Annotated in this window: 45 protein-coding genes and 1 riboswitch (2 of these 46 cut by a window edge); of the genes, 25 read left to right on the top strand and 20 right to left on the bottom strand. The window is 39.6% G+C overall.

The features are described from left to right. Positions 1–498, bottom strand: partial view of an anthranilate synthase component I family protein gene (locus IQ31_RS04625; protein ID WP_145327201.1) — the start only. It extends 906 nt beyond the left edge of the window; the window shows 498 of its 1,404 coding nt (coding positions 1–498); the start codon lies at positions 496–498; its stop codon lies beyond the left edge, outside the window. Between the two features lie 258 nt (positions 499–756). Beyond that, entirely contained in the window at positions 757–1,434 is a 678-nt protein-coding gene (trmD, locus tag IQ31_RS04620; protein ID WP_088160046.1) for a tRNA (guanosine(37)-N1)-methyltransferase TrmD, read from the bottom strand. Between the two features lie 84 nt (positions 1,435–1,518). On the opposite strand from trmD, the gene IQ31_RS04615 reads away from it, so the two are divergent. Continuing rightward, the gene (locus IQ31_RS04615) at positions 1,519–3,150 is read left to right on the top strand and encodes an ABC-F family ATP-binding cassette domain-containing protein (RefSeq protein WP_075994613.1); all 1,632 of its coding nucleotides are present in this window, start codon (positions 1,519–1,521) and stop codon (positions 3,148–3,150) included. A 123-nt stretch (positions 3,151–3,273) separates the two neighbouring features. On the opposite strand, the gene gndA is transcribed toward IQ31_RS04615, so the two are convergent. Further along, positions 3,274–4,689: an NADP-dependent phosphogluconate dehydrogenase gene (gene gndA, locus IQ31_RS04610; RefSeq protein WP_145327199.1), complete on the bottom strand. Its 1,416-nt coding sequence runs from the start codon at positions 4,687–4,689 to the stop codon at positions 3,274–3,276. 180 nt (positions 4,690–4,869) lie between these two features. Between gndA and IQ31_RS04605 the strand changes: the two genes are divergently transcribed. The 9 genes from IQ31_RS04605 (at position 4,870) to IQ31_RS04565 (ending at position 15,993) form a co-directional block, all read left to right on the top strand. Next, positions 4,870–6,381: a gluconokinase gene (locus IQ31_RS04605; protein WP_145327197.1), complete on the top strand. Its 1,512-nt coding sequence runs from the start codon at positions 4,870–4,872 to the stop codon at positions 6,379–6,381. Positions 6,382–6,397: 16 nt separating this feature from the next. Beyond that, the gene (locus IQ31_RS04600) at positions 6,398–7,720 is read left to right on the top strand and encodes a gluconate:H+ symporter (protein WP_145327195.1); all 1,323 of its coding nucleotides are present in this window, start codon (positions 6,398–6,400) and stop codon (positions 7,718–7,720) included. A 180-nt stretch (positions 7,721–7,900) separates the two neighbouring features. Then, positions 7,901–9,385 carry a TPM domain-containing protein gene (locus IQ31_RS27595; protein WP_208734109.1) on the top strand — a complete coding sequence of 495 codons (1,485 nt, stop codon included), beginning with the start codon at positions 7,901–7,903 and terminating at the stop codon, positions 9,383–9,385. A 163-nt stretch (positions 9,386–9,548) separates the two neighbouring features. Beyond that, complete coding sequence (locus IQ31_RS04590; protein ID WP_075990835.1) at positions 9,549–10,151, top strand: CDP-alcohol phosphatidyltransferase family protein; 603 nt, start codon at positions 9,549–9,551, stop codon at positions 10,149–10,151. Further along, positions 10,144–10,974: a phosphatidate cytidylyltransferase gene (locus IQ31_RS04585; RefSeq protein WP_088160052.1), complete on the top strand. Its 831-nt coding sequence runs from the start codon at positions 10,144–10,146 to the stop codon at positions 10,972–10,974. Before IQ31_RS04590 ends, IQ31_RS04585 begins: the two co-directional genes overlap by 8 nt. Before the next feature lie 50 nt (positions 10,975–11,024). Further along, positions 11,025–12,053 carry a patatin-like phospholipase family protein gene (locus tag IQ31_RS04580; RefSeq protein ID WP_145327193.1) on the top strand — a complete coding sequence of 343 codons (1,029 nt, stop codon included), beginning with the start codon at positions 11,025–11,027 and terminating at the stop codon, positions 12,051–12,053. After that, entirely contained in the window at positions 12,050–12,805 is a 756-nt protein-coding gene (locus tag IQ31_RS04575) for an SDR family NAD(P)-dependent oxidoreductase (protein WP_145327191.1), read from the top strand. The genes IQ31_RS04580 and IQ31_RS04575 overlap by 4 nt, the downstream gene beginning before the upstream one ends. Next, entirely contained in the window at positions 12,787–14,223 is a 1,437-nt protein-coding gene (locus IQ31_RS04570) for a phosphatase PAP2 family protein (RefSeq protein WP_145327189.1), read from the top strand. Before IQ31_RS04575 ends, IQ31_RS04570 begins: the two co-directional genes overlap by 19 nt. Before the next feature lie 63 nt (positions 14,224–14,286). Beyond that, complete coding sequence (locus IQ31_RS04565; RefSeq protein ID WP_145327188.1) at positions 14,287–15,993, top strand: bifunctional alpha/beta hydrolase/class I SAM-dependent methyltransferase; 1,707 nt, start codon at positions 14,287–14,289, stop codon at positions 15,991–15,993. A gap of 548 nt (positions 15,994–16,541) precedes the next feature. Here IQ31_RS04565 and IQ31_RS04560 read toward each other — a convergent pair. The 7 genes from IQ31_RS04560 to IQ31_RS04530 form a co-directional block, all read right to left on the bottom strand. Then, a complete protein-coding gene (locus IQ31_RS04560; RefSeq protein ID WP_244294326.1) occupies positions 16,542–17,498 on the bottom strand; it encodes a Fic family protein in 957 nt (318 codons plus the stop codon). Between the two features lie 155 nt (positions 17,499–17,653). Then, the gene (locus tag IQ31_RS04555; protein ID WP_145327186.1) at positions 17,654–22,498 is read right to left on the bottom strand and encodes a DNA repair ATPase; all 4,845 of its coding nucleotides are present in this window, start codon (positions 22,496–22,498) and stop codon (positions 17,654–17,656) included. Positions 22,499–22,594: 96 nt separating this feature from the next. Then, positions 22,595–24,712 (bottom strand): flotillin family protein, encoded by a 2,118-nt coding sequence (locus tag IQ31_RS04550; protein ID WP_145327185.1) that lies wholly within the window; start codon positions 24,710–24,712, stop codon positions 22,595–22,597. A 115-nt stretch (positions 24,713–24,827) separates the two neighbouring features. Beyond that, a complete protein-coding gene (locus IQ31_RS04545; protein ID WP_145327184.1) occupies positions 24,828–25,550 on the bottom strand; it encodes an OB-fold-containig protein in 723 nt (240 codons plus the stop codon). An 11-nt stretch (positions 25,551–25,561) separates the two neighbouring features. Beyond that, positions 25,562–25,756, bottom strand: a complete 195-nt coding sequence (locus tag IQ31_RS04540) for a DUF4177 domain-containing protein (RefSeq protein ID WP_145327183.1) — start codon at positions 25,754–25,756, stop codon at positions 25,562–25,564. Further along, positions 25,743–26,450, bottom strand: coding sequence for a PspA/IM30 family protein (locus IQ31_RS04535; RefSeq protein WP_145327182.1), 708 nt, complete (start codon positions 26,448–26,450; stop codon positions 25,743–25,745). Before IQ31_RS04535 ends, IQ31_RS04540 begins: the two co-directional genes overlap by 14 nt. A gap of 4 nt (positions 26,451–26,454) precedes the next feature. After that, positions 26,455–26,844, bottom strand: a complete 390-nt coding sequence (locus tag IQ31_RS04530) for a YbjN domain-containing protein (protein WP_088163431.1) — start codon at positions 26,842–26,844, stop codon at positions 26,455–26,457. Positions 26,845–26,935: 91 nt separating this feature from the next. On the opposite strand from IQ31_RS04530, the gene IQ31_RS04525 reads away from it, so the two are divergent. Beyond that, a complete protein-coding gene (locus IQ31_RS04525; RefSeq protein WP_088160064.1) occupies positions 26,936–27,595 on the top strand; it encodes a helix-turn-helix domain-containing protein in 660 nt (219 codons plus the stop codon). A gap of 657 nt (positions 27,596–28,252) precedes the next feature. Then, the gene (locus tag IQ31_RS04520; RefSeq protein WP_145327181.1) at positions 28,253–28,660 is read left to right on the top strand and encodes a hypothetical protein; all 408 of its coding nucleotides are present in this window, start codon (positions 28,253–28,255) and stop codon (positions 28,658–28,660) included. Positions 28,661–28,713: 53 nt separating this feature from the next. Here the strand turns inward: IQ31_RS04520 and IQ31_RS04515 are convergent, their stop codons facing one another. After that, positions 28,714–29,109, bottom strand: coding sequence for a single-stranded DNA-binding protein (locus IQ31_RS04515; RefSeq protein ID WP_075990849.1), 396 nt, complete (start codon positions 29,107–29,109; stop codon positions 28,714–28,716). Positions 29,110–29,283: 174 nt separating this feature from the next. On the opposite strand from IQ31_RS04515, the gene IQ31_RS04510 reads away from it, so the two are divergent. Further along, a complete protein-coding gene (locus tag IQ31_RS04510; RefSeq protein WP_145327180.1) occupies positions 29,284–29,649 on the top strand; it encodes a hypothetical protein in 366 nt (121 codons plus the stop codon). Positions 29,650–29,680: 31 nt separating this feature from the next. Here IQ31_RS04510 and IQ31_RS04505 read toward each other — a convergent pair whose 3' ends face one another. After that, positions 29,681–30,271: a helix-turn-helix domain-containing protein gene (locus tag IQ31_RS04505; RefSeq protein WP_088160067.1), complete on the bottom strand. Its 591-nt coding sequence runs from the start codon at positions 30,269–30,271 to the stop codon at positions 29,681–29,683. A gap of 422 nt (positions 30,272–30,693) precedes the next feature. On the opposite strand from IQ31_RS04505, the gene IQ31_RS04500 reads away from it, so the two are divergent. Then, positions 30,694–31,224 carry a hypothetical protein gene (locus IQ31_RS04500; RefSeq protein WP_145327179.1) on the top strand — a complete coding sequence of 177 codons (531 nt, stop codon included), beginning with the start codon at positions 30,694–30,696 and terminating at the stop codon, positions 31,222–31,224. A gap of 100 nt (positions 31,225–31,324) precedes the next feature. Here the strand turns inward: IQ31_RS04500 and metE are convergent, their stop codons facing one another. The 3 genes from metE to IQ31_RS04485 form a co-directional block, all read right to left on the bottom strand. Next, positions 31,325–33,637, bottom strand: coding sequence for a 5-methyltetrahydropteroyltriglutamate--homocysteine S-methyltransferase (gene metE / locus IQ31_RS04495; protein WP_120333103.1), 2,313 nt, complete (start codon positions 33,635–33,637; stop codon positions 31,325–31,327). A 78-nt stretch (positions 33,638–33,715) separates the two neighbouring features. Beyond that, positions 33,716–33,819, bottom strand: a riboswitch (SAM riboswitch). A 186-nt stretch (positions 33,820–34,005) separates the two neighbouring features. Continuing rightward, positions 34,006–34,695, bottom strand: a complete 690-nt coding sequence (locus IQ31_RS04490) for a response regulator transcription factor (RefSeq protein ID WP_172840643.1) — start codon at positions 34,693–34,695, stop codon at positions 34,006–34,008. 102 nt (positions 34,696–34,797) lie between these two features. Further along, positions 34,798–36,630, bottom strand: coding sequence for a sensor histidine kinase (locus IQ31_RS04485; protein WP_075990853.1), 1,833 nt, complete (start codon positions 36,628–36,630; stop codon positions 34,798–34,800). Between the two features lie 379 nt (positions 36,631–37,009). Between IQ31_RS04485 and IQ31_RS04480 the strand changes: the two genes are divergently transcribed. Further along, positions 37,010–37,339 carry a hypothetical protein gene (locus IQ31_RS04480; protein WP_145327178.1) on the top strand — a complete coding sequence of 110 codons (330 nt, stop codon included), beginning with the start codon at positions 37,010–37,012 and terminating at the stop codon, positions 37,337–37,339. A 47-nt stretch (positions 37,340–37,386) separates the two neighbouring features. On the opposite strand, the gene pyk is transcribed toward IQ31_RS04480, so the two are convergent. Both pyk and IQ31_RS04470 read right to left on the bottom strand, forming a co-directional pair. Beyond that, positions 37,387–38,814, bottom strand: coding sequence for a pyruvate kinase (gene pyk / locus IQ31_RS04475; protein WP_075990855.1), 1,428 nt, complete (start codon positions 38,812–38,814; stop codon positions 37,387–37,389). 134 nt (positions 38,815–38,948) lie between these two features. Then, complete coding sequence (locus tag IQ31_RS04470; protein ID WP_232475665.1) at positions 38,949–39,443, bottom strand: IPExxxVDY family protein; 495 nt, start codon at positions 39,441–39,443, stop codon at positions 38,949–38,951. Positions 39,444–39,730: 287 nt separating this feature from the next. Here IQ31_RS04470 and IQ31_RS04465 point away from each other — a divergent pair, with 287 nt between their 5' ends. The 8 genes from IQ31_RS04465 (at position 39,731) to IQ31_RS04430 (ending at position 48,441) form a co-directional block, all read left to right on the top strand. Further along, entirely contained in the window at positions 39,731–39,967 is a 237-nt protein-coding gene (locus tag IQ31_RS04465; RefSeq protein WP_028070665.1) for an acyl carrier protein, read from the top strand. Positions 39,968–39,994: 27 nt separating this feature from the next. Beyond that, on the top strand, positions 39,995–41,248 hold the full coding sequence (fabF, locus tag IQ31_RS04460) for a beta-ketoacyl-ACP synthase II (RefSeq protein WP_046674847.1): 1,254 nt from the start codon (positions 39,995–39,997) through the stop codon (positions 41,246–41,248). An 84-nt stretch (positions 41,249–41,332) separates the two neighbouring features. Then, on the top strand, positions 41,333–42,073 hold the full coding sequence (gene rnc, locus IQ31_RS04455; protein ID WP_088160073.1) for a ribonuclease III: 741 nt from the start codon (positions 41,333–41,335) through the stop codon (positions 42,071–42,073). A gap of 24 nt (positions 42,074–42,097) precedes the next feature. Further along, a complete protein-coding gene (gene hisS, locus IQ31_RS04450; protein WP_075990858.1) occupies positions 42,098–43,480 on the top strand; it encodes a histidine--tRNA ligase in 1,383 nt (460 codons plus the stop codon). A 243-nt stretch (positions 43,481–43,723) separates the two neighbouring features. Beyond that, positions 43,724–44,719 (top strand): pyruvate dehydrogenase (acetyl-transferring) E1 component subunit alpha, encoded by a 996-nt coding sequence (gene pdhA, locus IQ31_RS04445; RefSeq protein WP_046674850.1) that lies wholly within the window; start codon positions 43,724–43,726, stop codon positions 44,717–44,719. A gap of 29 nt (positions 44,720–44,748) precedes the next feature. After that, the gene (locus tag IQ31_RS04440; RefSeq protein ID WP_145327177.1) at positions 44,749–46,380 is read left to right on the top strand and encodes a pyruvate dehydrogenase complex dihydrolipoamide acetyltransferase; all 1,632 of its coding nucleotides are present in this window, start codon (positions 44,749–44,751) and stop codon (positions 46,378–46,380) included. A 382-nt stretch (positions 46,381–46,762) separates the two neighbouring features. Continuing rightward, a complete protein-coding gene (locus tag IQ31_RS04435; RefSeq protein ID WP_145327176.1) occupies positions 46,763–47,953 on the top strand; it encodes a serine hydrolase domain-containing protein in 1,191 nt (396 codons plus the stop codon). A 128-nt stretch (positions 47,954–48,081) separates the two neighbouring features. Then, complete coding sequence (locus IQ31_RS04430; RefSeq protein ID WP_145327175.1) at positions 48,082–48,441, top strand: CoA-binding protein; 360 nt, start codon at positions 48,082–48,084, stop codon at positions 48,439–48,441. Here the strand turns inward: IQ31_RS04430 and IQ31_RS04425 are convergent. The 3 genes from IQ31_RS04425 to IQ31_RS04415 all read right to left on the bottom strand — a co-directional run bounded on the left by IQ31_RS04425 (position 48,438) and on the right by IQ31_RS04415 (position 54,522). Next, positions 48,438–49,688, bottom strand: coding sequence for an ROK family transcriptional regulator (locus IQ31_RS04425; RefSeq protein ID WP_145327174.1), 1,251 nt, complete (start codon positions 49,686–49,688; stop codon positions 48,438–48,440). The two genes, IQ31_RS04430 and IQ31_RS04425, sit on opposite strands and share 4 nt — an antisense overlap. A gap of 151 nt (positions 49,689–49,839) precedes the next feature. Beyond that, the gene (locus IQ31_RS04420) at positions 49,840–53,241 is read right to left on the bottom strand and encodes a DUF1080 domain-containing protein (RefSeq protein WP_145327173.1); all 3,402 of its coding nucleotides are present in this window, start codon (positions 53,239–53,241) and stop codon (positions 49,840–49,842) included. A 12-nt stretch (positions 53,242–53,253) separates the two neighbouring features. Then, positions 53,254–54,522, bottom strand: coding sequence for a Gfo/Idh/MocA family oxidoreductase (locus IQ31_RS04415; protein WP_088160080.1), 1,269 nt, complete (start codon positions 54,520–54,522; stop codon positions 53,254–53,256). 384 nt (positions 54,523–54,906) lie between these two features. Between IQ31_RS04415 and IQ31_RS04410 the strand changes: the two genes are divergently transcribed. After that, entirely contained in the window at positions 54,907–57,048 is a 2,142-nt protein-coding gene (locus IQ31_RS04410) for a glycosyl hydrolase family 95 catalytic domain-containing protein (protein WP_145327172.1), read from the top strand. 165 nt (positions 57,049–57,213) lie between these two features. Further along, positions 57,214–57,671 carry the 5' end (the start) of a glycoside hydrolase family 88 protein gene (locus IQ31_RS04405; RefSeq protein ID WP_145327171.1) on the top strand. 790 nt of this gene lie beyond the right edge of the window, so only the first 458 of its 1,248 coding nucleotides appear in the window; it begins with the start codon at positions 57,214–57,216; its stop codon lies beyond the right edge, outside the window.

Below are 57,671 nucleotides of genomic sequence, written 5' to 3'. Positions count from 1 at the left end.
CAGCAGATGTTCAAAAATATAGAGTTGATTACGGAAGTGGTCGATGGCAATGACATATTTGTAAACATGATATTGCATAAACGGTATTTTCCGTGCCGGATCTACCGTTGTTGTTAGTTTGATGTCCTCAAAGTGTTCAATACAATCGAAGGTGAAGTAACCAAATAGGCCATTGGAGATCAAGTTAAGTTCAGCAATTGTATGATCTTCGAAGGAATTCCTAAAATCGGAAACTTCTTGACGTAATTCGATTTCGTGCACATTTTTTACGATACGTTCTTTACCCGGATAAGTGAGCGTCAGCTCTTTCTCATCGAGCTGGATTCCGGCAATTGGTTGACAACAGATGTAACTGATGTTGTTGTCGCGACTATGGTAGTCGGAGCTTTCCAGTAACAATGAGTTTGGAAAGATATCTCTTAGGCGAAGATAGATGCTCACTGGTGTAGTTGTATCCGCGAGCAACTTTCTGGTTTGTGTTTTGAATGTATACTTCATTTTTTGTGTCTTATCTTCTTGTTGTAAACTATGCATAAAAAAACCCCGATACTGGTCAGCATCGGGGTTGGAATTTCCATAAATGGTTTTGGTTGATTATGAAATATTATGACAATACCAATTAGTTCCCGATGCTTATTGCTTCAGGCCACCACCAATTTGTATTTGTATATCTTCGTGTCATTATTACACAAATTTATAAAAAAAAATAAATAAGCAAACTTTTTGTGACAAAAAAACAAAAATTCCCCTTATTTCTTAATCATTTAATAAATCAGGACGTCTTTCTTGCGTTCTTTTTAACTGTTGTTCATCTTTCCATGCAGCGATTTTTGCCTCATGACCACTAAGGAGAATATCAGGTACTTTGTGGCCTTTCCAGTCTGCAGGGCGTGTATAGATAGGCGCATCTAGTAATCCATCCTGAAAAGAATCTGAAAGCGCGGATGTCTCATCCGACAAAACTCCGGGAATCAGACGGATAACAGCATCTGTAACAATCGCCGCTGGAAGCTCACCTCCGGACAGTACATAATCACCGACTGAGATCTCTTTTGTTACATAAATATCACGGATACGTTGATCTATTCCCTTGTAATGCCCACAGAGAATCATCATATTTCCCTTTGTAGATAATCCATTCGCAATATCCTGATTGAATGTTTCACCGTCGGGAGTCATGTAAATGATCTCATCGTATTCCCGTTCAGCTTGCAATTGCTCTATACACTTGGCAAAGGGTTCTATTTGAAGGACCATGCCCGATCCGCCCCCGTACGGATAATCATCGACACTTTTGTGTTTATTTGTTGAATAGTCTCTTAAATTGTGGACATATATTTCAGCCAAGCCTTTGTTCTTTGCTCGTTGCAAAATAGAGTGTGCAAATGGACTTTCCAAGAGGTCAGGTAAGACCGTAATAATATCAAAACGCATGGGGCAAAGATACACAAAAATGCACCATTGTCTATTTATAAGATTGATTCGCTTATCTTTGTGCCAAAATTAAGTGTATATACAGTGATTGACGTAAATAATATTTCTGTTTCCTTTGGGGGAACAACTCTTTTTTCAGATGTATCTTTCTCCATCAATGAGAATGATAAAATCGCATTGATGGGTAAAAATGGTGCCGGTAAATCCACCTTACTGAAAATTATCGCTGGAGTGGGTAAACCTACTACAGGTAATGTTGCTGGTCCGAAAGATGCCATTATAGCCTATTTACCGCAACATTTGTTAACAGAGGATAACGTGACTGTTTTTGAAGAAACATCAAAGGCTTTCGAAGAAGTCTATGGTATGCGTGATGAGTTGGAAAACCTGAATGAGCAATTAAATATCCGTACAGACTATGAGTCTGACGATTATATGCAATTGATCGAACGTGTATCCGAATTAAGTGAAAAGTTCTATTCGATTGAGGAAGTTAACTATGATGCAGAAGTTGAAAAGGTCCTGAAGGGGCTCGGTTTTGAGCGTTCGGATTTTACAAGACAGACTTCTGAGTTTTCCGGTGGTTGGCGAATGCGTATCGAATTAGCTAAAATATTATTGAAAAAGCCCGATTTGATTTTATTGGATGAGCCAACCAACCACATGGATATCGAGAGTATCCAATGGCTGGAAGATTTCTTGGTCAATTCGGCTAAAGCAGTTATCGTTATTTCGCACGACAGGGCATTTGTCGACAATATCACCAATCGGACCATCGAGGTGACGATGGGAAGGATTTATGATTATCGTGCCAAGTATAGTCATTACTTGGAATTACGTCAGGAGCGTCGCCAGCATCAGCTAAAAGCGTATGAAGAGCAGCAACGCTTTATTGCGGACAATCAGGAGTTTATCGATCGTTTCAGAGGTACCTATTCTAAAACATTGCAGGTGCAATCACGGGTCAAGATGTTGGAGAAATTGGAAATCATTGAAATCGACGAGGTAGATACTTCCGCACTGCGTCTTAAATTCCCACCATCCCCGCGCTCGGGTCAATATCCTGTTATCGTTGAGGATCTAACCAAGGTTTATGATGAACACGTCGTATTTCAAAAAGCAAATATGGTCATCGAACGTGGTGAAAAGGTCGCTTTTGTCGGGAAGAACGGTGAGGGTAAATCGACCATGATCAAAGCAATTATGGGGGAAATCGATTTCGAAGGTACGCTGAAAGTAGGGCACAATGCAAAAATTGGGTACTTTGCACAAAATCAGGCCGCATTGCTTGATGGAGAGATGACCGTTTTTGATACCATTGATCAAATCGCTGTAGGTGAAGTGCGTGTTAAAATGAAAGATCTTTTAGGAGCCTTTATGTTTAGTGGTGATGATACAACTAAAAAGGTGAAAGTGCTGTCCGGAGGAGAAAGAACACGTCTGGCGATGATAAAATTGTTGTTGGAACCGGTAAATGTATTGATTCTCGATGAGCCGACAAACCATTTGGATATGAAAACAAAGGACATTATCAAAGATGCTTTGAAAGATTTCGATGGTACGCTGATCCTTGTTTCACACGACCGTGACTTTTTGGATGGTTTGGCAGAGAAAGTCTTTGAATTCGGAAATAAACGCGTACGGGAGCATTTTGAAGATATTAAAGGTTTCTTGGAATACAAGAAGATGAGTAGCTTGAAGGATATTGAACGTTAGCATCTAAATAAACGTAGTATAAAACCCAATAGGGGATTCAGTTATTAAAAGCGGCTTTTTTATATAAAAGCCGCTTTTTTGCGTTTTAAATTAAGATTAATCGAATCTTCAAGCTTTTTTTTCTTAATCCCAAAGCGTGTGAAAGATACCTTCCCGATCAATACGTTCATAGGTATGTGCACCAAAATAGTCTCGTTGTGCTTGTATAATATTTGTAGGTAATTTTTCCGATCGATAGGCATCAAAATAAGAGAGTGCGTTTACGTATCCGGATACGGGTATCCCGTTTGCGATAGCATCTTTCAATACCTCGCGAAGGCTGGCCTGCGTGCTCAGCAACTTTTGTGCCATGGTGTTATCGAGTAGGATATTACGCACGTCAGGATTAGCCGCATAGGCTTTTCTAAAATCCTCGAGCAAAGCCGCGCGAATAATGCAGCCGCCTCGCCAGACTTTGGTTACCACCTGTAAATCTAACTCATAGCTATAGCTTTCGGATGCAACAGTAAGCTGTGCCAAACCTTGCGCATAGGTCGTGATGATCACAAAGTACAATGCATTTTTTAAGCGAGAAATGAGTGTTGCTGCGGGGAGATCAACCGCTTGTCCATCCCATTGAAGTAATTTTGCCGCCTCCAAACGTTCAGGTTTGTATTTGGACATATCGCGCATATTGACCGCTGCATCAATCACCGGAACTGGCACCTGTAGATCCATCGCATTTTGCGAAGTCCATTTACCTGTTCCTTTTGATCTTGCCCAATCTGAAATCAGGTCCACCAAATACTGGTCACCTTCTTTTTTCTTTAGAATCTGAGCGGTAATCTCAAGCAAGAACGAGTTTAGTTCGCCCTTGTTCCATTCTTCGAAGGTCTGCTGTATGGTTTGGGTGTCAAAACCATATAATCTTTTCATCAGGTCATAGGTCTCTGCAATTAACTGCATGATACCATATTCGATGCCGTTATGCACCATCTTTACATAATTTCCGGCCGACCCGTTGCCTAAAAATTCTACACAGGGCTCGCCGATTACCTTGGCCGAAACTGCCTCAAATATTGGCCTTAGTCTTTCGTATGCCTTTCTGTCGCCACCGGGCATCAAGCTTGGCCCGCGACGAGCGCCACTTTCTCCTCCCGATATGCCCATTCCGAAGAAATGTATACCCATAACGGAAAGCTCATTAAACCTTCTGTCTGTATCCGCGAAGTACGTGTTTCCGCCGTCGATGATGATATCTCCTTTATTCAAAAGCGGAACAAGACTGGCAATTGCCATATCAACCGGCTTTCCGGCCGGCACCAATAGCATAATTGCTCTGGGTTGTTGCAAAGCCCCGATAAACTCTTCTACTTGGGGCGTCACTTTGATGCGATGTCCTTCGCTTGCTTCAGCTTCCAATGACTCCGCTTTCTGTGGATCTAGGTCTAGTCCTGCTACTGCGAAACCGTTGTCGGCGATGTTCAGCAATAAATTACGTCCCATTACGCCGAGTCCAACTATTCCAAAATCGTAGTTATTCTTTTTATCTATACTCATCGTTTAATACCATTTTTCTAAGTTGAAATTTACCATTTTTGTTGATACTATGAAAGACAATTATCAGCAGATCGGTATGCGGCGCTTTTCTCGTTCCAATTAGTTTGCTGGTATTGAGCCTTTTGTTGTAAACCAACAGATAATCCGTATATTGAGCTCTCCTAAACATCAATTTTATTTATGATCATTGGATTAGACATTGGGACATCATCTGCGAAAGCTGTTGCATTTGACTACGAAGGGAACATCTTATCCCAGTATAGTGTACCTTATCCTATATTAAACCCGTCGGAAGGCTGGTACGAGCAAGATCCGGAGATTGTTTATGCTGCATGTATTGAGTCTATTCGGTATGTAATGATTAACTTAAGGCAATCTCGTGCAGAGATACCGAAACCCGTATGTATTTCGGTGAGCAGTGCTATGCACGGACTGATCGCTGTTGACTCGGCGGGACAGCCACTTAGCAATTGCATAATATGGGCAGATCGCAGAAGCGAGCATATTGCGGTTGCCTTGGAGGCAAGTGAGGTGGGAAGGCTGCTTTATCAGCAGACGGGTACACCAATACATCCCATGTCTTTGCTTTGCAAATTAATGTGGATAAAGTCCAACGATCAAAAATTATTTGCGCAGTCGCACAAGTTTATCGGTATCAAAGAATTTCTTTTTTACCGGCTCTTTGGAGTTTACATAGTCGATCATTCCATCGCATCTGCAACAGGGCTTTTCGACATACATCACCTAACATGGTCTGATCAGGCGCTAAGCTTGGCGGGTATATCGGAAGAGCAACTAGCATCTCCAGTTCCGGTCGATTATATTTTAAATATGCCTAGCCGAGAAATTGCGGCCTTGATGCACATCCCTGAAGATACCCCTTTTGTTATAGGTGGTAGCGATGGTTGTTTGGCTAATCTCGGGGTAGGGGCTATAAGTCCTGGAGTGGCTTCGGTAACAGTCGGTACCAGTGGAGCTATTCGCGTAGCAAGTTCGCAGGCAAATCAAGAAAAAAAACAAAGACTATTTACATACCTGCTGAGACCCAATGAATATATAATTGGTGGTGCGGTTAACAATGGCGGTGTATTACGCAACTGGTTTCGAGACAACTTTTTGTGCGAATTTACCCAAATGGAAGAAGATGGAGATCCTTCTGCGGTGTTAAATGCTTTGGTCGACTCCGTCGTTCCCGGGGCGGAGGGCTTGATATTCTTGCCCTATCTAACTGGTGAACGGGCACCACATTGGAATTCCAATGCAAAAGGCGTTTATTTTGGAATACAGTTGCATCATGGCAGGGCGCACTTTGCGCGTGCCATGATGGAAGGGATGTTGTTTGCAATTTACAGTGTAGGACTCGCATTAGAGGAGAACACCGGTCCCATTCATACGATCTTTGCAAGCGGCGGCTTAGCGCGTTCATCGTTGTTGGTGCAGATGCTTGCAGACATTTTCAATAAACCTGTATTTACCAAAAATACAGTAGAAAGCTCTGCTTGGGGAGCAGCCTTGATAGGCTTGGAAGCATTGGGTATACAGGGAGGTGGTCCTACTATAAAAAACAAACAAACGGAAGGAAAGCAAGATACCGAGCACTGTTATAAACCGAGTGCGGAGAATCACGCTGTATATATTAGAAACTTCCAAAAATTTGAACGCCTGTACCATTTATTGGAAGGTGAGTTTTAACTAGATATAAATTATTATGCCTCTAATCATCGTTATTTTGGGAGTAGCTTTACTACTTCTTTTAGTCACTGTCGTTCGGTTAAATACGATCTTTTCATTACTGATAACCTCTGTTGCGGTCGGTTTTGCGATGAATATGAGTGCCGTCGATATCCTTAAATCTGTTGAAACTGGAGTGAGTACCACTATGGGCCAGTTGGCACTATTGTTGGCTTTCGGGGCTCTACTGGGAAAATTGATGGCGGAGGGTGGTGCTGCAGAAAAGATTACAACGGTACTAACGGCTGTATTTGGCAAAAAGAACTTACCTTGGGCAATGGTTCTCACGGGCTTTTTAGTAGGAATTCCCTTATTCTACAATGTCGGTTTTATCGTCTTAGTACCATTCGTTTTCATGGTATGTGCTTCCAATAAAATGCCCTTGCTTTACGTCGCTATTCCGTTGCTGGCAGCGCTGTCCGTGACACACGGTTATTTGCCTCCACATCCGGGAGCTACCGCCATAGCGCTTACCTACAAAGCGGATATAGGTTTAACAATGGTGTATGGCATTATTGTGGCAATTCCTGCGATAATTATCGGTGGACCGCTCTTTGGCAGGATCCTTAAGCGTATTCCGACCAACCCACCCACTGAGTTTTTTCCTGAACACAATCAAGCAGATCGAAAAGAGCTCCCCGGATTTGCAATTAGTATATTTACGGGGCTTTTTCCAATAATTTTAATTGCTTTTGGTTCATTTTCCCATCTAATATTTCCAGAAGGCTCCTCTTGGCTGAAGGCACTACGTTTCTTGGGTGATCCGGTGGTGGCTTTAATGATTGCCTCGCTAATGGCGATGTACACAATGGGTATCCGCCAAGGCAAAAGTTTGCGGGAGCAGTCAGCAAGTGTGGAAGAAGCAATCCGCGGGATAATGATGATCCTTTTTATCATTGCAGCATCAGGCGCTTTCAAGCAAATTTTGGTAGATAGTGGTGTAGCGAACTACATCGCTGACCTAACCGCAGACCTGAGCCTGTCGCCTCTTGTGCTAGCATGGTTAATAGCCGGTATCATTCGCCTAGTTATCGGTTCGGCTAGTGTTGCTGGGCTCACGGCAGCGGGCATTATGCTTCCCATTGTGCAGGCAGGAGAGGTTACTCCTGAATTAATGGTGCTAGCGACGGGAGCGGGTAGTCTCATGTTCTCACACGTCAACGATCCGGGGTTTTGGATGTTTAAATCTTATTTTGGAGTGAGCATGAAGGATACGTTTCGCTCATGGACGGTGATGGAAACGCTCGTTTCTGTTATTGGATTGATCGGTGTCTTGATTTTACACTGGCTTGGCCATTGACAGCGAATGAGAAAGTTTCATATTGCTAGGATACATTAATAGGACAAAGCGTCTTAAACGAATATTGAATTATATAGGCCCATAATCGGTTGATTATGGGCTTTTTTTTGATGAAAACCTTTGTTTGATTTTTTTTTCTTAATATCGTGACAATGAGCCAAATTTTGTTGTTCTAAAACTATGCAGAGATTACATCGTTTTTATATTTTTTTATTGATTTGGGTAGGAAGCTGCCTCCCCGGGCTGTCAGCTTTCGGGCAATTTATCGCCTATACCGTCGACAATTTGCCAAGCCCCAAATTACAGGGACAGGATTATTTTGTCTCCAATCCTGATGGGATTCTATCCTCGGGTACAGTGGCCGAATTAGATGGCTTATCGACGCAGATTGAGGCTGCTACAAAAGGTGAATTTGCAATCGTTGTTGTGAATGATTATGTTGGCGACAGTGATTTCGAATTTGCCCTAAAATTATTCAATACCTGGGGTGTCGGTAAGAAGGAAAGTAACAATGGGCTTTTGTTGTTTATTGCTAAAGACCGGCATGAATACCGTTTTATTACAGGGTATGGTATGGAAAGTATTTTGCCCGATGCCTATTTAAAACGTATTGGCGAAAAATATCTCGTACCCAATTTTAGGAATGAAGATTACGACCGCGGTGTTACGGAGGCCGCAGAATTTATTAAGACAATTCTTACCTCACCGGATAGTAAGGCGGAGCTGGAACGCTTGATGCCAGAGGCAACGCCGGTCTGGAGCTTTAAAAGTCCTATTCTGCGAAATTCTCTGTTGGTTTTAGGTTTATTTGCGATCTGTTATATCTGGTTGGGCGAGGTGACGCGAGCGATCAAAGGAAAGTTGACCAAAAAAAGTAAATATTTTCCGCCTTTAGTCAGTGGATGCGGCTGTATGGGGATATTAATGTTTATCTCGGTGTTTATCTGTGCATTTGCCCTCAATAATTTTGAGGAGGTCTATCAGTGGAAAAATCTACCTTATTTTATAGTTGTTTTTGGTAGTATTACCCTGGCCATGAAATACAATGCAAGCCGCACGCAAATTGTTAATTCCTATCAGGATGAGGAAAATATTCAAAGGGCTCTACGTAAATTTCGTGTCTGGGGTTTGGTTCCGCTATTACTGAGTCCATTGGCACTATTTGATGTCATTGGATTAAACAAGCGCATTCGGAAGAATCAACTTCGATTGATGCCGCCAGATCAATCTGGTCGTTGGTTGCGCATGAATAAGGATGATGTATCTACCCGTGAAAGTGCGTACCTGGATAAGGGGCAGCTTTTGGAGGAAAAAATCGGTAGTCGTTCGTATGAAATCTGGATAGATCAGGCGACCAATGAAACAAAGCTGGTTCCCTGGGACGAGAATGTTGGGTTCAGTGAATGTCCTGCATGTCATTATAGAACTTTTGAGACTGGACGTACCAAGACGATACGTGCAGCAACTTATAGTTCGCAGGGATTGGAGGAACGCTTTGACTTATGTAAGAATTGTGGACATCGGGTATCTCATGGTGAACACTCGACTCCAGTTAAAGTGCGCTCAACATCGAGTAGCTCTGGTGGAGGATCTAGCAGTAGTGGTGGCGGTGGAAGCTTTGGCGGCGGATCTTCTGGTGGGGGTGGTGCCGGTGGAAGATGGTAATCGGTAATTTAGGGCAAAAAAAAAGGTTTCCAAACGGGGAGAATGAAAACCTTAAATAACCAATTATAAACCTAAATTATGATGACACAAATATAGTGTATATATTACACTATGCAAATTTTTTTTTAAAAAAAATGAAAAAATAAATTACAGCTAGCGCGAGATGATTTCTGTTTATAAATTAAAACCAAAATTTCAGCAGTTGCTGATGCCGATCTTGAACTTTTTACATAGAAAAAAGGTAACGGCAAACCAGATCACGATCGGATCTATTGTATTGTCTTTGATCATTGCTTTACTGTTTTGGTATGCTGATCGTTTCCCGATTTTCTTTTTGGCCCTGCCAATCGGATTGTTATTACGAATGGCTTTGAATGCCTTAGATGGCATGATGGCACGACTTTTTAATCAGACTAGCAAGACGGGCGAAGTCTTGAACGAAGTCGGAGATATTGTTTCGGATGTCGTGCTATTTTTTCCTTTGCTGAAGTTTCATCCAGAAAGCATATATCTGATCGTCGCTTTTATCGTATTAAGTGTTGTGAATGAGTTTTGTGGATTGATCGGGAAGGTGATTGCCAATGATCGTCGTTACGATGGACCGATGGGTAAAAGTGATCGTGCTTTGCTGTTGGGGGTATATGGAATTTTAGCATTATTGCATATTTCAATGGTTACTGTTTCAGGTTATATTTTTGGTGTTTTATGCTTACTCTTACTTTTGAGTTCGGTAACTCGATTGAGAAAGGCTTTGGCGCATGGCTGATGCCAATAGCAAGTTCGCAGATGTTCCTGTTCGTGTTAGAAGCTGGGGTTATATTGTCTTGGTGTTGGCGGTTGCCTTCGTTCCACCAACAATATCACCCTTGTTTGTGGCCTGGATAACCTTTCAAGGGATGCGCGAGTTTGCTCGTATGTTTATCCCTGAATGTAAGACGCAACCATTGGTGTTTCTTTGCATGGCATTGTTGCAAGCGTTGCTCCTATACTTTTGTTCCTATCGAGCATATCTATTGTTGGCTAGCTTCTTGTGTTTGGGGACTGCTTTGTTTTTCAAATATGGTTTAAAGGTTAAGAAGGGAGCTGTGTTTGGGCTGTTTTTGGGCGCGGTAGCTTGTTTGCTTGCATTTAGCCATTTAGCTTTTATCCGATCCATTAAAGTGGATGGCAACCCATTCCTAGGACTAAAATTAATCGGATATATTGTTGTGTTAACGGAATTGAATGACGTCTTTCAATACCTGATGGGTAAGTTTTTTGGCAAACGTAAAATCGTTCCGCGTATTAGTCCAAATAAGACAATTGCGGGATGTGTGGGCGGTATCAGCTTAACAATTATATTGAGTAATTTATTGGGCTATTTTTTACTGCCATTTCAGAATTTTCTATACTTTTCGTTGTTCGGTTTGTTTTTCGGTATTTTGGGATTCTGGGGAGATGTCCTTTTTTCCTATCTGAAAAGAAAGACAGGAGTAAAAGATACTGGAACATTGATTCCTGGGCATGGTGGTTTATTGGATCGTATCGATAGTCTGATCTTCAATGCGCCCCTGTTTTATGCTTTGATTATCCTGTTTTTGGGGAATTAATAGAATTTGATGAATGTGGTAGTGAGAAGGCTAACTAAAATTTCAATCTGATGGCTTATCAACGTGCTGTTTTATTTTCGGGGGGTGGAACTCGGTTCAGTATATATCTTGGTATGTATGCTGCGCTGGATGAGCTGGGTTTAAAACCAGATCTGCTTATCGCGAGCTGTGGTGGTTCAATGGCAGTGGCTGTTATACAAGCCTTTGATACACATGAAGCTCGCAAGTCCTATCTGCAATCAGACGAGTTTTATCAGTTTTTCCTGCATCATCGGCTTACAGAACAGCGTCGTTTGGGGAGGCTGGGCGTGTATGTTTTGAAAAAACAGTTTAATAAAAAACGGGCACCCTTTATTGAGGATGTTTTTAATCGCTATCTCGTCCATATGGAACAGGATCTTTCCTTACTATTGCCTACATTGGATAGACCATTCTCAGCAGCAATTCCAGCACTTGTGGTCGGCGCTAAAGTGCTGTTCAGTCCGTCTGAAGTTGGGCAGCGGCGTGGGGACCGGAAACTCTATCAAAAGATATTGATGGGAACTCAGGATGTATTGGCAAACGTGCCCGTTGAGGCAATAGGAATTTCGGCTAGTAATTACGAGCATAGTGCAGTGGCTAAAGCGGTTCATTTGAGTGCTGAGTTTTCTATGCTACAGGCGGCCCGTATTTCGATGTCCGATATGTTTTATATTGAACCTGTATGCTCCAATAAAACCTATTATACGGGTGGAGCAATTGATCTTGTACCAATGGAGCTAGCAAAGTCGCTTGCTCAAAACATCATATGTGAGCGAAAACAACCTTATAAACCGCAAGAAGAAGCGTTGGTTCGGGCAGTATTAGGCTTTAGCGGAAATAAACGATTAACAGATTTGGAACAGCAGTTTCCGTATGAACATTGGATTGATACACAGGATGCCGCGGAACAATTAGCTGGGAAATACTGTAAAAAAGGAATTGATTGGTCTAAATTTGAAGTTACGCTGTCTTTCCCGATTGATCAACAAGAATTTGCGGAAGCGATGGAAGCGCAATGGAACTATGGTTATGAGGCGACATTAAATTCATTGAAATGAAAGTATTTATTGCCGGTGGTACAAGTGGAATAGGCCTTGCTTTGGCCAAGCGTTATCTTGATCAAGGAGCAGAGGTAGCGGTATGTGGGCGCGATCTGACGAAAATGTCAGCATATTCCTGGGGACATAGCATCAGAAGTTTTGAAGTCGATGTATGTCAATTGAGCAGCCTGCAAAATGCAGTCAGTTCATTTTGTGCGCATATGCCTTTAGACCTCTTTATCAATTGTACAGGGAGTTACGCGGATGACGTTGCTCAACAAATAAGCTATCAGGAGGCGGTGGCTATGCTCCAGGTCAATATGATGGGCACTTTAAATTGTTTTGAAGCGGCAAGAACTGCTATGCAAGGTCAGTCGGAAGGACAAATTGCAATCGTTGCATCAGTTTCGGGAACGCTCCATTTTCCCAATTCAAGCCTATATAGTAAGACAAAGCGTGCTGCAATCCAAGTGGCTGATGCGTATCGTAGGGCACTCTATCCATATGGAATTGCGGTTACTGTTATTGCTCCGGGCTATGTTGATACAGATAAACTGAGAGCCCTCAATAAGCAAGATTTGTCTAAAAAGCCATTCTTAATCGCTGTAGACGATGCAGCACAGCGTATAATGACAGCTATCGAACAGAAGAAGAAGCAAGTCGTTTTTCCGAAGCGTATGAAGTGGTTGATGGCATCTCTGGGACTACTTCCAAATATTGTGTTGAATAAAATTATGTCAAGGAAGGCCAAATGGATGAAAAACGACTGAAAAATAGGGGGCTGCAATTTGCTGTTTTCCTTTATTGTGCGCTATTTTTCCAGTTGACTTATTCTGCTGCTGCGGTCCATGCTGCAAATCAGGCTACTGTATCTTCGTTTGTGTTTCCTTTTGAACACTTTATGCCGTTCGTTTCTTGGATGATTATCCCCTACATGAGTAGCGGTTTGTTCTTCGCTTTGGTTCCTTTCTGTTGTCGAAGTCGAGAAGAGCTTTGGGTCTATACGAAGCGTTTCAGTTTCATTACCATCGTCTCTATTTGTTGTTTTTCTATTTTTCCCTTGCGATTTTCTTTTGATAGGCCTAGCATTGAGCATCCTGTTTTTAAATTCTTCTTCGCCTTTTTAAGTAAGCATGACTCTCCATTTAATCAAGCACCTTCGTTGCATGTGGCGTATGCATGTCTGTTTTGGTCTGTGCTCGGTAGGGCGCTAAAAGGTTGGACACGCTGGGTAGTGGGGATTTGGCTGCTATTCATGGGGATTGCTACACTCACCGTTTATCAGCACCATCTGGTGGATGTGTTGACCGCGTTGATTCTGGTTCATGTTGGATTTGTCCTATTCCCATCACCATCGGGATTGCTTCATGACAGCGCTTTATTGAGGCTAAAGGCGGGGGATTTGCCCTTTTTGGCCGGTACCGAAAAGATGAAATTAGACGAAAAGGCGAAATTAGACTTGGAGGCCGAGGTTTGTCGTAGAAACCAGGGAATTGGCAACGTTTACTACGCCATCGGCTGGTGTTTACTGTTACTGGCATTGTGGGGCGGAACTCATGCATTTGGATTATATCTTTTGTGTTGGCCATCCTTAGTCTGTATTGCGGTAGGAAGGAATTATGTTATCAATAATCCAAGGTTTCTGAAAAATGAAAAAGGTTGGATATCCGGCTTTAAGAAATTGTTTTATAGCCCATACCAATGGATTTATTGGTTGTTGTGGCGATTCGCAAGACGTCGTAATAATCTGCCATTGCTTGAGATTTTACCAGGTTGTTATGTAGGCCCGAGGACGACAGCAGGAGATCTCCGTGTGCTCGGTCTGAATAAGCATCTGATTGTTTTTGACCTGGCTGCCGAATTGGAAGAAATAGCGATCCTACATGTACAGGAAAACTATCATTCATTTCCATTGTTGGATATAGCGGCAATTACGCTGGCTGATGCCGAAAGGATATTGGCTGCGCTCGTCATCCGTTATCAGCAATTGAAGCGAGGTGAAAATATGATTATACATTGTACAATGGGCTACAGCAGGAGTATGATTTTTGCTGTTCTATTGTCACAAAAAATATTATCTTTAGATTTAATGGATGCTATAGATTTGGTTAAATCTCATAATAAACATCTTGTATTGCATAAACATGCACTTAAGTTGATGAAGGTGCTAGTCGAGAGAAATAGCTAGACGGTCATTTGCATGATCTTTGTTGTTAAATATACTATTTGATATTAGTCAGTAAAATTATACATGAAATCAGGTTACTTCAAGAGTTTTGATCAAGGGGAGTTATTATATCGCGTCTGGAATTATCAGGCTGGACAGCGGGCATTGATTGTACTGCACCGTGGGCATGAGCATTCGGAACGTCTGCAGGAGATGGCTACGGATCCACAGTTTGCCGATCATTCAATCTTTGCATTTGATTTGCGCGGACATGGTTATACGAAAGAACCAGTTTCACCGATCTTTATGGATTATGTGCGGGATCTAGATAGTTTCGTTCATTATATAGGCCGTGAATATTTGGTTGATTCGAAAGACATTTTCGTTATCGCCAATAGTATTGCAGGAGTTGTTGTCAGTGCCTGGGTACATGATTTTGCTCCTAAAGTCGCAGGTATTGCATTGTTGGCACCTGCATTTGAAATTAAATTATATGTGCCCTTGGCAAATCAGATGATTGCTTTGGGAACAAAGCTAAAAAAAGATCTGATTATCCAGAGTTATGTCAAATCTAAAGTGTTGACTCACGATATAGACCAGCAGAAGGCTTACGATGCCGATCCTTTGATTTCCAAATCTATCAATGGCGCTTTGTTGGTTGATCTATTAAAAGCTGGCGAGCGTATCGTTGAAGACGCTACGGCGATTGATATTCCTGTGATTGTCCTTTCTGCTGAAAAAGATTATGTGGTCAAAAATTCGGTGCAGAAAAAATTCTTTGTGACAATTGCTTCAAAATTGAAGACCTTTATTACATTACGTAATTTCTACCATGGGATTCTATTTGAAACAAACCGGCAAAAGGTGTACCAGTATCTGCGAAACTTTATCGACAAGGCCTATGCCCGACAAAGTCCTGAGCTGACGCTTGAACCCGATGAGTTTTCGGTGAAAGAGTATGAACAATTATACCATAAGTTACTTCCTGCGGGTGAAAAATTGAATTATGCGGTCCAGAAATGGGCATTGGGTAAAATAGGTTCCTTAAGTAAAGGAATGAATTTAGGCCTGCAGTTTGGATTTGATTCTGGGATATCGCTGGATTACGTCTATCGCAATGAATCGCAGGGTAAAAACCGCTTTGGCCGCATCCTCGACCGTGGTTATCTGGAGGCCATCGGCTGGAAAGGAATTCGCATTCGAAAACAACACTTGTTACAGTTGCTGGAAGAGCATATAACAAAAGTTAAAGCTGCTGGGAAAACCGTTAAGATATTGGACATTGCGGGTGGGACCGGAAATTACTTATTTGATATTAAAGAAAAATATCCCGAGGCCGAAATCGTGATTAATGAATTCCTGTTGTCAAATATTGCGGTAGGAGAGAAGATTATCCGTAGAAACGGATTGCAGGGAATACGATTTACCAACTACGATTGTTTTGATCCAGCTACCTATTCCAAACTGGAATTCAAGCCTAACATTGTTATTATCTCAGGTATCTTTGAACTTTTTGGTGATAACGAAATGGCAAGTAGAGCTGTAAAAGGTGCAACTTCGATTTGTGAAGAAAGCAGTCATTTGGTTTATACTGGACAGCCATGGCATCCACAGTTAAAGATGATTGCTTACGTGTTAAACAGTCATCAGAAAAAAGACTGGGTGATGCGCCGTCGTTCGCAGAAAGAATTAGACCGTCTGATGGCCTACAATGGAGTCGTTAAGGAACGTATGCTGATCGACGACTTTGGCATATTTACAGTTTCTTCGGGGGCTGTGAAGGGCGGATAATTGTAAAAGATTGAAAAGCTCATAGCCTAGTAGTATTTTCTTTAATCTTACTCTCAATATTTTTTAATCTTATAACAAACTCAATAAAAAGTTCCCATTTTGGGAACTTTTTATTGAAATAGCTTTGATTTTGCTTATCTCAGGTTTTTTTAAATGGAGGTAAGTAAAATGGATATCCGGTTCTTATATTCTCTGATCTCCTGAACAATATGTTCCAAATTTCCATTGAAGTCCATGATGCTTATATAAATTGGCGTGTAGCCGATTTTGAAGATTTAGATGAAGATACATTGCGTATGAAACGTCACATTCCAGATATGGTGGAACTTGAACGTTTATTGGACATTGCTAAGATAGCCTTCGCGCAGAAGATGGTCGTATTATTTGGTTTTAATGAAATAGTATTATAGAGTGCAAAACAATTATGGAAACGAAATATCATACTAAATATCCTGAGGAGGGTGATTATATCATCGAATGTCAACAAGAAGAACTAAATGTATAGCCGAATGTTAAATATAGATTTGCTGTTTTCATTATATAGTAAATTACTTGAATTGATATTCTGTCAATCGTTGCTCTCCAAACTTCTTTAAAATATTTTGTTCAACAGCCCATTTTAGATCCCTGCTTGCAGTGGGAGCGGAAATATTCTTAAAAGTTTGTAGATAGTCTTTTCGATGAAATTTATTTTGACCGATTTTCTCTTTAAACAGACTTATTCTGTCTTCTAAACGAAGTGTTTTATTTTGAGCTTGTAAAAGTTCTTCTAAAGCGGTCAGAATAATCCCAAGCATGAACTCAATAAATGGTGTTGAGCTACCCTCTTTGTCCGACTCTGAGAGCTTTGCGTAATACGCATCTTGCTTTTGTTTGATTAGGCTCTCAATGGGTAAAAACTCAAAAACAGGATATCGCTGCATTAAAATCAATGTTTGCCATAATCTCCCCATTCTGCCGTTGCCGTCGATAAACGGATGTATAAATTCAAATTCATAATGGAATACACAACTTTTGATTAGAATTAAATCTGCGTCTTTTTTTAGATAAGCAAAAAGATCTTTCATCAAACCTTTAACCATTGTCCCACTTGGGGCAATATGTTTTACCTTTGAACCTTTTACAATACCCACATTCGTAGTTCTTAATTTTCCTGCATTATCGATCAACCCATTCATCAGGAGAGAATGAGCCTTTTCTAAATTTTTTAATTCATAAGGATTAAAATCATTTAATTTGTCATAAACTTTTATAGCATTTTGTACCTCTAAAATATCCTTTTTGGGTGCAATAATTCTTTTATTTTCTAATAATGCGGTAATTTGTTCCTCAGTTAACGTGTTACCTTCGATTTCTAAAGACGATTGAATCGTTTTTATACGGTTCTTTTTTCGTAGCTCCGTGGTGGGTTTATATAAATGAGCAGCATTAATTTCTCCTATTCTTTCTGAAATAGAACTAACTAATTTTAAAGTTTCACTTGTAATAATATACGGTGGTTTCATTATGATGATACTATCATTTGATACTATCAAAGATAATCATTAATCAACCTAAAAATAGCTAATGCTTAAAAAATATTTGACAGTACTCGTATCAGAAATACTGCTATTCCAGCTGAATAGACAGGTAAAGTCCACTGGAATAGCAATGTTAAATATTAGTTCTTATAAGCACGAATGGCCTGTATGATACCCTCTAGATTTTCGTTAAAGTCCTGCATCTGTGCAAACACCTTATCATCTTTGGCCAAACCACCATGTTTATTGTTTTTGCGGAAGATTTGTTTGATGTGTTCCCAGCGATCTTGTTCCACATTGTTTATCAATCCGGCGAGTTCTTTCAATTTTAGAAGATTACTTTCTGTATCGGCAGTAAGGGTTTGTGACTCGCTTTCATAATGTGCGAGGAGAACTTGATCGATTTCCTGATCGTTCATCATGGGTACGATCTGCGCAATGAGCTTGCTCATATTCCGGTAGGATCCTTGCATTTTGAACGGCGGTTCTGTTCGGTAATTGTCCTGCATGGCCGCACTTTGAATATAATTTTGATTGACCTTGATGACAACATTTCTGATCTTTAATACATGTTTTAATACCGTTATAAAATCATCGATATCTTGCTTCAGGTAATTGCCTTCTAAATCGGGAAGTTGGTCTACCACCGATTGCGCGTAGTTCACTAAAGCATAAAAGTCGTTGAAGGATTTGCTTGCTATTTTTTCAAGGTAGCTGTTTTCAATTGCCGCATTTTCGATCAAGCTTAGATTGAATAGTGCTTCGGTATCACCGATCACATCCCCTAGATTGTAGACATCGGCACGGTTGGCAAGCATATCTGGAATCTGAAATTTGGACCCGCTTTCTGTATAGGGGTTTCCAGCCATTACGATGCAGAATCTTTTCCCGCGCAAATCATATGTTTTACTCTCGCCTTCAAAAATACCGTCGATCTTACGTTGCCCGTCAGCCAATGAAATAAATTTCTGTAGGAATTCAGGATTCAAATGTTGGATATCATCGAGGTAGAGCATCACATTGTCGGCCATTTCAAAGGCAAGATTAATCTTCTTAAGTTCCTCACGTTCCCCGGAAGTTTTCGCCTCCACAGGATCAATTGAAGTAATGGAATGCCCAATTGTAGGTCCGTTGATTTTCACAAAATGTAATCCCATGGTTTTCGCGAGGTATTCCATCAATGTTGTCTTTCCGTAACCTGGCGGAGAAATGAGGAGAAGCATACCCATTCTGGCGGTACGTTTATTGTCGCCAGCTGCCCCAAGTTGTTTAGCCAGGTTATTTCCGATCAATGGAAAGTAAACCTCGTTGATCAACTTATTTCGGACAAAAGATGTTAAGACTTTTGGTTCAAATTCTCCGATTTTCAGCTCCTTGGCATATGTTTTTCCAAGCTGTTCCTTCAAAGAAGCGAATTCTTGAAAACGAGGGGCATTCAATTCGGCAAATGTCTTCAACCTACGCAGAAATTGATGGTATTGAATCTGCTCTTCTCCATTGTTCAAGATCGGATGATTTCCCTTTAATCCCTGGATGAGCGCATTGTCTTTGGCGATGATCAATTGGTATTCATCTTTTGGATAAAGAAGTGTGACTGCAGTTTCCTCAATGTACTTGTGGAAACCCTGGTAATCACTGTTCTCGTCGATAAAAGAATTTAGCCAATTTAAAGTCAAATAGAAACGGTCTACGAGACTAAATTGTGTATGCTGAATATCTGCTTCAAAGAGTTTGAAACTCTTTTTGTTTTCCAATAGCCTGATGAAAGCCTTTTTCAGTTCATCCGATTGTTCACTGACGACAAACTTGCTATAGCTTGTGAAAGTTTGGAAAAGATAGCTCGCGATCTCCTCTCCATTAATTGTCGAGCGATCCAAATGAGTGTCCCAATTGTTGAATAATTTTGTGAGTTCGTCAACGACAGATTGGTAGCGTGTGGAATTTGGAAATGCTTTTAATACGGAGTGTGTAGACTGGATCAACGCTTTCTGTTTTTCCTGTTGGTCTTGGGCTAGTGAATGCCAAAACAACTGCGCCATAGCACGCAAATGAGCATCGTAACGTAAGAGATCAAGCTTGCTGTCTAGCTGTTTGATGGTATCATAGATTACCAGAGCATCAAAATTATGCACTCCTTTGACATAGCCTTCCGAATAACTTTGCTCGACAGTCTGATTGATAAACAGGTTGGCATCAAAATCGTGCTGTCCTTTAGAAGCAAGGAATGTTTTATAAGCGAGATATTCAGCTCGGTATACATCTTTGTTTTCGGAAATCAGTTCCTGATCCCAAATATCTCTAAAGTTTTCTATTTCGGAACCTTTGACTTTTTGATAGAAGCTCGTTCCGGTAAGATGGAAGTATATTTCGTCATTTTTGCGTACGAGCGTTAAACTGAGTGACTGACTATTGACGGCAAATTTATGCTTACCAAGAGCAATAATGTTCTCTCCATCTACAAAAAGATCATTCTTGTCACGTAAAACGCGTAATGCATCCTCTTGAGATTTTTTGAGTAGGTTTTCAAGATTTTCAGCTTTTGAAACATCACTGAGCGTTTTCAGTTCTTGCACAAGTTGTCTGATTTTGTCAATCATCAAATCTGAAGCAAAGAAACTTAGGATTTCCTCACGCGTTGCAAATGTCTTTGACTTGTTTTCAATATTCTTTAATACACGAAGGCCAATTTGTTCGAGTGAAGAGCTTCGTTTGTTGATCTGTTCAACGATTTGCTCTCTGCGGGAATTAAATGCTTTGATGATTTCATCACGCTTATCTGCTATCTTCAGGGCGAAGTCCTCAAATTCTGAGAACTTACTTTCAAGTTCTTCCAGTTGAACAATGACCTTAGTATAATACTCGTCTACTTTTTCTGTTGTCGTAGAGAGTTCAAGGTAGTTGGTGACAGACTGCTCCAGTAATGTAAGTTGGGCAGAAAATTCTGCAATGGCTTCCGTACTTTTTAATGAATTGAGTTTGCGTGTAAGCTGCGACCGGACTTCATTCAAGGAAGAGAAAATAACAGCTATCTTTTCGATAATTTTGGTGGTTTGAGTGGAGTCGTCGATTTTTAAACTGTTTAGAATATCGATCAACAGCTCCAGCTCACTCGATATAGCCGAATTGGCTTCCTCGATCGCCTTGGCGTCATAGACCTTGATAATTGCTGCAACATTGTTTTTCTGTTGCTCCACTTTCTGCTCATAGGGGTGTAAAGCCTCGTCGCGAAGCAAGAAGGCAATTGTCTTTTCGGCGAGCTCGGTGGTGATTGACTGTAGTTTATCGAGTAAAGCATCGATGCGGACTACATCAATATATTTGACATTTTTGAGGTCAATGATTTCGCCTTGTAAACGACGTGAATCTGCCAGTTGATGAACAAGTTGATCAAGCTTCTCGACTACTGTACTATTGATGGAAAAGGTAAGCTCCTCCATTTTCTTCTCGGCACTGCTATTGAGCTCTGTGGCGTATTTACGTTGGGCTTGGACCTTAACAAATTCGTCAATTGCTGTATTGGCGACCTCCTTGATCTGTGCGAGTGGCTGCCCAAGATTTGACAAGGCTTCATCCTTTATCCAAAAATAGGAGTCAAGTAGGACAGTCGATTTTTTGAGTATATCTTCATAAAGACCTTCATAACTGTCTTCTTTGTTGATGAGCTGTATGACTTCTTGTGCCTCGGCCATGGCTTGTACGATCTGTTTATTACCGACCTTATAAAGCGGATCGTCTTTTTTTAGCTCATTTTCTTTGAGTACAGCCATGTAAGGGGTTTCCCAGATCTGAACCTGATGATGCCTTGTTGCTTCGGCCTCTGTGTGAAAGTAAATTAAACTACCGTCTTTGAAAAGGGTGAAGCCATTGCAGATGATCGGAGTTTCGACATGCTGCTGAATGATGTTATAAGACAGTAAGATGTAGGTATTCGTTTCCTCCTGACAAAAGATATAGAGAAAGTCTTCGCCGTTTGGTGATGCTATGCGTCTAAGGAAACTAACCTGGTCAAACTGGACGTCAAAGATTTTATGGGTGCCATTCTGCAGGTAGTATCCGTTAGAAAAAATGATACCTTGACTATCGGGTAGTAGAATGGCCGATTCATTAAGTGATTTAAGGTTCACAACTTCTTTTGTCCGTTGGTTAAAGACAAATGCACGGAAATCTTCTTGATACGGTTTAATGCGTACGGCAATCAAATTGCCAAGGTCTGCATAATAGTAATCCGCATCATCCAGTTGTTGGTCGGCGTTTGAAACTTTTTCGGAGAAGATTCCTTTTCCCGTATCGGTATTGTTTTCAATTTTGAAAGTAATATCGCCATTGATCGCTTCTATAAAGATCTTGTCCTTAATGGAAATGTGCGGGTGTTTTCCGAGGCGACGATCTTCCAAGGTTGTTTTTGTCCAGTCAAACTCAAACTGATTAGGCAATTTAACCTCATGAATGCTGCGGTCGTCCTGATATTGAAGCGTTCCGTCTTTAATCAACCATTTGAATGCCTTCAGGTCAGCAGGATTTTTGCTGGTCTGAAAGATCATATAAAGATAGTTTTCCGTACGTCGAAACTTGGAAAAGATCGAGTCGCGATAGTATTTATATAAATTTTGGTAATCGCCAATGAAATTAGGATCATTGATCAGCTCGAGCGATTGTGGGATAAATTGATTGTTTTCGAACGTATATACACTGAAAACATCTTCGAGTTTAATTTCGGTACGTAACCCAAAATGGACGTTATAACCGAATATACATAGATTGTCCAGGGCTAAAATACCGCGAGCAACACAGTTATTTTCTGTGGTGATCCGTTGGTTGGCCTTGAGTATAAAACTTGTCGCATTAAAGACTTCCTTGCGGGCATTATTTAGTTGCTGGAGTTTGATAGAAAGCTCTTCTTTTTGTGTAAGAAGTCGCTTCCGAATAATCTCGTATGCACCTTGATCAAGGGAGTCGTTCTGATTTATTACGTTTTCTTCTGGCATAAAACTGAGCTTTATCGACTTTGTATATGTGGTAGAATCATTATTTATTACCTGCAGTGATTATGAACATTATCTGCAGGTAATAATGGGTATTAATTACGACAGCTTTTTATTGGATATGCCCAAGTTTTTCGCCAATCCGAACAAAGAATTGATAAAGCTTTTGTCTTCGCCATTTTCAGTGTCAGTCGCCGCTTGTTGAAGTTTAATCAATGCTGCTGAAACTGTGAGGTTCTTTATATCGTTTGTGGAAATTCCATATTTATCGGCTAATCCACGCACCTTCTCTGCAAGGTCTCCTTGTCCATCTGGACCTATCAGTGAGTTCTTAATAGCTGTGGCATGTTTAGAGTTGTCAATCAAGTGATCAAAACCTTTGGAATTGGAAACTTGACGGACGATATTCTCAAAGAACATGGTTTCGCCACCAACGATATCTATTTTTGCAGTTTTAAGTGCTTCCGACAATACGCCAGCTTGTGCTTGAGCAATGTCTTTTTGGATATTGATGTGTGCGAGTTCAATATCACGTTCTTTTTGCAATTGCAATTTGAACTCTTCGTGATCTCTGCCCACACCATCCAATTTCTTCATCGCCTCAGCTTTCTCTTCGATACCTTTTGCTTCAGCAAGTGCTTTCTCACGAACAACTTCCGCTTGTGCTAAGCCCTCTTTACGCATTGCTTCCGCTTTCTTCTCGATCACATTTGCTTCAACGGTACCTTGTTTTTCTTCGGCTTCGGCTTTTGCAACCATTACTTCAGCTTCGGATAAGCCAAGCGCGGCTTCTTCTTTAGCTTGTGCTTCAGCAATAATCTTACGACTTTCGGCTTCCTTCAGCGATGCTTCTTTTTTCGCTTCAGCATCGATCAATAATTCCTGAGCACGTTTTTCGGCAATTTTACGAGCGGCCTCTGCATCGATTACTTTTTTCTCCGCTTCCTGCTCTGCTGCGATTTTTGCAGCTTCGGCCGCCTTAACAGTGGATATTAATTTTTCTTCTGCTTCTTGCGATGCCGCAATAACACCAGCTTGTTTCTTTCGTTCTACTTCACGGAATACTTCGATGTCTCGGACGCCTTGTTGCTCTTCAATAACCCCTTTCTCCAATTGTACGCGTTCCTTGATAACACCTTGGATACTTTTCTTCTCCGTCTCTATGGAGCGTTCTTTGTCGATTTGGGCCAAGGTAACAATGCGTTCACGTTCAGTTTGTTCCAAAGCACGGTCTTTCTCTACGCGCTCTGCTTCTACAGCATCCGTGCGCTGCTTGTTTTTCTCAGCAATGATGATCTGACGCAGCTTATTTTCTTCTTGAACAGCTAGTTGCTCTTCGGTAGAAATCCGGACACTTTCGTACTTGAGACGTTCTTCTTCACGGACCTTTGCTATTTCTGCTTCTTCGCGTGCTCTGATGTTATCAATTTCCCGTTTTTGTTTTTCTTCTTTTTCAGCAAGTTGACGATCAAGTTCCAAAATCGCTTCACGAGCTTCGACGTTTTGCTTTCTGATCAACTTCTCTTCGTCACGACGGATAAAATTGGCATTGATATTTTGCTTGGCTGTTAGCTCCGTTATTTTTTTAATGCCTTCACTGTCTAAGATATTGTTTGGATTGAGATGCTCAATATCTGTCTGCTCAAGATAGTCGATTGCACAGTCATCTAGAATATAACCGTTCAGGTCAGTTCCGATGATATCCAAAATTTCGTCACGAAATTCCCGACGGGCTTCATACAATTCGATGAAATCAAATTTCTTACCGACTGTTTTTAGAGCCTCGGAGAATTTAGATTCAAAAATGCTTTTTAAAGTTTCCGGCTCACTTGCACGATCACAACCTAAATTTTGAGCAACATTGATCACATCATCCACACTTTTATTGACGCGAACGAAGAAAGCAACTTTGATATCTGCACGAATGTTGTCCTTGCAGATCAAACCTTCACCTTGCATACGGGCAATCTCAATTTTTTTGATTGAGATGTCCATGATCTCCATTTTGTGAAATACAGGTACAACATACATTCCTTTGTTGAATGCTACTTTTGTACCACCAACACCAGTCCGGACAATTGCTTTCCCTTGTGGAATTTTCTTATAGAATGCACTCAATACAACAAAGAATGCAAAAATTAAAAAGACAGCCAATCCGACAATTAAAAGTATAATTCCGTTTAAGCCACTTAAAAATAAAAGAGGTTGATATAGCATATGATTTGTATTTATTTAGATTTTAATAGTTGGGTTTACGATTAGGATGTAAAGGAATAAAAACCCGTTCTTTTAGAACAGTTGTTTAGGTGTCGAGTCCTTTCTTCTTTTTTCATTAAATATTGTCTATCGTGATTTCTTTGGTCACATAATAATATTTCTTGTCCTTGGATTCGTCAACAATAATGACATCGTCTCCGTAGCCTATTTTCTCCCCATTGTGGCTGACAACATTGAGGCGAATAGGGTCCTGTTGGATGATAAATTCGGCAGAACCTATTTTCTTGCCTTCAATACTGGCTCTCATTTTACCCATGCGACCAAGAAAATCGTGACTTTCTTCGCCATTGTAACCTATAGTTTTAAACATTTTAGCTAAGGGTTTGGTCAGAAAATGCATTAATATAAATGTAACAATGAAAACGGGGATTAGGATAAATACAGACTTTATTCCCCATGAAGCAACATCGATAAAGAGCGAAGAAACAATGGTAATTATCCAGCCTATAAATTTGAATAGTGTTACAATAAGCATGATGGGTACTTTGCCAACATTGATGTAATCCATTGCTTTTGCAAAGAAACCAGGTTCTGTATTAGCGTCCGTATCCGTATGATGATGAACATGGTCGCCCCCCTCAGTTGCGATATCATGTGATCCATCAACGTCCGTGACATCAGGTGTAGGATGGAGGTCTATATCTGCATCGGCATCAAAGAGATGTACTCCATCACCCATCAGAAACATAAATAACCAATACACTACAGACATGCCAGTTAAGACTGTCATAATTCCATTGGATAATGGATTGAATAAGATATTGATTAGTTCTGTCATCGTGTTATTGTTTAAATTTTCTCCCTTTTGAATGTGTAATGGAACGACCAGGAATTGCCATTGACCTCAAGGTCTTGCATGGTTACCAATTCCCAGCCTTGATTTCCAAGATCATTTAAGATTTCATCAATTTTTTCGGAGTCCAACTTTGTTCCCCAGAAACCCTTAGGCTCAATTTTTAGCGTTTTATACTCAAATCTTTTCATCACTATTTAATTTTCTTTTTAGTTCTTCTAATTCGTTGTTGACGGCTTCAGACCCGCCGATGGTCTCGTTAATCTCATCAACTTTACTTTTGTTGCCTAGCGCAATATCACCATAGGCCTTCGCTAGTGCCTCGTCTTCCTCGACTTTCTCTTTCATACGTTCTAACATGGAAATCGTACTATTTGAATCGATATTAGCGAGCTGCCGATTGACCATTTTAGCTGCGTTAGAGACCTTCACACGTGCCTTTAATGTAGAGAGCTCACCTTCCCATTTCGATATATTGAATTTGAGAATGTCTACATTTTTGTGCAGCTCATCGGCTGAACTTTGATGAATCACAGCTTGTTTCTCCAATTCACTAGCTTCGATTAATAACTGTTTTTTCAGCAACAGCGCTTCCTTTGCCAGACCTTCGGCCTTTTCTGCCGTTAGCTCTCCCTTTTGTGCCTTTTGGAGTAATAGAATAGCTTTGTTCTCAAATTCATTGGCTTCTTCTTTTTTCTTTTCACAATTGTTTTGGGTACGTATGGCTAAGGCCTTCACTTTAGCATAGGCTTCCAACGATTGTTCCAGGTCCTCTTTCATCTCACGGATACCCTGTTCCGTCATTTTGATGGGGTCTTCCATTTTGTCCACGACTGCGTGGATCTCTGCTTGACCGATTCTGAAAATTCTCTTAAAAATATTCATTATTCTATAATTTTGAAAAACTTATTAACTGATTATAATATTCACTCATCAACAGACTCAGCGAGTTGATGGCTGCATCAAATTCGTTCTGGTCGAGATTATGTATTTGTAACGTATACCGAAATATAACTTTGGTACCATCTTCCGTTAACGCAAATCCGCCGTGGATAATATCTCTATTTTTTATCAATAGTGATTTGAACATATCCATGCTGTCATTGCTGATTGTAAAAAGGTATTGCTCAAAAATCAGGATGGGTTGGGCAATGCCTACAATGAGGTTACGAATTCCGTCGTCTTCATTTTCGATGACAAAGATTCCTTCTTTTGTATCCTTATGGGTAATGTTGTAACCGATGTTGGCGATATAATTTTCAATTTTTGAGAAGTACATAATCAAGTTTTTTATATATTGCACATATTCTTTGCATAAAGGTAATAAAAATGCAAAAATATTTTGCAATAAAAATTCAATTTTTTTTAAAATGAGTAACGTAGGGAACAATATTAAGAAATTAAGAAAAGTGAAAGGAATGAGCCAACAGGCATTTGGGGATGTTTTTAATCTTACTAGAGGTAATATTTCGTCTTACGAAGAAATGCGTGCGGAACCAAAAATTGAGATTGTTCTTAAGATTGCAAATTATTTTGGCATTCCTGTGCAGCATCTTATTGAAAAAAATCTATCTGTCAATGAAATTCTTAATTTCAATGATTATTTTGAGCCAAATGTTTCAATTATTGGACGTAAAAGATTGTTACAAATCCCGCTGCTGGAACGGGATGCTATTTTTGAAGCGAGTACTCATTTTTCGAAATTAGATGAGCTTCCAATAATTGAATTTCCTTTGCAAAGTAGGAACCGTCTCATCGCAATCGAATATGCTGACGCTATTCCGGTACCGAGCGATTTTTTGGCTAGCCCTCAATCCATTTTGTTTTTTGAAGAAGTTGATGTTCAGAGCTTACATACTTTGGATAAGGCCTTTGGTTTGTATTTTTCCGAGGAAGAGTTCTTTATTGGAAAATACAGTTTGCAGGAAAAAGAGATTAGTTTAGCCTTAAATGTCTGGAAGAAGGTTGATTTCACTTTGGGAGAGAAAGCATATTTCTGGAAATTGTATGCCAAGTTTGAGCGAATCTAATTGCGTGGAACTTTTCCCTGCTATTTATTTGGTATTGCCGGTATCGAGCGTATTTACATATTGTTACCATATTCTAGGTTAATGGTGTTACTATACTGTACTTACAGGGGGGTAACAAGGGGTTTACAGGGATTCACCCCTGCTATACCCCTGTTACCCCCCCCTGTTAACCCCTTGTAATACACCTGCTAAAAGCGGCTTTGAAGTTGATCTGATGCTGACTTTCCTGCAAGAAAAGAAGACTACTAAATCAGGTCTGAAGATGTGAATGCCCACAAAAAATTTTGTGAAGTCGGGCATTGTAATTAAATTAGTTCGACAATAAAGTAAAACTTTTGCGCTGTTGATTCACGTCTTTGGTTCATGATAGCTTATTCTAAACTGTTATCTCACAATAAAAATGGAAATTTGTGCAGGATCCGATCCAAGATAAGGAGTCAGTACCTGGATAGTACGATAATGTATCATCAACAGAGAGTTAGTTTTTATTGGTAAGAATAAATCTCAAGGACGGTAATGTTATAAATCGGTAATGTTATAAGTAAGATAGATAATGATGAACTTGTCGATCCGCTAAAAGTAGTGTGATTTATTTAGTTTCAGTACAACATGCATAAACGGCTAAATTACCATGGATAAAAAACTAAATTTAAATAGATGAAGAAAGTAACCTTATTAGCATTAATTGCTGGATTTTTTGTTATTTCCTGTAATAATTCCACGACTAAAAAAGTCGAAGTAAAAGATACGACTGCCGCTATTGACATTAAAAAAGATACGGCTAAAACGCTGTTGGAAAATAGAGGCGGCGAAGTGCCAATACCTAAATTTAGTTCTGTTGAGACACAAAAATTAGCGGAGGATTACACAAAATATATTAAGGAATTTATCACTGTTGCTAAAAGTGGCGATGTTGTTAAGCTTAAGGAGCTTGCGTCCAAACGACAGGAATGGGCGACCAAAGAAACTGAAGCTGTTTCTAAGTTTACACCGGAAGATGCCAAATTATGGAAGGCTTATGCTGAGAACCTAGGAAGAGCGTTGACAGCAAGCCTAACAAAATAAGTTGTGAACAATCGACGAGGTAGAGGCTTGAAAAATCTACCTCGCCGACCCTACTAGAAGGGGAGGTCATCTTCATTTTCGTCCGGAAGTGTTGGGCTGTCTTCTTTGGCACCGTTTGACTCTGATAAAACCAAGAAATTATCTACTTTAATTTCTGTGACATATTGTTTTACCCCATCTGCATTCTCATAATTACGATAGGTGAGTTTGCCCTCAACCATGAGTTTGGTCCCACGTTGGCATTTCTTTTCAATGGTATTGTTTTGATTACCCCAAACCACGAGTGTATGCCATTGAACTTCTTCAACCCACTCGCCGGCTTTGTTCTTGAAGAGATCATTGGTGGCGAGACGTAATACGGAATAATTGGTGCCGGTGGAAGTTGTTTTGATTAATGGGTCGTTTCCTAAATGACCAACCAATTGTACTTTGTTGCGTAATGTGCTCATGCGTCTAATTTTTAAATGTTTTTAATAATTCTTATTTTAGTTGACGGTCATTGGCTATTGATGCCAGATGATCTTAAGCAAAGGTGGGGCGGAGAAAAGACTATAGTCGTCTATTTACCATTTGTATTCGACTATAGTCGATTGTAACCGTTTGTTGTCGTTTAATCTTCTGTTATGAGTTCTGTCGAGAAAGTCTGCCTTGAATGTGGCAAGGGTATATATGGTCGTTCTGACAAGCGATTTTGTGATGATGCTTGCCGGAACGCCTATAACAATAAATTAAATAGCGACCAGACCAATATGGTGCGCAATGTGAATAATATCCTACGAAAAAACCGTCGTATTTTATTGGAAGCGTTGAGTGGGGAGGGTATGATCAAGATACAACGGGAAAAGTTAAAGCGATTGGGATTTGATTTTAAGTTCCATACACATACTTTTTCCAATAACAAGGGACAGACCTATAACTTTATTTATGAAACAGGCTATCTGTTGCTGGAGAATGATTGGGTATTGATCGTTCAAAAGAAACCGCTATGATTTTGAACGCAACAAATTCATTTGTATTGGTTTAGTTTGCAGCACTGAGCTTGGCCTTCCTTATTGTGATATAATTAAAAATAGTGAAGGTTAGAATCAATATGTAGTAGCATACTGGGATGAGTAAAAAATAGGCGCTATTGAATATATCGCTTAAAAAAGACGGTAGTGAAATCTTAAAAAAATCTGCAATAATAATATAGCCTATGAAACTTCCGAGAAAAAATAGTCCAACAGCATGTATTACAATTATTTTTTTTAGGTGCTTACTGTAAAAGGCGTCTTTATTTTGCTTCGTATAGCCCATAATCGCTGGGACCAATAATCCTAATAATGGATTGACCAGAAAGGTGAGCGATGCTAAATATAGCGCTTTAATACTTCCTGTTTGATTGTTGTCGATACTGATTTGATTTACATTTGGCATAATGAGTTGTTCTAAAGGTATTTCTAAGATTTGACTGATCTGTTTGAGACTAAATCCACTGATTTCTTCAGTGCCTTTTTCGATGCGTTGCACTGTTCTTAGCGATACACCCGCCTGATCGGCGAGTTCCTGCTGCGTTAGTCCCTTACGTTTTCTTGATAGTTTGATTAATTGATTAGCTGATTGACTTTCCATAGTCCAAAGATGGGGAAATAGTCATTGAATTTCAGCAAAATTGATGCGACAATAATATGCCAATATCGTGCTGTGAGATATAACAGATTAATAATCAAAAGTTTTTGGGAATGTGGTAAATATTTTGAATCTTTGCAATTTAACAGAGTAATTAATAAAAACGGAAGAATATGTTTGCAATATTAGAAAATCCCGCTTCGTCCACAGAGAAGATTCTCGGGAATATTCTTCGGAATACGGCCCTTTCCTAATCTTCTTTTTTAATACGTTAAGTAACCCACGTTGATATTGGCTAAAAATTGGCTCTCTAAATGGTGGCCCACTGTTCCAATATGCTTAGCTTATTATGGAGTTTTAGAAATCCAGTTACTTTCAAGATGATTGTGAAAGCTGGATATGAATGTTATGTTTTAGAAAATTTTATGAATTCAGTAAATAAATATGTCCTTCAGGCACTGGATAACTATCCAATGTATTTGGAGGAGACCATGGAATCCTTATCCTATGCGCTGTCTTATGATGAGTCCAATACAATGGCGCTGTGTTTGATGGGAAGAGTTCATGCCGAACAGCTATTGGACTATGAGCAGGCAAAAAGGTATTTCCAGGAAGCTTTGGTGCATAATGTGCAGGCACTGGAGGTATATCCTTATTTCATTCAGACACTGATCGATATGGGGGAGTATGAAGCTGCAAAAAAGACGATTAAATTTGCTTTGACACTTCCGGCGATGCCCTTGGCAGGGATATGGATCAAGAAAGCACTTTTATTTGAAAAATTGAGAAAATATAAAAAGGCATTGAAGGCGTTAAAGATGGCACAACTTGAGAATGTTGATCTTGATTTTTCGTCAAGCCTGAAGTCGATTGAAGATCGGATTAAGGGGAAACAGGAAATTAAGAACGGGAAAGAAAAGGAAAACAAGAAAGAAAAGAAGAACACCCGAAAATAGTCTTACATTATCCGGATGACGGTTTTTGTTTCGAACCAAGGTCCAATAAAGAAGCCCTAGATGAAATTTCATCTAGGGCTTTATCAATATAGTTTAAGAATTATTCTGCTCTTAAGATTTTCGCAGCCTCAACCATCGACTCTAAAGCCGCTTTGGTTTCTGGCCAAGCACGAGTTTTCAAACCACAGTCAGGGTTAACCCAAAGTTGTTCTGCTGGAACTACTGCTTTTGCTTTACGCAATAGATCTACCATCTCATCTTTGCTTGGAACACGTGGTGAGTGAATGTCATAAACACCTGGACCAATATCGTTTGGATATTTGAAATCACCGGCGAAAGCATTCAACAATTTCATTTGAGAGCGTGAAGTCTCAATCGTGATGACGTCAGCATCCATTGCAGCGATGTCTTCGATTACATTATTGAACTCAGAGTAACACATGTGTGTGTGAATCTGTGTATCGTCCTCTACATTTGATGAAGAAACACGGAAAGCACGTACTGCCCAGTTCAAGTAATCTTTTTGATCAGCTTTACGTAGCGGCAATCCTTCGCGGATTGCTGGTTCATCGATTTGTATGATTTTGATACCTGCTTTTTCCAGCGCTTGTACTTCATCCAAGATCGCCAATGCAATTTGGTAAGTCGTTGTTGAACGCGGTTGATCATTACGTACAAAAGACCATTGTAAGATGGTAACCGGACCAGTCAACATACCTTTAACCGGACGGTTAGTCAATGATTGAGCGTATGAAGACCAACGGACAGTCATATCTTCAGGACGGTATACATCACCATAGATAATCGGAGGTTTTACACAACGTGAACCGTAAGATTGTACCCAGCCGTTTTGTGTGAAAGCGTAACCAGCCAATTGTTCACCGAAGTATTCAACCATGTCGTTACGTTCGAATTCGCCATGTACTAATACGTCGATATCCAATTGCTCTTGAAGACGGATTGTGTTTTCAGTTTCTTCTGCGATTGCTTTATCGTACTCTGCCTGCGTGATAGCACCTTTTTTCAGGTCTGCTCTCCATTTACGAACATCTTTCGTTTGCGGGAATGAACCAATAGTTGTGGTAGGGAATGCCGGCAAGTTGAACTTCGCTTGTTGCGCTGCTTTACGGTCAGCAAATGCTGAAGTACGTTTCGCATCGTCATCAGTGATATTGCTTGTACGTGTTTTAACCTCTGGTTTGTGGATCAGTGGAGAAGTACGACGGCTTTCAGCGGCAGCTTTGTTCGCTTCGAAGCGTTTTGCTGTTTCAGCATCAACTTCACCTTCTGCTAATACGGCTAAGTCTTTTACCTCAGCTAATTTTTGTTTAGCAAATGCTAACCAGTTTTTTACTTCAGCTGGTAGCGATTGCTCATTGTGTTCATTGTCTAAGTCGAAAGGAACGTGCAACAATGATGAAGAAGGAGCTACCCATACACGGTCTTTTCCTAATGCATCAACAGCTTGTTTGATTTTAACCAATGATTTTTCGTAATCATTTTTCCAGATGTTACGGCCTTCAACAATACCCAAAGATAATGTTAATGAAGCAGGAACTTTAGCTAGTACCGTATCCAATTGGTTTTCACCGCGTACCAAATCCAAATGTAAAGCATGGATAGGTAAGTTAACTGCGATATCTTCGTTGTCTTTTAAAGCTTCGAAGTAAGTCGTCGCGATTAATTTGATATTTTTTGCTGCTGCAGCTAATTTTTCGAAAGTAGGTTGATATAAAGCTTTTACTTTAGCATCTAAATCCAATGCTAAGAAAGGCTCGTCAATCTGAACATATTGCGCACCGGCCTCAGCTAGTTTAGCTAATATTTGCTCATATACTGGAACAAGTTTATCCAATAAATCGATGCGGTCAAAGCCAGCTTCTTTTTCTTTACCGATCAAAAGGTAAGTGATAGGACCTAATAGAACTGGTTTAGTATCGATGCCCAATGATTTTGCTTCGTTATATTCATTTAAGAATTTTTCGGACGTCAATTTGAATTCTTGATCTTTTGTGAATTCTGGCACCATATAGTGGTAGTTGGTATCCAACCACTTGGTCATTTCCATTGCAGTCACGTCGATTCCTTCTTGTTGGAAACCACGCGCCATGGCAAAATATAGATCTAAGCTGTAATTGTTGTCTACTTTATTCAATAAAGAATGGTAACGAGCAGGAATTGCACCAACAGTAAGGGTTAAATCCAATACTTGATCGTAAAAAGAGAAATCATTGGAAGGGATCAAATCTATTCCAGCATCTTTTTGTGTTTTCCAATTGCCTTCACGAATTTTTTTTGCTGTGTCCAATAATTCCTCAACAGAAGATTTTTTAGCCCAATAGGCCTCATTGGCTTTTTTCAATTCGCGGAACGCGCCCACACGAGGGTAACCTAAATTGTTAGTCAATAACATAATGAATGTTTTTAATATTTCTTTTTCAACTATATTTCTTGCTAGAGAGAGAAGGACACACTAGAATTCGGTGACTTCGGCTTATCATTCCCATATCAAGTAGGGTAGAATTTAGCACCTTGTCAAGGGACAGGTTGCTAAGGCTTCATCGGGTCTATTCCCTCTGCCTTTCTCTATAAGCGACGCTAAGTTAGAACATTTCTTTTTGAAATGCAAATTTTTTATAAAAGTGCGTCAATTTTTTATATTCTACTAAGGATAAAATTGTTTTGTTCTTTTCTTTTCATCCGTGATTTAGTGTATGTCATGTTTCAATACGCTGTGTAGCATAAAAAATGGGGAATGACTGTTTCTCATTCCCCATTCTTTTAGCTCACCAAAAGTTTGTAACCTTTTCCGTGCACATTGACAATTTCAACTTTACTATCTTCTTTTAGATATTTACGAAGTTTACTGAGAAATACATCCATACTTCTACCCGTAAAGTAGTTGTCATCATGCCATATTTTTAATAAAGCTTCTTCCCGGGTCAGCACATCATTTTTCTTTAAACAAAGCAAGCGCAGTAGTTCCGCTTCTTTAGTGGATAGTTTTTGCATCTGTCCTTTGTAAGAAATTTGCTGACTTGTATAATCAAAGAAATAATCACCAATTTCAAATTTATCAGCAACCACTTCCTCTTCTTTGTCTCGAACACTGCGCTTCAGCAAAGCATTGATGCGGAGCAATAATTCCTCCACTCGAAAAGGCTTTGTGATATAATCATCTCCCCCTAATTCAAAGGCTTCGGTTTTATCTTCCATCATCCCCTTTGCTGTGGCAAAGATAATAGGAACAGTATTGTTTGTTTTTCTGATTTCACGTCCAACTGTAAATCCGTCCTTTTTTGGCATCATGACATCGAAAATACAGAGGTCGTAGTTATTTTTTTTGAATTGAGAAATCGCTTCATCTCCATCCGTGCATAATGTGACGTCAAATTTTCCCTTTAATTCGAGATAGTCTTTTAAAAGATCCCCCAAATTAGGATCATCTTCTGCTAATAATATCTTTTGCATAATGATTATATTAATTTTCACCAATGTCCCTTGATACTGATAAATCAGTTTTCCTCAACCTTTGAAATTTTTTAAAGAGGAAATATACAAAAAAGGAACGTTTTATTTTTTAATAGGCAAAATTACTTCAAAGGTCGTGCCCTTATCTTTTTCACTTTTAACTGTAATTTTTCCGTTCAGCCTTCTCAGGATGTCCTGGACATAACTTAAGCCAAGACCAAATCCTTTGACATTATGAACATTTCCAGTTGGAATACGGTAGAACTGGTCGAAAATCTTTTGCAGGTGATCCCGACTCATCCCAATACCGTTGTCGGCAATGGTGATAACAATGGTATCACCAACATTTTTGGATTGAATATTCACATGCAGATCTCCTTTGTTGTACTTAATTGCATTATCCAGTAGATTATAAAATACATTTGAAAAATGCAGCTCGTCACCAACAACAACATCTTTCGCCGCCGCTAGATCTATGGAAAATTTTCCGCCGATATTTTGCATCCTTAACTGCATACTGTCGGTAACTGCTGAGACAAGATCATTAATATGCACATCCACCTGGTCTAACTTTAATGTTTCCTTTTCCAATCGGGCTAGGTCAAGCACACGTTCGATGTGATTTCCGAGTCTAACATTTTCGTCGTAGATGATATTAGCCAATTTCTGAACGCGCTTATGGTCGGCATTGATGTCTGGATCTTTAAGTGACTCGCTGGCAATCATAATTGTTGCAACAGGTGTTTTAAACTCATGCGTCATGTTGTTGATGAAATCTGTTTTCATTTCCGAAACTTTCTTTTGTCTGAAGATGATAATCAGTGTATAAGCAAAACAACCCACCAACAAGAAAAGTAGTGCCAGCATAGGTAGTAACAGATAGCCCATATTATCTGCGATTATCGCCTTTTTATTGGGAAAATAGATTGTTAATTTCCCTGGCGCAGCACCGATATCACCTTTAAAAAGTGCGGTCGAGTATTTTGTTGTATTTGTCGGGTTATTTAGAGCGGCTTCGTTTAAAATATTATTTAGTAATATATTGTTTGTACTCCATATTTCAATATTAAAAGGAGCTTTAATATCGCGTTGAGCCAACTCATCTTTGATCAGTTCCTGGACAATGATGACATTCAACCGATCCTTTAACGGACGCTTTGCTAGCTCCATTCCAATAGCAACATCTTCGATGTAATCTGCCTTTTTACCACCGAGCATAGCAACGGAGTCGTAAACGTTGAAACCGGACCAAGAATTCTTTCTGTTTAGCACATCGAGCCTTTTTTCCAAATCAGAGATGGTTTTTGCAAGTTTTGCATTCTCTCTTGGTGGTAAGGTGGCTACCCTGAATTTTGTCTGTTGATTGACCAATGGGTCCATTAGTGGGATAACAAACCGCGTGCTGTCATCTTTCCCATTCACCTGATCATCTACTTTGGACGCATTTAACATGATAAAAGCTTGTACCAGATTATCGTCGGTAAGCTCATTTGAAACAGAAAATTTGATAAATTTCTGGTACTCCGGTCTTTTGATGTATGTTTCGTAAAAGGAATTTTTGATTTCAATTACATTTGGATACAAAGCACGTAATTGGTCTTCTTGCTCTTTGAAGTTTGAGAAAACAACATGTTGTTTGTTTTTTAATTCTTCAATTCTATACTGTATTTCGAGTTGCTCGGCCAACAGACGTTGTTTGGCCTGTTCCTGCTTGGATTTTTCAATGTTACGTTCCTGTTGAACTTTAGCAAAGTCGACCACCTCCCGTCGTTCAAGCTTTCCAGCAACAGCTGTAATCGCAGCATTGACGGACTCATCAAATAATTGGGATTTTTGACGATATGAATCTCTCAGAAAATAGAATTGCATAGCCAATACCCCAATTAGAGCTAGAGACATCAGTCCAATGATTAATACAATGCTATTTTTCTTCATTAGGGTTGGGTGTTAAATAAATGTATTTTGAATATATCACAAAGTTTATAGTACTCAGTTTATTTACCTTTTGCGTATCCATCCCTTATACCATGTGAGTGGCCATTTAAGGTCCGGTAGCCCATATTTTCTTAAATTGTTACAAATATAAAGATGCTAATGTGTTTTGAAGCTGTTTTAACAATGTTTAACAGCAATCTGTTTAAATATAGGTGCTGTTGTTTGTAAATTAGTGAATAGAAATAAATTATGTGCTGAATTGGTCTATTGATAAATTTAGTCTACGCGGTTAATTCTGGCTGCTATAGAAGTGAATAAGCCGAGTATAACGTGTTCATTGGTGCAATTGAGTGCAGATACTCTTAACAACTATATAGAGATGAAAAGTTATGTATTATTATTGGTATTATCTTCCATAGGAACAATTGCTTTGGGGCAGGTGAAGGTAAAGCCGCAGATTCCTTTGATGGAGGAAAAGGAAGCAAAGATGCCCGTCCTAAAATTGGATTCTTCTAATGAGAAGTACAATATGCCTATTAAGAACCTGAAGCGTGTGGATGGTTTAGCTCCTATGCCAGGAACGGAAAAAATGCCTAAAGGTGATGAGAAAGAAAACAATCTTCCGTTTAGACGCTTGAATGATTCGCTAAAGGTGAAGGACTTTAAATTAAAAATCGACTCCTTGTATCCAAACAAGCAAAAAAAATAGCGTTCTATCTAGAACGCTATTTTTTTTGCTTTAATCCTTATTGTCCATTATAGCTGGGAAACACGGATTGTATTTGTTTTACCTTTTTCGATTAACGGTGTCGAAGCTGTATTGATAATGATAGATCCAGGTTTAACGTAGTTATTTTTTACAATAAATTTGTTAACATCATGGATAGATCCATCCGTGCTTTCGAACTTGTCGTAGATAAAAGTTTTTACTCCCCAAAGTAGGCTGAGTTGTTTCAGTAATTTTTGTGTTCCTGTGAAAACTAAAATATCTACATTTGGTCTATAACTTGTAATTTCAAACGCTGTTGCACCAGATGATGTCAATACCGCAATTGCAGATGCATTTGTTTTTTGAGCAAGGTAAACCGAAGAAGCGCAAATCGCATCCGGAATAAGTGTTCCGTCGTGGATTTCACTAACTTTCTCATTATAATAAGGATAAGAAGTTTGTTCCACGTGGATAATGATTTTGCTCATTGTTTCGATAACGATTTCAGGGAATTCACCGACTGAAGTCTCGCCACTTAACATCACAGCATCCGCTCCATCCAATACGGAGTTGGCTACGTCATTTACTTCAGCACGTGTAGGACGTGGTGTAGTGATCATACTTTCCAACATCTGTGTCGCAATGATCACTGGTTTTGAAAGATCTCTACATTTCTGTACGATGATCTTTTGAAGTCCTGGTACCTCTTCCATTGGAAGCTCAACACCCAAATCTCCACGAGCAACCATAACAGCATCTGTAGCTTCGATAATTGCATCAATATTTTCAATCGCTTCTGGTTTTTCAACTTTTGCGATTACACGTGCATGGCTTCCTTTTGCCTCGATGATTTTTTTACATTGAAAAATATCTTCTGCCGAACGGACGAAAGACATAGCGATCCAGTCTGCACCATGATCCAAGGCAAAATTCAAGTTGTCTAAATCTTCTTCGGTCAACGAAGGGATCGATACTTTAGTATTTGGTAAGTTAACGCCTTTACGTGAAGTAAGGACACCTCCGTGTACAACTTCACAGGTAACAGTGTCTTTATGATTGGTCTCTAAAACACGAAGTTGAAGTTTTCCGTCATCAAGTAAAATGATTTCGTTGGCTTCAACATCGTTTGGAAAGTTTTCGTATGTAATGTAGATTCTGTTTTCGTCTCCGATAAGTTCGTGTGTTGTGATTTCAACTTTTGAACCATTCACGAGAACAGCGCCACCTTCTTTCATTTTTCCGATCCTAATTTTTGGACCTTGTAAATCGGCTAAGATGGCAACATTGAATCCTGTTTCATTATTTATTGCATTTATAGTTTCGATTACCTTAAGGTGATCTTCCTGGCTGCCATGAGAGAAATTCAACCGGCACACATCAACCCCTTTGGCAATCATGTTGGTCAAAACTTGTTTGTCTGCCGAGGCAGGGCCTAATGTTGCGACAATTTTAGTCCTTTTTTGAACTTTTTCCATCTGTTATTTTGTATTTTAAATGTTCTTCATTAATCACAACAAATAGCTCACTATATTGTTGTGTTTTGTCAAAACTAAATCGAATTAATTTAGATCTAAACTGGGGTGTATTTGCTACACTAACCTACAGTTTGCTAAAATATGAGATTTTCTTTAGATTTCAATATTTTTGGCGATATTTCTTTTGCAATGACAACTTCGGGTAATTTGCTGATCCTTTTGATAATATGTTCCACGTCATCCTCACAGATGTAGTTTTTGATAATGATAAAAAAATCAAAGTGGGGGTTTTCGGGAATTAAATAAGTTCCTTCGATGCTCTTATTGTTGATAAGAAAATATTCCGTATCAGCATCGGGGATAAGGTAATGAAAAGCAGTGAAGTGGTAGCTTATTTTTTTCTTTGTGTCAAAGATAATATGATATTCAAGTTCTTCTTCGGGTTTGTTTTTTTGTCGGCCATCATGGTCGTATTTACTTTCTTTTCCTCTGGAAAAATTCAGATTAGTCTCCTTGTTGATAAAATGGCAGAGTCGGTAATCTTTCAGAGAACAGGTGATGGCGAGTAGGGTAAAATCCAACTCTTCGTCCATATCCATATCTAATCTTGCTACTAACTTATTGACCACTTTAATGCTTAAATATATGCTCCTCTGCTAACGAAGGTACTAATAAATTTAAGGTTGGAATATACTTTTTGTGTAAAATTTGAGTTAATTAGCTGAGCGTTTGGAATACAAAATATTTTTTGTTATACTTGAACTAAGTTAATATAGAGTGGGTTAGCTAGTATAAGACGCGAATAAGTTCGGTCGCCTAACGTGGTGACTTTCATCTAAATATCAATTTAGGTTTGAATTTTGATGAAATTTATTTTTCTTTGCACAGATTTATTAAACAATTAAACTATAAAATCATGTCAGATATCGCTTCAAGAGTAAAAGCAATTATCGTTGAAAAATTAGGTGTTGACGAAAACGAAGTAACACCAGAAGCTTCATTCACTAATGATTTAGGTGCTGATTCACTTGACACTGTTGAGTTGATCATGGAGTTTGAAAAAGAATTCAACGTTGCTATTCCTGATGATCAAGCAGAGACTATTGGTACTGTTGGTCAAGCAATCGCTTATTTAGAAAAAAACGTTAACTAACTAATTTAATTAGGCTAATCGTAATAAATGGAGCTTAAAAGAGTAGTAGTAACAGGATTAGGCGCCCTTACACCAATTGGAAATACCGTCTCAGCTTACTGGGAGGCGTTAATAAATGGTGTAAGCGGAGCTGCTCCTATTACGCATTTTGATGCGTCAAAATTCAAGACTCAGTTTGCATGTGAGGTAAAGGGGTTTGATCCGCATGAATTTATGGATCGTAAGGAAGCTCGTAAAGTCGATCCTTTTGTCCAGTATGCAATTGCGTCAACAGATGAGGCAATTAAAGATGCTGGCTTAGATTTTGAAAAATTAGATACAAATCGTATCGGAGTAATTTGGGGCTCAGGAATAGGGGGGTTAACAACTTTCACTGAAGAAGTTGCAAACTTTGCAAAGGGAGATGGAACACCTCGTTTCAATCCTTTCTTCATTCCTAAGATGCTCGTTGATATTGCTCCAGGACATATTTCAATGCGTCATGGTCTTCGTGGGCCTAACTTTTCTGCCGTATCGGCTTGTGCCTCGGCTACCAATGCAATGATAGATGCTTTTAACTATATCCGTATGGGCAAAGCTGATGTGATTGTTACGGGTGGATCAGAAGCTACAGTTAATGAGGCCGGAATTGGTGGGTTCAATGCTATGCATGCTTTGTCAACCAGAAATGACGACCCTAAAACAGCCTCACGTCCTTTTGATAAAGATAGAGATGGTTTTGTTTCGGGAGAGGGTTCAGGTGCCTTGATCTTAGAAAGTTTGGAGCATGCCTTAGCACGTGGAGCAAAAATCTATGCAGAGATTGCAGGGGGTGGAATGAGTGCTGATGCGCATCATATCACAGCATCGCATCCTGAAGGATTGGGCGCAAAACTGGCTATGACAATGGCTGTAAATGATGCAGAGATGGATTTTTCAGATATTGATTATATCAATGTTCATGGGACTTCTACACCGGTCGGTGATATTAGTGAAACGAAGGCTATTGTTGACCTGTTTGGTGAACACGCCTATAAATTGAATATCAGTTCAACTAAATCAATGACAGGGCACCTTTTGGGTGCTGCAGGAGCTATAGAAACTATCGCTTCTATATTGGCTGTTCAAAATGATATTGTCCCTCCGACAATCAATCACTTTACAGACGATCCGGAAATTGATAATAACTTGAATTTTACATTCAACAAAGCGCAAAAACGTATAGTTAATGCGGCGTTGAGCAACACATTCGGTTTCGGTGGCCACAATGCTACTGTTATTGTGAAAAAATATAAAGCTTAATGTTTGATCCTTCAAACATGGTTTGATAATATGAGCTAGCGACAGGTTCTTTAACTAGGACTTGTCGCCTTATTTTTAGAAGAGATGCCTTTTGCAAGGATATATAAATTATATTTTTCGCCAGATCGGGAATACGTTAGAAAACTAAAAAACCTGCTTGGATTTGTCCCCGGAAATGTACATCTGTACAAGATGGCTTTTAGACACAAGTCTGTTGCCGTTACAATTAAAGAGGGCGCCAAGAATAGCAACGAACGTTTAGAATTCTTGGGTGATGCTGTTTTGGGTTCGGTTGTGGCTGAGCTGTTATTTAAGAAGTATCCTTATAAAGATGAAGGGTTCCTGACTGAAATGCGCTCAAAAATTGTCAGTAGAGCGAACCTAAATCAACTTTCTAGAAAGTTGGGTTTTAATGAGCTTATCCAGTTTGATGCGCGAATGATCAGTTTTCCGAATAAACAGGGATCCTTATTGGGTGATGCTTTTGAGGCATTGGTAGGGGCAGTCTATCTGGACAGGGGCTATGTTTTTACAAAGAGCTTTTTGTTGAATCGAATTATTAAACCGCACGTCGATATTCATCTATTGGAACAGACGGAAACAAACTTTAAGAGTCGATTGATTGAGTGGTGTCAACATACTGGCAAAGAGATCGTATTTCGGCAAACAGACAATCCGGAAGGAGAGTCTTCTAAAATGTTTAGTATTGAAGCGGTCGTTGATGGTATTGTTTGTGGACTTGGCCGTGATTTTAATAAGAAATCTGCAGAGAAATCTGCAGCCGAAAAAGCCTGTGAATTCCTTAAAATTCTAGAAGTAGAATAAAGGATTTTATTAACTTTGCCAAATATGGCAGTAGTAAAACCTTCTTTGGCAAAAGGAACGCGTGATTTTTCACCTTCCGAAATGATCAAACGTAACTATATTTTCGATACACTGAAAACGGTATTCAGAAAATATGGCTATAATGAAATACAGACCCCTTCATTTGAAAATTTGACAACCCTTACCGGTAAATACGGTGACGAGGGTGATAAATTGATCTTTAAGATTCTTAATTCGGGTGATTACTTGGCGAAAGCGCCAGATAACCTGCTTCATGATAAAAATTCCAATAAGCTCATTCCTCATATATCAGAGAAAGCATTACGATATGATCTTACGGTGCCGTTTGCACGCTATGTTGTGATGCACCAAAATGATATTACCTTACCATTTAAGCGTTTTCAGGTGCAACCTGTGTGGCGTGCAGATCGTCCGCAACGCGGAAGATACCGTGAGTTTTATCAATGTGATGTCGACGTGGTCGGGTCAGAAAGTTTATTGAATGAAGCTGAATTTATTTTGATTTATCAAGAAGCCTTCGAACGTTTTGGACTGAAAGATTTTAATATTAAAATCAACAACCGGAAAATTCTTTCAGGTATTGCTGAAATCATCGGAAAACCGGAACTGATTGTGGATATGACTGTCGCGATCGATAAATTGGATAAAATCGGGTTGGAAGGTGTCAACAAAGAATTGTTGGAAAGGGGTTTCACCGAGGCAGATCTTGCTATTTTGAAACCTATAATTTTATTGGAAGGCTCGAATGATGAGAAACTGTCTTCCTTAAAAACGATTTTAGCAACTTCTGCTGTCGGTTTAAATGGTATCGCTGAGATTGAGGAAGTGTTTGACTATGTCGGCAAATTAGGTGCTGAAGAAAAATTGCTTAATCAAATCATAGATCTGGATATTACATTGGCTCGAGGCCTCAATTATTATACAGGTTGTATTTTTGAGGTCAAGACGAATGAGGTTGCCATGGGAAGTATCGGTGGCGGTGGTCGCTACGATGATCTCACGGGTATGTTTGGTCTGAAGGGGCTGACCGGAGTCGGTGTTTCCTTTGGTGCGGATCGTATCTATGATGTGTTGGAAGAGCTGGACTTATTTCCTATCGGTAAGGCCGATTCTACCAAACTCCTGATTATAAATTTTGATAAACAACTGGAAAGTTACACCCTGAATTTACTCAATAAGCTTCGGAAGGAAAATATCGCTTCGGAACTCTATGCTTCTCCTGTAAAATTGAAGAAACAAATGGGTTATGCGGATGGGAAAGGAATCCCCTACGTATTATTAGTGGGTGACGAAGAGGCTACTTCAGGGCAATTGTCATTAAAGGACATGGAAAGCGGGGAACAGGTAAAGGTAACTGAAAGTGAGCTGATACAAAAACTTCGATAGCAAACAGTTTGCATAAAATAGATTAAGCCAAATGATTATTAAGTCCTTTGGCTTTTTTATTTTCATAAGTTTTTGATTTATTTGATTGTGCCGTTCATTTATTTGTAATCAAATGCTATATACTTTAAATCAAATGTCTTAGAAGTGTCTTAAAGTATAAATAAAATTGATTTTTGGGCAAGGAAATTCGTCCAAAATTATTAGATTTGTAGTCTAGAATAGTAAGAAAATCAAAACTTTGAAATGAGTTCAACACCTATAACAAAAGAGACATATTTGGAGTGGTATAAGTCTATGTTACTTATGCGTAAGTTTGAAGAAAAAGCAGGTCAACTTTACGGACAGCAAAAGATTCGTGGTTTCTGTCACTTGTACATAGGACAAGAGGCTGTAGTCGCTGGAACGATGTCAGTAATCAAACCGGAAGATTCTTTAATCACTGCTTATCGTGATCACGCCCACGCTTTGGCTAAAGGCGTTTCTGCAAATGCTTGTATGGCTGAATTATATGGAAAGATCACGGGTTGTTCAAAAGGTAAGGGAGGTTCTATGCACTTCTTCTCCAAAGAACACAAATTCATGGGTGGCCATGGTATTGTTGGTGGTCAGATTCCTTTAGGTGCTGGTATCGCATTTGCTGAAAAATATCTTGGTACAGATAATGTAAATATCTGTTATATGGGTGATGGAGCTGTGCGTCAAGGTGCATTCAATGAGACATTGAACATGGCGATGTTGTGGAAACTCCCTGTTATCTTCGTGTGTGAAAACAACGGTTATGCAATGGGTACTTCTGTACAACGTACAACGAACATGCAGGATATTTACAAAATGGGCTTAGGTTTCGATATGCCTTCTGCTCCGGTTGATGGAATGGATGTTGTTGCTGTACACAATGCGATGGACGAAGCTGTTCAACGTGCTCGTGCAGGTGAAGGTCCAACATTCCTAGAAATTCGTACGTACCGTTACAAAGGACACTCAATGTCTGATCCAGCTAAATATCGTACGAAAGAAGAACTAGAAGCGTATAAAGACCGTGACCCATTGTTGTCGACTAAACATGCTATTTTAGAAAACAACTATGCAGATGACGCTTGGTTTGCAGAAGTTGAGGCTGATGTGAAAAAGGTCGTTGAGGAGTCGGTGAAATTTGCAGAGGAATCTCCTTATCCAACTGCAGATGAATTGTACAAAGATGTATATGTACAACAAGACTATCCATTTATTTTAGATTAATACTCTTTAACTTGATAATATAATAAAGAATGGCTGAAGTAGTAAGAATGCCGAAAATGAGCGATACAATGACCGAAGGGGTCATCGCGAAATGGCACAAAAAAGTTGGTGATAAAGTAAATTCTGGTGATTTAGTAGCTGAGATTGAAACAGATAAAGCTACGATGGACTTTGAGTCTTACCAAGAAGGAACTCTTTTATATATTGGTCCCAAAGAAGGCGAAGCAGTAGCTATTGATGCTGTTATTGCTGTTTTAGGAGAACCGGGTGAAGATTTTCAAGCATTGTTGAGTGGTGATGCACCTGCTGCTGAAAAAGCACCAGAAGAAACCGAAGAAAAAAAAGCAGAAGAAGTTTCTGGTCCAGAATCTTCGGCTAGTACTGTAACTCCTGAAGAATTGGGATGTACTGTTATTACAATGCCTTTGTTAAGTGATACCATGAAAGAGGGGGTCATTGCGCAATGGAACTTCAAAGTTGGTGATACGATAAAATCTGACGATGCTATTGCTGATGTAGAAACTGATAAAGCGACTATGGAGGTTACAGCTTATGCTGATGGCACCTTGTTATATGTTGGTCTCGAAGCTGGACAAGCTGCAAAGGTAAACGACATCATCGCGATTGTTGGTCCTGCTGGAACTGATATCACACCTTTGTTAAATCAAAAATCTGCACCTGCAAAGGCGGAAACTGCTGAAGCTCCTAAAGCTGATTCAGCTGCTGCTGTAACTGCTGCACCGGTAGCATCGTCTTCAAGTGATGATTCTCGTGTGAAAGCTTCTCCTTTAGCACGTAAAATTGCACAAGAAAAAGGTATCAATTTAAGTGATATCAAAGGTTCTGCAGATGGTGGCCGTATTGTGAAGAAAGATGTTGAATCGTTTGTTCCTGTTGCTGCACAACCTGCGGAGACAAAAGCTGCAGCTGCTCCTGCAACAGAAGCAAAAGCAATCACTTTGCCTACATTTGTTGGTGAAGAGCGCTATACTGAAAAACCAGTTAACCAAATGCGTAAAACTATTGCGCGTCGTCTAGCAGAGTCATTGTTTACAGCTCCACACTTCTATTTGACTGTATCAATTGACATGGACAATGCAATGGCTGCTCGTGCGCAGATCAATGAGGTTGCTCCAGTAAAAGTTTCTTTCAATGATATCGTTGTAAAAGCTGTTGCTGTTGCTTTGAAAAAACATCCTGCTGTAAACTCTTCATGGCAAGGCGATAAAATCCGTTTCAATGAGCATACCAACATTGGTGTTGCAATGGCTGTTGAAGATGGTTTATTAGTTCCTGTTGTGCGTTTTGCAGATGGTAAATCATTGTCACATATCTCTGCAGAGGTGAAAGACTTCGCCCAAAAGGCGAAAGCTAAAAAATTACAGCCTGCGGATTGGGAAGGATCTACATTTACAGTTTCCAACTTAGGTATGTTTGGAATTGATGAATTTACATCCATTATCAACTCACCAGATGGAGCTATTCTTTCTGTTGGTGCTATTCAAGCAGTTCCTGTAGTTAAAAACGGAGCTGTAGTTCCTGGTAATGTAATGAAAGTGACTTTGGGTTGTGATCACCGTGTGGTTGATGGTGCAACTGGAGCTGCATTTTTGCAAACATTGAAATCTTTGGTTGAAAATCCAGTAAGATTATTAGCATAATCCTTTAATAGAGGAATTAAAAGCCACTTTAGTAATAAAGTGGCTTTTTTTATGGCCTTAATTGATTAAGCTCATTCCACAGGAAAGCTTTTTTTACCGATAATTTCTATCGTTATCCGTTTGGTTGAAGGAAGTACAGGTTGTTCAACGCTATAGTGAAAGAGACGCTGTGCGTAAAAAAGGTAACATATACGATGAATAACAATTATTGTAGGGAAAAATTCGTTTTTTTATACTAAAATCTTCATTTTAGCATTATTATCAGTATGCTGGTCCTTCTATTACGAGCTTCAATAATTTGATATTATTTAGGACACAGGAAATAGGGGGTATTTATTGATATACAATACAGAAAACACAAAAATCCGGGAGACTTAGTATAGTGAAATTATTTTTTTTAAAGGGAATGGTCGCTCTTTTGTTTGTATCTACAATGGCCTGTAGTTCAAAAGAGAAAAAACAGAAGGAAGCAGCGATAGCGCAGGCAAAAGTGGATAGCACAAGGCTCGTCTATAATCCAAATAATGCAGATCAAAAGATAGATGCTTTTATGAAAAATCTTCATTCAAAAGCTGCATTCAATGGGAATGTTCTTGTTGCGAAAGATGGTAAAATCTTATATCAGAATACATTCGGCTGGGCCAATTACTTAAAACGGGATAGTCTAAAAATTGATGACAAATTTGAACTCGCTTCCGTTTCTAAACCGCTTACAGCTGTCGGAATTTTAAAGTTAGTAGAGACAGGAAAGTTACGTCTCGATCAAACGATCAATGACTTCTATCCGGATTTTCCTTATCCTGGTATTACCATAAAAATGTTATTGACACACCGTTCGGGATTACCTAATTATGTTTATTTTTCCGAGGAACATTGGCCTGATCGTAAGAAAGGAATGACGAATCAGGATGTGATGAAAATGCTGACTGAATTTAAACCCAATCGCTATGGTGCGCCAGGAGGGCGTTTCTTTTACAATAACTCCAACTTTATGGTCTTAGGGGCCATTATTGAAAAGATATCAAAGCAAGATTACGCTACGTATATGAAAGACAGCGTATTTAATGTTGCAGGAATGACAAATACAGCTGCACTTTCTAAGGCAGTGTATGATAAAATTCCGACTAACGTTATTGGACATGACAAGGTATGGCGAAGATCGGTCGTGCAAAATTTTCAGGATGGACCGCTTGGTGACAAAGGAATTTATAGTACGGTGCGTGACCTTTATCGTTTTGATCTTGCTTTGAGAGATGGACGATTGTTAAAGCAGTCAACATTGGATTCGGCATACCGAGGATATCCGGATGCCAAAAAGGGAATTTTTAGCTATGGTTATGGTTGGCGTACGTTTGAGCATGGTAATGATCATATCGTATACCATACAGGTTGGTGGCACGGTTTTAGACATATTTATGTAAGAGATTTAAAGAGAAACATAGTTATTGTTTTACTTTCTAATATGACAAATGGAAGCTTGGTCAAATTGGACGAGCTTTATAAAATCATGGGAATGCCAGTATTGCGTAAAAATGCGTATAGCAACCATGGTGATTTTATCATCGATGAGTAATTTTTGAGCGATGCTACTTTGAGAATTTAGATTATCTTCTTTATCCTATTGTAACGAGAAGGCAAAGAAGATAATCTACATGCCCTGAGTATGCATGCAACAGGTAAACACAAAAGATATAAAAAGGGATGAAAAAAACATTGATTTTAGGTGCTAGTACCAATCCTTCACGTTATTCGAATAAAGCTGCAAATATGTTGCATAAACATGGGCATGCTATCGTTAATATTGGCTTGAGTGGAGGGGAAGCCGCCGGAGTTCCTATTGAAAAGAAAGGTGATATCCATACAGATATTGATACTGTGACAATGTATCTTAGTGAGCCTAATCAGAAAGAATATTACGATTATATATTAGCGACGAAGCCAAAACGAATAATATTTAATCCTGGTGCGGAGAATGCAGAATTGGAACAGCTCGCTATGGAGCACGGTATTAAGACAGAAAGAGCCTGTACTCTTGTCTTGTTGAGTACAGGGCAGTTTTAGATTTTGGATTTATGAAGCAATTCAACCGATAGGTACTTCGTGATAAAATAATTTGTCAGACCCACGGTATTGCTGTCGAGATTTAGACTTGACACTTTGATGTCACAATGTTCCTTCAAAATGGCCATGGTATAGGAATTTATGGCTTGTTGTATCGGAATCGTGATCAATTCATTTGCTTTTGCAATTTTTCCACCCAACACGATCAATTCGGGATTGAGTAGCTGTATTAAAGATGCAAATGCTTTTCCTAGGTTTGTTCCTAGTTTTGAAATCTGATTTATTGCAAATTGATCACCCTTGTTTGCCGATTCAATAATATGTGTCGGTGTTAAATGTTGTAATTCATCGGGTTGTAATTCATTTAATTTAGTCAGCTCTCCTTTTTGGATTTCCTGTTTAGCATTGTTGACCAAAGCAATTCCGGAAGCTACGGTTTCCAAACAGCCTCTTTTCCCACAATAGCAAAGTTCACCGTTGTCGATAAAGGGCATATGTCCTACTTCGCCGGAGTAGCCATCACGGCCTAGGTAGACTTCGCCATTGGACACGATTCCTAAACCTATCCCCCAATCCATTAGGATAATTAAACTGTTTTTTGTGTTTTTTGCCAATCCAAATTTCAATTCAGCATAAGCTGCACCTTTAACGTCATTCAGAATGAAGACCGGTTTTTTATATATGCGCTCAAAATAGTTTGTTATGGATTGATTGTCGTCATGTAAAAAAGTCTCGTTAGTACCTTCTTCAGCATTGATTAGTCCTGGCATGCCAATAATAATCCCTGTTAGGTTCTCAGTATCAACTGATTTATCGATAAGATATTGATCAACGATTTGTGTGATAGCGGCTAGATTTTCTCCATTTCGAGATAATTCATTATCCAGCTCAACAGTTTCAGCAATAATGTTCTGGTTGTTGTCCATTATGCTCAGTGTGATGGAGAAACGTTGGAGTTCAATCGATAGCACCTGAAACAATCCATCACATAGCTTATATAAATTGGGTTTACGTCCACCAATAGATTCTCCTTTGTCAAATTGACGGATAAAATCATCTTCCAGCAATTCTGCAATAAGGCTATTTACCGTAGGCAGGCTTAAATAGAGGTTTTTTACAATGTCATTTACCGATACAGATCCTAATTCGGCTATTAATTTTATAATGGAGATTTTGTTGAACAGATTTTTCTTTTCAGGTTTACTCTCCAATTTTTTGTTAATCAGTAAGTTTACGGCTTTAGTCATAAAACGTCAAATTTTGAAATAGAATCCTCAGGGCTTTAATTTAGCAAAAGTTTTGGAATCATTTGGTTATTTTTCTCACTTGACAAGCAAGTGGGCTAATTAGCAAAAAGGGGATAAGATTCCTTATCCCCTCTCTACGTATAAGTTTAGACTATTTGAGTTTTTTTACTCGAATATCTTTAAAGAATACTTCGGTACCGTGTCCTAGAAACCCGATATGACCAGAGGTTCGTTTAAGCCCAGGATGTTGTTTGCCATCCAGGGTTCCATTTTTGCTTGCCTCGGCGATATCCGCATCCACGATAACCGCGCCATTCAGTGTAACTTTGATGCGATTTCCTTTCACCACGATTTCCTCGGAGTTCCATTCACCTACGGGTTTTAAATGACCTTTTTTGGCAGGAACAACTCCATAAATTGAACCGTGATATTGGTATTGCTTTAAGTCTTTATAAACATCTGCACCATCATCAAGTACCTGGATTTCCATGGCCTCATATGCGGCATCTCCCTCCAGAGGAGCGCGTATTCCCACACCATTGTTGGCACCAGGCGTTAATTTGAAGTCGAAGCGATAAATGAAGTCTGCATATTCTTCTTTTGTGTAAAGGTTTCCACCAAATTTTGCATTTGGATACACCCAGATATGACCTTCGTCGTTGACAACATAAGCTTGGTTTTCTGTCCACTTGTCGAGGTTTGTTCCATCAAAAAGTACTTCAAAACCTTCTTTTTTCTCTTGATCGCTCAATTTAAAGATTTGTTTTCTTGGGAATTCCTTGATAAAAAGATCTCTATAATAAACAACTGAACCATGCGCTTGTAACTCAATTTGTTCGGTAGGGAAAATTGATTGGTTTCTATCCCAATAGTTTTCAAGAGGAATATTATCGGTTACTAACTGTCCATTTAACCAAACTGTGACTTTATCGTCTACCATTTTGATTTTAAATGTATTCCATTCGCCAGTAGCATTGTCGGCAACCTTCAACGGTTTGCTTTCATTTTTCTGGTTGTTATATAATCCGCCAGAGCCAACTTGGGCGCCGACTCTTGTATTCGCAATATCCCAAATTTGTACTTGGGGAGTACCTCTCAAGTAGATACCGGCATCACCTTCTATACCGCCATAGTTTTCCAATTTCCAGTCTACCAGCATTTCAAAATCGCCATATTTCTTTACGGTCGCCAGATTATCGCCTTTACCACTGAAGGCAATTTCACCATTGGATGCTGTCCAACCTTTGCGCATGATATCGTCGGCTTTAGCTTGTTCTGCTGCTAAAGTTTTCTCGTTCATTTTACTGCGTTTGATCGGATCTGCTACCAAACCTTTCCAGCCACTTAGGTCTTTACCATTGAACATCGAAACATAACCTTCTTTGATCGGCATTTCAGCGAGATAGCGAACAACAGCTTCCTTAAGGTATCCACTTTCACTACCCGACAATTTACCGATCACCTGTTCAAGAACCTCTCTAACCTTTTTGCCATAGAACTTGTTGTCCATTGCAATGTTCATCGCTACATTGGCCGCAGTTCCGCCAAGTTGCGCGTCGCTCATTAAATCAGCGGCAAAAACTAAAGACTGGTATGTTCCTGTAGGTTGTAACGCAGATAATGCTGCTTTTTTCTGATCTGTGGTTTTGGCAACGTTGAATGCATCTCTTAATAACAAAGTTTTCTGTTCAGGCGTATTCGAAGAAGAAGAAATTGATTTAATTAATCCTCTGTATACCGTATTGAAAAGATTATCGTCTTTTTCTGTTCGGGAAAGAGATACCAATTCTGGCAGTGCGTTGGAGGTAGACCAGCTAGCCAAAGACTCAATTGCTGCGGACCGTAGACCTGTATTATTGTTGTTAAGGTATGCAGTTACAGCTTTCAATGACTGGGCGTCACCAAGCCCAGCAAAAATAGGGAAATACTTAGCGGTATTAGGCGCTGCAGACTTCGATATATTAGCTGCTAGTTGTTCTGTTAATCCCTTTGAATTTGTGCTTGACTGAACCACATTGACAATGGCACGTTGCAATAGCACGGCAGATTTATTGTCTGTTGTATTGTTTAACCTACCGAATAGTTCTTCTAAGTCCGATTCCTGAGCGACATTTGGGAGTGCTTTGTTGATCGCTTCTTCGACAGCAGGGTTTGCACTCTTTATGGCTAATACAGCTTTGGATGATGCATTGTTGGAACGTTTACTTAAAATATCCAGCAATTGAATCTTTTTGTCGTCGTCTACAGTGGCAAGTGCATTGTTGACATCAGTAACGACATTTGCATCTTTCGATGAAAGGATCAATGCTTTTACCGAATTGTTAAATTGTTGATCAGCGTTGAGCGCCTGGATTAAGGTATTGGTTTCTTTACCCTGAGATAGTGTATTTAGTGCACTTAATCCAGCTAATTTAGTTACGGGAGACTGTGTTTTATTTACTAATGCCTGGATTAGTTTTAAGCTGCTTGCCGAACCATTGTGGGCTAAGTAGTTCAATACACTTTCTTGCACTTCAGGAGTACCCTTGCTTGCTAAAGCAAGCAAGCTTTTTGCGTCGGCGCCTTTTCCATATTTTCCGAGTAATTGTAATGCAATGTTACGGTAAGCACCATTATCGCTCTTAACAGCTGCTAACAAATTCTTTTGTTGTTTCGCTGGGTCGATGGTTGTCAATAATTTAAGCGATGCAATTTGGCCGTTGATCGATTTTGCTTTTTGTGATTCCTGGAAAAACTTGTTTAGGAACTTAACCGCATCTTGGTCGTGTTTATTGTCGATCAATGCTTGAGCATAGTCGATACCAAGTCCTACTGCATCCAATTTGTCATAGCTATAGCCGGCGGCATTTAGTTTTTCCTGGAATAGCGATTCAGAAGCTGTGCCCCCGATTTTGCTCAGCGCGATCAATGCTGTTCGTTGGAAGCCATCCGAATTATATTTTTGCGTTAATCCTAAAATGGCACTTTCAGCATTTTTATCTTTTAGATCTCCGAGTGCTGTAACCAGGGCAATGGCAGTTTTCTCTGTTGTGGATGCTGCTAAAGCTTTTTCTAAGGCTGCTGTCGATTCAGGGGTACGAATAGAAACTAGGGTTCTCGCTGCTGCATCGGCGAGATAATCGTTTGTCAAACAAGTAGCGACAGCTGGTATAGCTGTATTATCGGCGCATTGACGTAACAGGCGTAGGGCAAAGACCTGATTTGTTGGTTCACTCAATTGCGCTATGGATTTTGCCAATCCTTCAACGAAAACTCTTTTTTGTTGTTCTTTACCAGGCTGATTTACATAGAACGAATAGCTGTTTGCCGCAAATTCTATCGGAGCATTGTTGCTACCTGGTGCTTTAAGTCCTTTGAGGAACGTAACGACGTCATCAGAAGAAAAACCTTCCAGCTCATGCATGGCAAGTAAAAACTTTTCTTTTTCTTCAGCCGGCTGTTGTGCCAATACGTCTGCTATTTTAGTTGCAGTCGTTCTATTTTGTGGTTGCTGAGCGTAGGTTGCACTAGATATAAGAAGCAATACGGTCAGCGAATTGAATATTCTTTTCATCGGGATATCTTTTTAAATAGACCAAGGGCCTCTCATTGGTTGGTGAATTAATCTATTTGCGGCGTCGTCATTAATAAATAGCTCATTTTGAGAGTCATATTTTAGTGATCTGTTCAGTCGCAATGCTGCTAATCCCATATTGACCAAGGTACAAGAACGGTGTCCATTGATCTCATTCAGTGCAAACTTTTCTCTTGTGCGAACGGATTCCAAGAAGTCAGTAATCTGTGGTGCAGGTTCAGGGTACTGTGCAAGTTTTCTTTCCAAATCTGGTATATCTGATTGGAATCCTCGATATAATTTACCTTTTGGACCTTCAATATAGGCTGCCTTTTCATCTTTTGCTTCACCGTCTAAAATGATCTGACAACCATCGGCATAGGTAAATGTAATTCGTCTCCATGTGCCCACGGCATCCGGATGTTGCTGCGGAGCATCAACGTCGACGGTAATCGGACTTTCGTTGTCTTTACCTAAGAAGTATTGAACAGGATCCATATAATGTTGCCCCATATCTCCTAGACCGCCACCATCATAATCCCAATATCCTCTAAAAGTGGTATGCACGCGGTGTTTATTGTAAGGCTTATATGGCGCCGGACCTAACCAGAAATCGTAGTCAAGTTCAGCCGGTACTTTCTCCTCTGGTAAATTTTCCTTTCCTACCCAATAGAACTTCCAGTCAAATCCGGTATGTTTGCTTATTGTAACTTTCAAAGGCCAACCTAACATGCCAGTATCAACTAATTTTTTGATTTTGCTTACTGGAACATTCATTCCATAAAAATCATCCTTGAAACGAAACCAGGTATTTAAACGGAAGATATTGCCATGTTGTGCAATGGCTTCTTTCACTTTTTTACCCTCACCGATAGTACGTGTCATTGGTTTTTCACACCAGATATCTTTTCCTGCTTTTGCCGCTTCAATGGACATTAGTCCATGCCAATGTGGCGGAGTAGCAATATGCACAATATCTACTTCCGGAGATTTAATCAACTCCCTAAAGTCATGGTATTCCTTCACACCACCGCCTAAGTCTGCTTGTGCTGCCGCTAGATGGGTTTTGTCCACATCACAAATGGCTACTGTTTTAGTTCCGGCGTAGCCAAAGTGTCCACGGCCCATATTGCCGACACCAATTACACCTTTGGTTAGATGGTCGCTCGGAGCAAGATAGCCCTGTCCTCCGAGTACAAAGCGTGGTACAATAGAAAATGCCGCAGCACCGACCACGGATTTTTTTATGAAATCACGCCTTGATGAATTCTGTTCTTTCATTTTGGTTGGATTAGTTGTTTTATAATTGATCCACTATTAGGCTGTTAAAAATAACGGCATTGGATATTTAATCTTAAAAATAGATAAAAAACTGATAAATGTAAACTGATAACTAAAATTTTACGTATTGTTTATTTGTGTTTTGTTAAAAAATAACAAAAGAATACTGCTGAATTCATTTCTTTCATATATAGCTACCCCATTATTGCGTATGCTGTGTTGTTTTGTCTACTAAATTGTTACATTTCAGAGAGGTAGCTATTCGATGTGATGGACAGAGAAGAGCTTGAATCTAGGTTTTCCTCAATCGTTTTCGTAAAAGAGGCTTGATTTCAGGAGAATAATCCAGCATCTTTATGGTCGCTCTGATAGCATTAAATCCTAATGATGAATCTAAGAATACTGTTTTTACTCGTTTGCATCCTATGCCAGCCATTTGGAGGATCAGCTCAATTTAGAATTCCAGTGTTGGGCCATACGATTTATGAAGGAGTGTTTACTGGAAATGGTCTCCTGGGAACGATGACTTACTTAGCCGGTAAGAATTCGATGCGTGTGGATATTGGAAGAACTGATATTTATGATCATCGAGCGAATTCGGCCGATAAATTGTTTGATCAGGCGCGTATGTCGTTAGGTCATTTTGAAATAGAATTTGAACGCCCGATTGTGCAGGCACAAGGAGAAATTCATTTAAAAGATGCCTATGCTGAGGCGAAAGTCGGCACAGACCAAGGGATGGTGAGAATTCGGACGACCACCTTATCAAATGACAACATTATTTTGCTAGAGGTATTTAAAAAAGATTTTAACGGGAATTACCATCTTACATGGAAACCCGACGAAGCCATCAGCCCAAGGATGGGATTCAGCTATACGCAAAAACCGAAAAACTATCCGACAAATCCAAAAGGAAGTTTTGGCACCCAAGGCGAAATAAAATATTTTGATCAGCCTCTTCTAGCCGGGGGAGGGTATGTGACGGCTTATTGTGGCAGATCCGGCAAAGAAGTGGATACCTATTTAATTACCGTAGATTATAACCAGCAGGGAACCGCTTATGTCAAAAAGGCGATCAATTATGTTCAGAATTTTAAAGAACAAAAGTTAACGAAGGGACTGGCGTCCCATCGCAAGTGGTGGACAGACTATTTTGTAGCATCTACACTGGAGCTGCCAGATACGGTTTACCAGCAGTTTTATGAAATGCAACTGTATAAGCTTGCCAGTGCAACAAGGTCAGATAAACCCGCTATGGATTTACAGGGGCCCTGGACAAGTCCAACTCCGTGGCCAGCGTACTGGCTTAATCTTAATATGCAACTTGCTTATTCCCCTGTTTTCAAAGCGAACCAGCTCGGTATTGCAAACTCGTTGATCCAGATGATTGATCGGAATAAAGATAATTTAAGACAAAATGTTCCCGAGCCTTATCGCTATAACAGTTTGGCTGTAGGTCGCTCCTCGGGGCCAAGCTTATGGAGTCCTGTTCTTCTGGCAAAAAATGTTTCATTGGATGCGGCTTCCGATGGTGAAAAGGAGCTAGGTAATCTCGTATGGCTGTTGCATAGTTATTATCAATATTATCGAGCGACCCTGTCGCAGGAAGTATATGATCGCTTATTTCCGCTACTGAAGGAAGCGATAAATTATCATTTGCACTTATTGGAAAAGAATCAAGCAGGAAAATACCATATCGGTGTGAAAACCTATTCACCAGAATATTCAAAAGGGTATGCTTATGATACAAATTATGATCTTTCTATTTTCAAATGGGGGCTCAAGACGCTTATTGAGCTGGATCAAGAAAGAGGCGGCAAGGATAAACTTCATGCTGTCTGGACAGACGTATTGGCCAACTTGATTGATTATCCAAAAGATGTCGATGGCTTTATGATCGCAAAAGATCTACCGTATGGCGAGTCGCATCGTCACTATTCGCACCTAATGATGATTTATCCTTTTTACGATATAAACTGGGATCAGGTAAATAATCAAGCTCTTATTGAGCGCTCTATTGCACATTGGCAGAGCAAAAAGCAATTGTTGCAGGGCTATTCATTTACGGGGGCTGCCTCTATGTATGCCATGATGGGAAGAGGAGACTCGGCTTTGGCTTCGCTGGATGTGCTATTGCAGAAATATATTAAAGCCAATACACTATATGCTGAAAGCGGTCCGGTGATAGAAACCCCACTGGCAGCGATGGCCAGTATTCAAGAATTGTGTATGCAGTATTGGAATGGTGTATTACGCGTGTTTCCTGCTATTCCTCATAAATGGAAGGATGTTTCCTTTACCAATTTTTTGACAGATGGTGGAAATCTCGTATCAGCAGAGCGGAAAAATGGAAAAACGGCCAACATCCGGATCAAAAGTCAATATGGAGGTCGTCTACGTTTAAAATCCGATATCGGAATACCAGAGGTAAAGATACAGGGAAAAGGTACGTTTGATATAAGGAGAGATGGAACAATTGATCTGAAGCTTGATAAGGGAGCGATCGCTTTGATTAATGTACATTGATAAAAGTAAGTTAAAGAAATTACGTTGAAACTGAATATTCAAGCTCCTTGAGCCAATTGCTTAATATTCCTCGATCAATTGAAATAAAGAAAAAGAGCGGATTATTTAGGTATAGCATTAAAGCGCTAATGCGCTGACCAAATAAAAATAAAAGAATAGAAAATAATGAAATTAAAACAACTTTCCGTGTTATTATTGGCCATTTTGGGTACTTCGACTGTCGTTCAGGCGCAAACGGCAAAACCGAATCTATCCAAAGCGTTTATTCAGCAGCAGCTAGATGCTGCAGCGAAGCAAATAAAAGTCCTGGCGAACGAAACTCCGACAGAAAAGTTTCCAAAAACTTTCGAAAATGGCAAAGAGGTATTTTCTTCGTCGAGCTGGTGGTGTTCGGGGTTTTATCCAGGGACATTGTTGTATTTATATGAAGGCACCAAAGATGAAGGGTTATTAAAGAAAGCAACCGAGAAATTGACCTATCTAGAAAAAGAAAAGAACAACAAGGGTACACATGATTTAGGGTTTATGTTATTCTGTAGTTTTGGAAACGCACTGCGTCTCACGGGTGATAACCAAAAGTATGGACCAGTACTCAGCACCGGCGCCAATTCCTTAGCATCGCG

This window comes from Sphingobacterium siyangense, assembly GCF_007830445.1.
Taxonomy (GTDB): Bacteria; Bacteroidota; Bacteroidia; order Sphingobacteriales; family Sphingobacteriaceae; genus Sphingobacterium; species Sphingobacterium siyangense.
This window is presented reverse-complemented; position numbering and strand designations above follow the sequence as displayed.

Coding starts and splice junctions, on each gene's coding strand:
- trmD (WP_088160046.1), bottom strand. CDS start 1,434: ATGCGTTTTGATATTATTACGGTCTTACCTGACCTCTTGGAAAGTCCA.
- gndA (WP_145327199.1), bottom strand. CDS start 4,689: ATGAGTATAGATAAAAAGAATAACTACGATTTTGGAATAGTTGGACTC.
- IQ31_RS04605 (WP_145327197.1), top strand. CDS start 4,870: ATGATCATTGGATTAGACATTGGGACATCATCTGCGAAAGCTGTTGCA.
- IQ31_RS04600 (WP_145327195.1), top strand. CDS start 6,398: ATGCCTCTAATCATCGTTATTTTGGGAGTAGCTTTACTACTTCTTTTA.
- IQ31_RS27595 (WP_208734109.1), top strand. CDS start 7,901: ATGCAGAGATTACATCGTTTTTATATTTTTTTATTGATTTGGGTAGGA.
- IQ31_RS04590 (WP_075990835.1), top strand. CDS start 9,549: ATGATTTCTGTTTATAAATTAAAACCAAAATTTCAGCAGTTGCTGATG.
- IQ31_RS04585 (WP_088160052.1), top strand. CDS start 10,144: ATGGCTGATGCCAATAGCAAGTTCGCAGATGTTCCTGTTCGTGTTAGA.
- IQ31_RS04580 (WP_145327193.1), top strand. CDS start 11,025: ATGGCTTATCAACGTGCTGTTTTATTTTCGGGGGGTGGAACTCGGTTC.
- IQ31_RS04575 (WP_145327191.1), top strand. CDS start 12,050: ATGAAAGTATTTATTGCCGGTGGTACAAGTGGAATAGGCCTTGCTTTG.
- IQ31_RS04570 (WP_145327189.1), top strand. CDS start 12,787: ATGGATGAAAAACGACTGAAAAATAGGGGGCTGCAATTTGCTGTTTTC.
- IQ31_RS04565 (WP_145327188.1), top strand. CDS start 14,287: ATGAAATCAGGTTACTTCAAGAGTTTTGATCAAGGGGAGTTATTATAT.
- IQ31_RS04560 (WP_244294326.1), bottom strand. CDS start 17,498: ATGAAACCACCGTATATTATTACAAGTGAAACTTTAAAATTAGTTAGT.
- IQ31_RS04555 (WP_145327186.1), bottom strand. CDS start 22,498: ATGCCAGAAGAAAACGTAATAAATCAGAACGACTCCCTTGATCAAGGT.
- IQ31_RS04550 (WP_145327185.1), bottom strand. CDS start 24,712: ATGCTATATCAACCTCTTTTATTTTTAAGTGGCTTAAACGGAATTATA.
- IQ31_RS04545 (WP_145327184.1), bottom strand. CDS start 25,550: ATGACAGAACTAATCAATATCTTATTCAATCCATTATCCAATGGAATT.
- IQ31_RS04540 (WP_145327183.1), bottom strand. CDS start 25,756: ATGAAAAGATTTGAGTATAAAACGCTAAAAATTGAGCCTAAGGGTTTC.
- IQ31_RS04535 (WP_145327182.1), bottom strand. CDS start 26,450: ATGAATATTTTTAAGAGAATTTTCAGAATCGGTCAAGCAGAGATCCAC.
- IQ31_RS04530 (WP_088163431.1), bottom strand. CDS start 26,844: ATGTACTTCTCAAAAATTGAAAATTATATCGCCAACATCGGTTACAAC.
- IQ31_RS04525 (WP_088160064.1), top strand. CDS start 26,936: ATGAGTAACGTAGGGAACAATATTAAGAAATTAAGAAAAGTGAAAGGA.
- IQ31_RS04520 (WP_145327181.1), top strand. CDS start 28,253: ATGAAGAAAGTAACCTTATTAGCATTAATTGCTGGATTTTTTGTTATT.
- IQ31_RS04515 (WP_075990849.1), bottom strand. CDS start 29,109: ATGAGCACATTACGCAACAAAGTACAATTGGTTGGTCATTTAGGAAAC.
- IQ31_RS04510 (WP_145327180.1), top strand. CDS start 29,284: ATGAGTTCTGTCGAGAAAGTCTGCCTTGAATGTGGCAAGGGTATATAT.
- IQ31_RS04505 (WP_088160067.1), bottom strand. CDS start 30,271: ATGGAAAGTCAATCAGCTAATCAATTAATCAAACTATCAAGAAAACGT.
- IQ31_RS04500 (WP_145327179.1), top strand. CDS start 30,694: ATGAATTCAGTAAATAAATATGTCCTTCAGGCACTGGATAACTATCCA.
- metE (WP_120333103.1), bottom strand. CDS start 33,637: ATGTTATTGACTAACAATTTAGGTTACCCTCGTGTGGGCGCGTTCCGC.
- IQ31_RS04490 (WP_172840643.1), bottom strand. CDS start 34,695: ATGCAAAAGATATTATTAGCAGAAGATGATCCTAATTTGGGGGATCTT.
- IQ31_RS04485 (WP_075990853.1), bottom strand. CDS start 36,630: ATGAAGAAAAATAGCATTGTATTAATCATTGGACTGATGTCTCTAGCT.
- IQ31_RS04480 (WP_145327178.1), top strand. CDS start 37,010: ATGAAAAGTTATGTATTATTATTGGTATTATCTTCCATAGGAACAATT.
- pyk (WP_075990855.1), bottom strand. CDS start 38,814: ATGGAAAAAGTTCAAAAAAGGACTAAAATTGTCGCAACATTAGGCCCT.
- IQ31_RS04465 (WP_028070665.1), top strand. CDS start 39,731: ATGTCAGATATCGCTTCAAGAGTAAAAGCAATTATCGTTGAAAAATTA.
- fabF (WP_046674847.1), top strand. CDS start 39,995: ATGGAGCTTAAAAGAGTAGTAGTAACAGGATTAGGCGCCCTTACACCA.
- rnc (WP_088160073.1), top strand. CDS start 41,333: ATGCCTTTTGCAAGGATATATAAATTATATTTTTCGCCAGATCGGGAA.
- hisS (WP_075990858.1), top strand. CDS start 42,098: ATGGCAGTAGTAAAACCTTCTTTGGCAAAAGGAACGCGTGATTTTTCA.
- pdhA (WP_046674850.1), top strand. CDS start 43,724: ATGAGTTCAACACCTATAACAAAAGAGACATATTTGGAGTGGTATAAG.
- IQ31_RS04440 (WP_145327177.1), top strand. CDS start 44,749: ATGGCTGAAGTAGTAAGAATGCCGAAAATGAGCGATACAATGACCGAA.
- IQ31_RS04430 (WP_145327175.1), top strand. CDS start 48,082: ATGAAAAAAACATTGATTTTAGGTGCTAGTACCAATCCTTCACGTTAT.
- IQ31_RS04425 (WP_145327174.1), bottom strand. CDS start 49,688: ATGACTAAAGCCGTAAACTTACTGATTAACAAAAAATTGGAGAGTAAA.
- IQ31_RS04420 (WP_145327173.1), bottom strand. CDS start 53,241: ATGAAAAGAATATTCAATTCGCTGACCGTATTGCTTCTTATATCTAGT.
- IQ31_RS04415 (WP_088160080.1), bottom strand. CDS start 54,522: ATGAAAGAACAGAATTCATCAAGGCGTGATTTCATAAAAAAATCCGTG.
- IQ31_RS04410 (WP_145327172.1), top strand. CDS start 54,907: ATGATGAATCTAAGAATACTGTTTTTACTCGTTTGCATCCTATGCCAG.